Below are 54,392 nucleotides of genomic sequence, written 5' to 3' on the forward strand. Positions count from 1 at the left end.
CCGCGCCGCCTGTCGCGCAAACCAAGCGCAGCTTCCGATGACGACGCGCCTTCTGCGCGAACTTCTGACGCGTCTGCTGCGCGACGGCGCTGCGCCGATCGTCAAGCGGCGTCCTGCAGGCGCCCCGCGAAATCCTGCGTATTGCGTTTGCTAGAGCAAGAAGCCGTGTCCCTTTCGAATGCCTCGATGAGCGGTGCGTCCTTTCGACGCAAATGACGCGGTCGTTTTTCCTCGCGTCAATTTCTGGCATTTGTCAAAAGTAGAATGAGCGTCCAGCGGCGCTGGCGATGCAATGGCGTGACAAAGTCGAGGCGCGAACCAAAAATCCGCTGTAAAAGATCCAGGGCTCAGAAAGGTTCGCCAACAAGAGCGGCAGCCCCGGACTCAATATGGATCGAGGGATGGAAATGAAGAATTGGCGTAGCGTTGCAGCTGCTGTTTTCGGCGCGCTTTTCTCGCTGGCGTTGACGGCCCCGCTGCGCGCATCGGAAGGCGGCGCAGGCCCGGAAGCCATGTCGATGGGCAATATGTGCATGGTCATGTTCGGCTACGACATGATTCACATTACGGCCTATCAACCCGGCAAATCGCGCAGCGAATATTGCGCCGAGATCCCGACCTCCGGACCAACCATTCTGGTGTTCGACATCGAAAATCCGACGTTTCGGGACATGCCGCTGGAACTGCGAATCATTCGCGATCCGCTGACGCCGATCACGAAGGGCACCGATCTCGAGGCGCTGACCGAAGTTTATCGTCCCGCGACCAAATACACCAAGGGCACCTTCAATCTTGAGCACGACTTCAAGGACAACGGCCATTATATCGGACTCGTCACGCTGACCCGCCCCGACGGCACGCAGGAGACGTCTGATTTCAAATTCACGGTTGGCGAAACCTTGTGGGCCTGGGTGCCGCAGATCGCCGGGACCGTGCTCATCGCCGGCATCGTTTTCGTGTATTGGAAGCACACGCATCCCTCCGGCAAGAAGAAGGATGCCGACGCCACCGCTGTGTCTTGATCGCGGCGACATGCGTAAACATCTCAAAACAAAAAGGGGCTCAGGCCTCTGGGGAGGGACGCCATGATTAATGCTGACAGAACTTCGCCGGCGCGCGTGCGCCGTCACGCCGGGTTCGGCTTCTCCGCCGCCGCCGGGGCTTGCGCCATCGTCATAGTAGCCGCGTTTGGGACAAGCTCGGCGCTCGCGCATTCTTTCCTTGTCGACGCTACGCCTTCTTCGAAGGAACATGTCGCGGCGCCGCCAAAGACCATCAAGCTGCGGTTCGGCGGCGGAGTTGAACCGCCTTACTCGAAGATCACCATAGAAGCGCCGGACGGTAAGGTGCTCGCCGAAGGCAATAGCGCCGTTCCCGACAAGCCGCGCGAATTGTCGGCCAATGCGCCGGAACTCGCGCCCGGAAAATATATCGTACGCTACCGCGTGCTCTCCACCGACGGCCACATCGTCGAGGGTAACTATGAGTTCACCGTGGACGCGAAGTAAGCGCCATCGGGCGAGTGACAGGCTCACGGCTACGCTTGCGCGACACGCGGCTCGTTTCTCACTTCTCATGCGAGCTGAAGAGATGAGCGCCAGAGAATATCGGGCGAAACAAAAATGTATCTCTCTCTTGCGGCGATCCGCTTCCTTCTGAGCTTGCCTTCGGCCCTCGCGGTTGGGCTCCTGCTCCTGCCGCGTCTCATCGGCGAGGACGGCGGGCGCTTCAAACCTGCCGTCGCGGCGCTGGCGCTGGTTCGCGCCGTTTTCGGCTTCGCGCTGCTGTATGTCACCGCGCGTGCGATCTTTCCCGCCGATCGCCCGATTGATTTCGACACGCTGTGGGAGTTTACCGTCAACACGAGCGTCGGAAACGCCTGGATCGGGACGCAACTGCTCGCTTTCCTCTTCGCGGCTCTCGCGGCGGCGCGCCTCTTCGTCGCTTCAGATTTGCTCGATCAGGTGACGCTGTGGGTCGGCGTGGTCCTTATCGCCGTTGTTTCGGTGACCGGCCACGCCATCGACGACGGCCTGCCGCGATGGACACAGGTGAGTTTCCTTCTCCACACGGCCGCTGGCCTCACTTGGCTTGGCGGATTGCTCGGGCTCGTCTGGTGGATGTTCACGGCGCGCGGCAAACCGCCGGAACTGGCGGCGCAGCTTGCCGAACGCTGGTCGTTCATCGCAAAGGTCGCTATGGCGATCGTCGCCGTCTCGGGATTTGCGATCGCCTGGGAGAACGTCGGAAGCATCCCGAATATGCTGGCGACTCCCTATGGTCGGCTGCTGACGCTGAAGCTGGTTTTTCTATGCGCCGTCTTGCTCGCGGCGTTGGCGCTCGCGCGCTACATCACGCGCCGGCCTGAAGGCGAATTCGATACCGGCTGGTATACCAAGGTCGGCGCGGGCGAGTCGGTCTTTGCGCTCGCGCTGCTGTCGATCGCCGGTTACATTGCGGTCATCACGCCAGCCGCGCATGAAACCAGTCTCTATTGGCCGTTGCCATTTCGCCTGTCTTACGTCGCGACGTGGGGACAGAATCCAGCGATGTTCAGCCCGATCTGGTGGTGGGGCATCGCCGCCGTCGTTCTTGCGGTCGTCGCCGCGCTGATCTGGTGGACGCCAAGGACGCGCCAGTATCGCCTCTATGCAACGCCAGCCATTTCCGCCGCAGCGTTGATCTCGCTTTCCGTGTCCTTTGCGACAGAGGCCTATACCGACACGTATGACGATCCGACGCAGGACTACACTGCGGAATCGGTTTCGCGCGGGCTCGCGCATTTTCAGGAGAACTGCATCGGCTGCCACGGCGCGCAGGGCGAGGGAAATGGACCGCTCGCCAAGGATCTCAAGAACGAGCAAGGACTCCTCGTGCAGCCGGCCGATCTGACTGCCCCGCATGTCGGCACCCATACGATCGGCGACATCTTCCACTGGCTGACTCACGGCGGACAAAGCGGCGTTATGCCGAGTTTCCGCGAGCAGCTCGACGTCGACGATCGCTGGGACGTGATCAACTTCCTGCTGATGATATCCTATTCGAACCGGTCGCGTTTCATGAGCCCTCAGCCCATGATTCAATGGCTGATTGCGCCGGACTTTGCACTGATCGATCCCGAGGAGGACGTAACGTCACTCTACAGGCTGCGCGGCGTGTCGACGCTGATCTCGTTCGCGCGCTGCGGGTCGCCAGACGGCGATTCAAAGGCGCGCGCCGACAGCGTGAAGATTGCGCATGACGCCGCGAAAGCCGCTGGCGCAAACCAGGTGACGATCTACGACGCGGCCTGCCCGCAGGAGGCGAAAGGTCGAGAGGCGGTTCATCCAAAGGCGGTCGAGACCGCCTATTCGGTGATCAACCGCTATCCCAATGAAACGCCGTCGGAGGAGATCGGGGAGGCGCACTTCCTTGTGGATCGTTCGGGCTACATTCGGGCGCGCTTCCGCACATTTGCCCCCGACGACGGCAACGCTCAGAAACTTTCTGGCCTCGTCGCCGAATTCGCGCGTGAACCCTTGATCGAGATCAGCCTGCACTCGCATTAGCGCGCCATATTGTCGCAAGCGCGAACGAGGCGCGAGGGTATCGGAGCGGCGCGTCCTTCGTCATGATGCCAATCAGACCGGCGAGAGAGAAGTCCGGCGCAAAAGGGAGAAGCGAGATGCTGAAGCGGCGTGAATTTTTGCTGACCGGAGGGACTCTACTCACCGGGACGGCGCTCGGGCTTTTCGCCGGGCGCGGTTCCGCGGCGGCGCATGAGTACGACGTTGGCAATCTGAAAGTGGAGCATCCTTGGCTTCGCGCCCCCGTCGACGGCGACAACAAGGCGCAGTTCTACGCAATGCTGCACAATAATGGCGCGACGCCCGACAGGCTGATCGCCGTCAAGTCAGAAAAATTCGGGAAGGCCGAGATCCACGGCGACCCCAAGAAGCTCGACCTCATCACGCCTGTCGTCCTGCCGCCCAAGTCGAAAGTCACGCTCGCGCCTGGCGGCGCCTATGTGACGCTTCTGGACATCAAGAAGCATCTTGAGGTGGGCTGGGGCCTGGAGATGACGCTCGTCTTCGAAAAGGCCGGCGAAGTGGTTATTGACGCGGCGATCGATGCGCCGGACGCGGCCCATGCACATGACGCCGAAGCGATGGAACGCTGGCAAAAGGCGCATGGCCAGGACTCCGCCGGGCCCAAGGAAGGCGGCGACTCGCATCACGAGCACCATCACATGGAAAAGAAGTGATCGCGGACGAGAGGGTCTTGTCAGCGTAACGCAATCAAAAACCGGCCGCTTGAAAAGCAGCCGGTTTGGAACCCGCCAAAAAGATTGCGCGCGTCGACAGACGCGCGCCTTGCTTGTCGCTTGCGAAATTTGCGGAGATTAGCGGTCGATCGTCACCAGTCGCCCGGCGAAAACGCCGCCGTCGGTCGCAACAGGCGTGGCCTTTTGCGCGGGCGAGCCGATCGGCAGGGCGAAGCCGAGAACGAATGCGGCCATCGCCATGGCGGCGACCAGCAGGAGCGAAACGCGAAACTGGCGACGCGCCGAATCCCTATCGAAGCTGCGCGTGAAGGCGGGCTCCATCTGATCTTCAAATTTGTCAACGAGCGACATTTTCCCTAATCCTCTCGCATTCGCCCTTGTGTAACGCTTGACCTCTCCCCAAGGCCCGCGCGCGATTGACTCGCGTCGCCGCGTTCTCAAGACAGAAACGAGGATGGGCTGAAAAAGTTGCATCATTCTTCGGAAATTTTATAAATTTTTAAGAAGTGCGTGAAACGGAGTTAACACTTGGCAATATTGATTTGATCAAGTTGAGCCAAAGCTCAGTCGCCGATTCGGGCCTTTTGATAAAAGACGGTTGTTTTTACTCAGAAAACACCGATACGCAGCATGGCGAGCAATCACGCCGGCGCGTGGCGCGGCAGAGCGACGATCGCACGCGCGCCCCGCGCGAGGCGGTTGAAAGTCTTCATCAACAATAGAGCCGTGTGGCCCTGCGAGCCTCGTGAATCTCATTGCGACGCTACGCCGCGCAAATTATGGTGCGGCGCACTATTCCCCTCCGCAGGAACTCGACTCCAATGACCTTCCTCGCCAACGCCCTGTCGCGCGTGAAGCCCTCGGCAACGATCGCGGTGACGCAGAAAGCCCGCGACTTGCGCGCACAGGGTCGGGAGGTGATCAGCCTCTCCGTCGGCGAACCCGATTTCGACACGCCCGAGCACATCTGCGCCGCCGCCAAAGCGGCGATCGATCGCGGCGAAACGCGTTATCCGCCGGTGCTCGGAATTCCGCCGCTGCGCGAGGCCGTCGCAAAAAAATTCAAGCGCGAAAACGGCTTGGACTACAAGGCGTCGGACACGATCGTCGCCACCGGCGGCAAGCACATCCTGTTCAACGCTTTTCTTGCGACGCTCAATCCCGGCGACGAAGTGATCGTTCCGGCGCCGTACTGGGTGAGCTACCCGGAGATGGTGGCGATCTGCGGCGGAACGACCGTCTTCGTCGAAACGCGGATGGAGGATGGCTTCAAGCTCCAGCCTGAGGCGCTCGAGCGCGCCATCACGCCCAAGACCAAATGGCTCGTGCTCAACTCTCCGTCGAACCCTTCGGGCGCGGCCTACGCATTCGATGAAATGAAGAAGGTGACGGACGTTCTGCTGCGCCATCCGCAGGTGCATGTGCTCACTGACGACATCTACGAGCACCTCGTCTACGGCGACTTCAAATTCGTCACGCCGGCCCAGGTCGAGCCGGCGCTCATGGAGCGCACGCTCACCATGAACGGCGTCTCCAAGGCCTACGCCATGACCGGCTGGCGCATCGGCTACGCGGCGGGGCCCAGCGCCCTGATCAAGGCCATGGACCTGCTCCAGGGCCAGCAGACGTCGGGCGCCTGTTCGATCGCGCAATGGGCGGCGGTCGAAGCCCTTGAAGGGCCGCAGGACCATCTCGCGGTCTTCCGCAAGGCCTTTGAGGAGCGGCGCGACCTCGTGGTCTCCATGCTCAACCAGGCCAAATATTTGAGATGCCCGACGCCGGAGGGCGCTTTCTACGTGTTTCCCTCCTGCGCCGACGCCATCGGGCGTAAGACCCCCGAGGGGAAGGTCATCGAAACCGACGAGGACTTCGTGACCGAACTCCTGGGAACGCAGGGCGTCGCCGTGGTGCAAGGCTCGGCGTTCGGCGTCGGTCCTAATTTCCGCGTGTCCTACGCCGCCTCGAACGCGTTGCTCGAAGACGCCTGCCGAAAGATCCAGGCTTTCTGCGGAAGCCTCATCTAACCCCACAATGCATTGCGCATTGCGCCCGCCGCTCTAAACTGACGCCCAGCGCGTCAGGCGGCGGGCCGTGGGCGAGTGGCTTCGCCAGGAGAGCGGAGTCTCTCTCGGCCCGGAGAGCGCGGAACTAAATTGCAAGTCCGTGGGCCGTTCGCTCGACGGACTCACGCTCTTGCGGAGACCTGCACCATGACGATTTTCGCTCTCCTTCTCCTCGCTCTCGTCAGCGCGCTGATCGCCTACATCTCCTTCCTGCCCGATAAATTCCGCATCGCCCGCTCGATCGTGATCGACGCGCCGCCGGAAGTGGTTTTTCGCCACATCAACGACTTTCACAATTGGGCCGACTGGTCGCCCTGGGCCAAGCTCGACCCCGATATGAAGGAAGAATATGGAGGGACGCCGCAGGGCTATGGCGCGACCTATTCCTGGTCCGGCAATAAGCAGGTCGGCGTCGGTCAGATGGAGATCGTCGAGAGCCGCCAGGGCGAGCGCGTCGGCATTAAGCTCGAATTCAAGAAGCCGTTCAAAGCCAAGAACGACGTGCAATTCAATCTCAAGCCTTTGGGCGAGGACGGCACGGAAGTCACCTGGGCGATGTCCGGCCACCATGAATTCATGGGAAAGGCGATGTATAAGTTTTTGAACATCGACAAGACGCTTGGGGCGCAATTCGACCGCGGCCTCGCGGACCTAAAGCGAGTCGTCGAGTCGCAGCCGAAAATCGCCGCTGATTGACCGCGCCGAGCGGAGTAGAGCCGCCGCGAAGGAAGTAGCCGATGCTTTTTGGCCTGCAGATCGCTGCGATCACGAGCGTCGCGCTATGCGTGATTCCGACCGGCGCGCATTTTTTCGAACGCGCCAATAAAATGGCGCTTTCGCCGGCCGAATACATGATTGTTCAACACATCTACGCCGGCTGGGCCTATTTCGGAATCGCCGTCGTTCTCGCACTGCTGACGACGCTGGCGCATGCGATCGCCGTTCGCCGTAACCGGATCGCTGCGGTGCTGTCGTTCGCGTCCTTCGTGATGCTCATGGGAACGCAGGCGATCTTCTGGACGTGGACCTATCCTATGAATGTCGCGACGCAGAACTGGACCAAGATGCCGGCGGCGTTCGAGGCGGCGCGACGTCAATGGGAAGATTCGCATGCTGTGGCGGCCGGGCTCGCCTTTGCGGCGCTTCTGCTGCTTGCCGCCTCGGCGCTTGTTCACAGCTCAAAAAAATGCGCGGCGCGCAAATGAGGCGCGCCGCGGGGATCGGATTGACGCTACGCCGCGTCGAACATTTCCTCGACATGTTCCCAATTGACGAGATGGTCGAGAAACGCCTTCAGATAGTCGGCGCGGCGATTGCGATAATCGATGTAATAGGAGTGCTCCCAGACGTCGGCGACGAGGATCGGCGCGGCGCCATGGACGAGTGGATTTTCCGCGTTCGGCGTTTTGCGAACGGCGAGCTTTCCATCCTTCGCTTCGAGCCACACCCAGCCGGAGCCGAATTGGCCGAGGCCTTCCTTTTGGAATTCTTCGCGGAACTTATCGACCGAGCCGAAGGACTCGATGATCGCCTTCTCGACCTTGCCGGGAATGGCGCCGCCGCCATTCGGCTTCATCCACTTCCAATAGTGGTGATGGTTGAAATGCTGGGCGACGTTATTGAAGATCGGCGTGTTGCGATTGTAGGCGGTGACGATCACTTCCTCGATCGGCTTGCCTTCGTATTCGGTGCCTTTCACCAGATTATTTGCATTGGCGACATAGGTCGCGTGATGCTTGTCGTGGTGATATTCGAAGGACTCGCGGGAAAGATAAGGCTGCAGAGCGTCGTAGGGATAAGGCAGATCTTCCAGGGTGAAGGACATAATTCTCTCCTGAATACGTTAGACGAGCGTAGCCTGTCAGCCTCAGCTGCACGCGCTTAACTAAACCCGCGCGCCGCTTGCGGCAATATCGCGAGATCCCGAACGGCGCAGCTATGTTCGCTTTGTTGCGAGAAAAAAGCATGGCTCGTCGGCGACCGAGCCATGCTGCAATCTTCGGGCCGTTTGCTTAGGCGATTGCGTCGCCCGCTTGCGCCTTCTTCTTTGCGCCTGCGCGCAGCGTCCACCACATCAGGCCGACAAGCGAGAAGAAGCCGACGGCGTAGAGGATATATTCGATCAGTCCCCAGAAGGTATAGAGCCCCACTGAGAAGGGAAAGCGCGAGACCCATTCATTGCCAAGATCGTCGCGCACCGTGACGATTCCGACATAACGACCAGCATCCTTGAAGTCGTGTTCGAACGTCATGGTGCCGTTGCGATAGACCTTCGGCTCGATATAGGCGACGGTGATCGCATTGAGGTTGGCCTTTTCTTTCTCTTCGCCGACATCCTTAACAATGCGGATGCCGATCGCCATGTCGCGCAGATCAGGCGAAACCGCGGTGAGCGCAATGACGGTCGGCCCGGTTTTGGCGATGTCCTCGCAAAACTCCGCTTCTTCTCCTGAGCGCTGATAGCCGATGAAGTGCATGGTGTTCGGACCGATCCGCAGCACGCACTCGTCTTGCTCGAGCATCACGCCGCCATGCGCGAAAGCGGCTGATGGCGCGACGAAAAAAGCCGCGGCCGCAATCACTGCGCCGGCCAGCAGCCCGCGCACGCCAGTTAAACTTGTCATCTACGGTTCTCCCCACGATTGCCGACGTCGGCCGGTTTCCGGCGCGCTCTTCCGCCGCACGCGCGCGTCGACGCTGTGAGGATGACGTTTGTATTGATTGATCAAATTACGATGTGACACCATGCCGCATCTTACAAATACTATTATCTAATTGAAAATACACGGTAAAATATACCCCAATGCCGGCATGGCAGATAAATTCAACCACTACATATTGATGTTATATGCAGTAACATGCATATATCTTGTATTCGAATTTTCGCTGCGGCGCGGCGCGGCGCGCGCGTGCAAGTATTCGCGCGTCTTCCCCGGGGACTTGCGTTCCTATGGCGGTCGGCGCGGCTTGTGATAGGTTCCGGCCCGGACAATCACTGAAGGATGGCGATGAGACGATACGGCCTGGGCGTCATTTTTCTCGGGCTCGCGCTTGCGCTCTCCGGCGCCTATGGCATGTGGGCCGGCTGGGATTACATTCAGCTTGAGCGCGGTTGGAGCCTGTTCATCGGCGGCGCCACGGCGGTCTCTGGCGGCGTGGTGACGATAGCGCTTGGGCGCGCAATCGGCGTTTTGGGCCGCATCGCCGATAAAGTTCCGGCGACGCCGGCGCGCGCGGCGGCTGATCTGGTTGAAGACGCGCAGGCGCCGCAACAGCAGCAGCGGCCTGTCGCCGCCACGCCGCCGCCGAAGCCGCCGGTTGAAGTCGACCGTTATATCGCCAGCGGATCCGTCTATGTGATGTTTTCCGACGGATCGGTCGAAGTGCAGACCGATGGCGCGGCGCGGCGCTATCCTTCGCTTGCGGCTTTACGCGCCGACACGGGCGTCGGCGGCGGGTGACGTCCGCTCAATTACGCGCCGCGCTCCACATCAGGAAGAGCGCGGCGTCGCCTGGCAGACCCTCTGGGAAATCGACGATTTGCGCGGCGAGACGAAAGCCGCGGGGGTGCAGTTCATTACGCCAGCGATGAAAAACGTCGGCGGGCTCGCCGCGCAGAGTCGTCGGCCAATTGGGGTCTGGCGCATTGATCGCGCGCCCGCCGTCGATGCAAAGCTGCGACGGAAATCGGATGAGCACATGTTCGGTAAGGCCGGTCGCCGCGCTGCGTCGCGCCTGCTCCAGCATCTCGCGCCACTGCGGGTCGGTCAGCCGCTGACTCGCGAGATCACGAATGCGTTGTTCGCGCAGTTCGATCGCCGCCCGTCGACGCTCTACGCGCTCGAGGTCGAGCTGGCGCTCATGCGCCGCGACGAGTTCACGGAATTCCTGCGCCGTCGCGATGGCGCAGCGATCGCCGGTTTGCTGCGGAAGGGAAATCAGCGGACGACGCCGATGCGCCTCCAAAGCCATGGCGGCAAAACCTCCCGCCATCGCCTCCATGACTTCTTTGCGCAGCACGAGGCCGATGATCTTGTGGCCGTCAACGACGGGAATGCGTTTGAGGCTATGGCTCTCCATAATTCGCGCGATGTCGGGAACTTTGGCGATGTCGGAAATCGATATCGCCGGAGAGGTCATCACTTCGCGCAACGCGCGACCATTCGCATGGAATACGTGCTTGGGCCTGTTGCGCAGCAGAAATGCCGGAATGGCGCCGAGGTCAGGCAGGGGGTGCAGTCGCGCCTGTTCGAGATTGCTGCGCGTCACGATTCCGATCGGCGCCAGCTCGTCATCGACGACCGGCACGGCGCCCAGCCCGCATTCAGCGAGAAGTTTCGCGACGTAATCGAGATCCGCGTCCGCCGTTACATAAGGAAAGTCGCTGTTCATAAGATCGCGCGCGATCATGCCGCCGTCTCGCCTCCCGATCCTCGTGTGCGTTCAGTCCGACAGTTCGATCGTCACCGGCACGTGGTCAGACGGGCGGGTCCAGCTGCGCGCGTCGCGCAGCACGTCTAGACGTTTTAGCCCGCCGCCAAGCGCCTCGCTCACCAAAATATGATCGAGCCGGCGCCCCCGGTTCGACGCCGCCCAATCGGCGGCGCGATAGCTCCACCACGTATAAAGCTTTTCTTCCGCGGGGACGAAATGGCGCATGGCGTCGATCCATGCGCCCGCCTGTAGCACCGCGGTCAGCTTCTCCACCTCGACTGGGGTATGGCTCACGACTTTCAATAACGCCTTGTGGCTCCAGACGTCATGTTCGAGCGGCGCGACATTTAGATCTCCGACCAGCACCACGCGGCCGCGCGCGACCCCTTCGGTGACAATCCACTCGCGCATTTCATCGAGAAAATCGAGCTTGTGCTGAAACTTCGGATTGATGTCGACGTCGGGCTCGTCGCCGCCGGCCGGCACATAGAAATTATGCAGCGATATCGGGCCGCTCCGAGCGTCAATTTCCACGCAGATATGACGCGCGTCGCCCTTTTCGCAGAAATCGCGCTTCTCGACGAAACGTAAAGGCCGCTTCGAAATGACGGCGACGCCGTGGTAGCCCTTCTGGCCGTTGATCGCGATATGCTCATAGCCCAGCGAATGGAGATCCTTCATCGGGAATTCGGCGTCCCGACATTTTGTCTCCTGCAGGCAGAGCACGTCCGGCGCCCGGCTCTTGAGAAAGTCGGCGATCAACGGCAGGCGCAGCCGCACGGAATTGATGTTCCAGGTGGTGATTTTCAGGCTTGCTGCTTTCAATGCGGATCAGCTCTTGGTCTTGTCGCCGAAGAGGAATGGCGCGACGTCCCTGACGCCCGGCTGCTTCTCGGCGATGAAGGGCGTCGGTCGGCAGACGGCCATGGCGGAAAGGCCGACTCGCGCGGTGAGAAGCCCATTCAATACGCCTTCGCCGAGCTTTGCCGAAATGCGTGCGGCGATGCCGTGGCCGAGCGCTTGCTGAAGGATAGAGTCGCCGACCGCCACGCCGCCGGTGATGGCGAGATGCGCGCCGACCGAGCGGGCCAGCTTGAAGAAACCGAGCAGCCCCGGCTTGCCGCCGTAAATCTCCGCGATTTTTCGCATCAGCACGATCGCCTGGCCGACGACGAAAAGCACGTCGAGGAGCGCGCGCGGGCTGATCGCGGTGACGACGGAGACGCGTTTGGCGGCGCCGGCGATCTCGCGCCGCGCTTCTTCGTCCAGGGGCGCGACGAGATTACGCTCGGCGAGCGTGATCAGATCGCGTCCGTCGATAATCCGCTTCAAATAGTCGTTGAGCAGCGCGCGCGCCCGGCCGGTGTCCGGACGATCGTCATAGAGCTTGCAAAGTTCGCCGACGCGCTCGCGCGCAGCCTTGCCGTCATCGCTCGCATGCGCCTCGGCCAGCGCGGCATGCAGCTTGGCGATACGATTCTGCCGGCCGATGGCGCGAAACTCGCGCGTGACGGAGATGAGGGCGGCGACGGCGGCGAGACCCGCAAGGCTCAGTCCCACCATGCCGAGAAGGGCGGAGCGCTGGAACAGGTCTTCGACAAACCCCCATATCCAGAGCGTGAAGGCCAGGGACATAAGCCCGCTGACCGCCGACAAAAAGACGCCGCCCCATGAGAAAACATAGCGGCGCAGCATGCCGTCGGCCTGCGCCGCTTCGACGGCGGCTTCATCCCCGGTCAGGCCGTCCGCGAGCTGGGCGGCCTCAAGCGCGAAAGCGTCAAATTCCGCTTCGACGAGCTCGATAGACGGCCTCCCGGCATCGTCGATCTGCGGCGTCGCCTTGGCGGTGACCGTCTGGTCGCCTTCGAGGCGAAAAGCCCGTGGGCGCGGCCTGCGTTGCTCAGTCATTCGATTCCTGATTTTGGCCTTCTTACCGCCTCGCGTTCGAAAACGCGACGCGCGGATGTGTCGCGCGAGCTTCCAGAGAGCGATTTCAATTAAAAAAGGCGCCCACAAGGCCTCGACGGCCGTCCTGAAATATAGGCGGGCGTCGCGACTGAAAACGCTTATTGCGGCGCGATAGCGCCTCCTTTAGCATCCTGCGGCCTTTCGCTGTCGAGAAGTATCGCGTTTTCACGGATGAACTCCATCATTTACGACATCGTCGCCCTTGCGATCGGCTATTTGCTGGGCTCCATTCCCTTCGGTCTGCTGCTCACGCGCCTCGCGGGCACGACGGACCTGCGCGCGATCGGCTCCGGCAATATCGGCGCAACCAATGTGTTGCGCACCGGTCGAAAGGATCTCGCGGCGGCGACGCTGCTGCTGGACGGGCTGAAAGGCGCGGCGGCGGCGCTCATCGGCGCCTCGCTTTCGCCCGAAGGGGGCATGATCGCCGGCCTTGCGGCGTTCATCGGTCATATTGCGCCGGTCTGGCTGCAGTTTAAGGGCGGAAAGGGCGTTGCGACGTTCCTTGGCGTGCTGTTTGGGCTCAACTGGCCGACGGCGTTGGTTTTCTGCGCCGTCTGGCTGTCGGCGGCGGCGCTGTGGCGTTACTCGTCGCTTGGCGCGCTGACCGCGAGCGCGACGGCGCCCGTGGTCCTGCTCATGCTCGGCCAGGGCGGCGAAGCCTTTACCGTCGGGGTGATGGCCGCAATCGTCTTTTACAGGCATCGAGAGAATATCGCGCGTCTGCGCGCCGGCACCGAAACGCGCATAGGACAGAAGGCGTGACCGAGGCGTCGCCAGGTCGGTTGAGCGAAGCGCAGCTCGTCGACTGGCTGAGGCTCATCCGCAGCGAAAATGTCGGGCCGCGCACGTTCAGACAGCTCATCAATCGCTTCGGCGGCGCCGGCGCGGCGTTGGACGCGCTGCCGTCCCTCGCGGCGCGGTCCCTGCACGGGCGGACCATCCGCATCGCCACCCGTGAGGAAGCGCTGCGCGAGATCGAGGCGGCGCGCGGGCTCGGCGTTCGCTTCGCCACCACGGGCGATCCGGACTATCCGCCGCTGCTTCGGGAAATCGCCGATGCGCCGCCGCTGATCGCAATGCGCGGCGTTTCCTGGACCGCGCAGCGCGACGGCGTGGCGATTGTCGGCTCGCGCAACGCTTCAGCCGCAGGTCTCGCCTTCGCCGAACGGCTCGCGCGCAGCCTCGCGCTCGAGAATTACGTCATTGTCTCTGGCCTCGCGCGCGGCATCGACGCCGTCGCGCATCGCGCCACGCTCGAAACAGGCACGGTCGCCGTGCTCGCCGGCGGCCATGCGCGACCGTATCCGGCCGAACATGCGCGGCTTGTCGAAGAGATCGCCGAGAGGGGACTGATCGTCTCTGAAATGCCCATCGAATGGGAGCCGCGCGGCCGCGATTTTCCGCGCCGAAATCGCATCATTTCCGGGTTGAGCCGCGCGACCATCGTCGTCGAGGCGGCGCGGCGATCCGGCTCGCTGATCACGGCGCGTTTCGCCAATGAGCAGGGGCGAGAGGTCTTCGCCGTTCCGGGTTCGCCGCTGGATCCGCGCGCCGAAGGCGTCAACGATCTCATCCGTCAAGGCGCGACGTTGTGTGCGCGCCCCGAGGACGTGATTTCGGTGCTCGCCGAGAACGCGGGGACCCCGCCGCGCAAGAATCTCTTTGACGACGACTCTCTTGAAGGACAAGACGCTCTGATCGACGAACTGGATCTTTTCGCCGGCCTCGACGGTTCGGCGTTTGAGGAAAGAGCCGCGCCCAAACAATTCTCGCCGCCAAGCCCGCCAGCAGATTGCGTCGCCGATCGTGACGCGCGCCCGCGAGGCGACGAGTCGCCGCAGCGCGACGCGCATGAGGTCATCCTGTCGCTGCTCGGGCCTGCGCCTATCGCGATCGACGATCTCATCCGCGTCGCCGGATTGACGGCGCGCGAGGTGCAGGGAGTCCTCGTCGAACTCGACATCGAGGGGCGCTTGCAGCGTCATGGCGCCAACAGCGTTTCCCTCACACTCAACTATAAGTTGTAAGTCAGGCCGAGCGGTCGATTGGATAGCCGCCAAGCTCGCGCGCCCGCATGTCCGCCTCGGCGCGGGCGAGGTTCAAGAAATAGCAGAGCATGGGCATGTCGCAGCGACTGGCGAGTTTCGCCATTTCATCTGATATATCAGCGATATATGACGCGATGGACGCCGCTTCCTCATTGGCTTTGGCGCTCTCCGCGGTCGTTCCAGGGGTCTTGCTGCAATCTTTTTGAGAAGCATCCGGCCGGGGCATCGCTGTCAGTCTCCACGGACCACGAGGCAGGTTATGAATAGGATAAGCATCAGACTTTCTTATATTTTTCTTCCATCACGCCTATCCCGTGTCAAGAACAAAATTCTATCAAAGGTTGTAATGTTGCGATTGAAGCCGCTACAGACGTTTCAAACGGTCGAGCGCGCCCTGCAGGATATAGGCGGCCGCCATTCGGTCGACGACTTCGGCGCGTTTGGCGCGCGAGGCGTTCTGCGCAATCAATTCGCGCGTTACAGCCGCGGTTGACAGGCGCTCGTCCCAGAAGGCGAAGGGCGGGGAGGCGAGCTTTGAAAGATTGCGCATGAAGGCGCGCGTCGCCTGCGCGCGCGGCCCTTCCGTGCCGTCCATATTGAGCGGCAGCCCGACGACCAGCGCGCAAATATCGAAATCGGCCGCGCGTTTGAGCAAGGCGGCGGCGTCCTGAGAAAACTTCACGCGCCCGATCGTATCGAGCGGCGACGCGAGCCGCCGCTCGACGTCCGAAAGCGCCAATCCGATGGTTTTGGTCCCGAGATCCAATCCCATCAGCCGGCCCTTCGGCGGCAGAAGCGCCGCCAGTTCTTCAAGGGTCGTCGCGTGCATGGTCACCGCGATTCCGCTAACACGCCGCCGTCGTTCCGCAAACTCACTGGCTCCGCGCGTCCGCTTTTTCCCTCTGCGATCGGCTTCGCAACATTGCGCCGCGAAAGGCCAGGCGCTATAGCGCCCGTTGAGACCTTTCTTGCGGAGCCCTAGATGTCCGTTGATTCCGCGACCGTCCGCCGGATCGCCCATCTCTCGCGCATCGCCATCGAAGACAGCGAGGTCGAGCGCTTGCGCGGCGAACTCAACGCCATCCTGGCTTTCGTGGAGACGCTGAGCGAGGTCGATGTCGACGGCGTCGAGCCGTTGACCTCCGCTTTGCCGATGCAAATGAAGAAGCGGGCCGACGTCGTGACCGACGGCGGCATCGCCGATGAGATTCTCGCCAACGCGCCTTTGCGCGAGGATCATTATTTCGTCGTGCCCAAAGTGATCGAATAGCGCTTGTCGCGCCGGCGCCGCGCATGCGGCGGCCTCAGATATAAAGGGACAAATGTCCGACCCCACGCATCTTTCATTGGCCGAGGCGCGCGACGCTCTCAAATCCAAACAGCTCTCCGCTGTTGAACTGGCGCAGGCGCACATCGACGCAATCAGCAAATCGCGCGCGCTCAACTGCTTCATCACGGAGACGCCGGAACTCGCGCTGGCGCAGGCGCAGGAGAGCGACGCCCGCATCGCCCGCGGCGACGCGCGCCCGCTTGAGGGTTTGCCGCTCGGCATAAAGGATCTCTATTGCTCCAAAGGCGTGCGCACGACGGCGGGGAGTCGAATTCTCGACGAGTTCACGCCGACATATGAATCGACGGTCTCAGCAAATCTGCTGCGCGATGGCGCGGCCACGCTCGGCAAGCTCAATCTCGACGAATTCGCGATGGGGTCGTCGAACGAAACGAGCGCCTTCGGACCCGTTGTTTCGCCGTGGCGCCGCGCCGCGGATCCCGACGCCAAGATCGTGCCGGGCGGTTCTTCGGGGGGCTCGTCGTCGGCGGTGGCCGCGCGTCTTTGCCTTGGCGCCACGGCGACAGATACAGGCGGCTCGATCCGTCAGCCCGCCGCCTTCACGGGCACTGTCGGCGTCAAGCCGACCTATGGCCGCTGCTCGCGCTGGGGCATCGTCGCCTTCGCGTCGTCGCTGGATCAGGCGGGTCCGATAACGCGCACCGTGCGCGACGCAGCGATCATGCTCAGGTCGATGGCGGGCCACGATCCGAAAGACACGACCAGCGTCGACGCGCCTGTGCCGGACTACGAAGCCGCTGTCGGCGCCTCCGTGAAGGGACGCCGCATCGGCGTGCCGAAGGAATATCGCCTCGACGGAATGTCGGCGGAGATCGCCGCTTTGTGGGATAAAGGCGCCGCTTGGCTGAAGGACGCGGGCGCCGAGATCGTCGAAATCTCCCTGCCGCATACGCGCTACGCCTTGCCGACATATTACATTATCGCGCCGGCCGAAGCCTCGTCCAATCTCGCGCGCTACGATGGCGTGCGGTACGGGTGTCGTGAGCAGGGCCGCGACGTCAGCGAAATGTACGAGAAGACGCGCGCGGCGGGCTTTGGTCCGGAAGTGCGGCGGCGCATTATGATCGGCACTTATGTGCTCTCCGCCGGCTATTACGACGCTTATTACGTCCGTGCGCAGAAAGTCCGCAGCCTGATCAAGCGCGACTTTGACGAAGCCTTCGCGTCCGGCGTCGACGCCGTCCTGACGCCGGCGACGCCGTCGACCGCCTTCGCGCAGGGAGAGAAGGGTTCGGCCGATCCTGTCGAAATGTATCTCAACGACGTGTTCACCGTTACGGTGAACATGGCCGGTCTTCCCGGCGTCGCCGTTCCGGGCGGTCTCGCGGCGAACGGCTTGCCGCTCGGGTTGCAGCTCATCGGCAAAGCATTCGACGAAGAGACGCTGTTCTCTCTCGCTGCGGCGATCGAACAGGCGGCGCCTAAGATCGAACTTCCGCAGCCATGGTGGCGCGAGGGCTGATGATGACGACGCCGAGCGCTGAAAAGGACATTGCGGCGCGCCCGCAGCAAGCGCTGCAGGACGAAATGTCCGACGTGCGTCGCTTGATCGACGAGCTGGACGAAGAGCTTGTGGCGCTGCTCGCAAAGCGGCAGCGACAGATCGAGCGGGCCGCAAGGATCAAACCGGCGCTGGGTATCCCCGCCAATGTCCCCGAGCGCGTCGATGAAGTGTTGGCGCATGTGCTTGGCGCCGCGCGCCGCGAGGGACTGTCGGTCGAGGTCGCGATGACCCTGTGGCGCGCGCTGATCGACTGGTCGATCCAGTACGAAGAGCGGCTGATGGACGCTCGCGCGCTAAAGGGCGTCTCTCAAGGATCGGCGGACGGCGACTGCTCTTCCTGATCGCCGTTGGGGGCCTTTCTCTTGACGCGGACGAAACCGTTGCGGATCGACCAGCGCAGGAACTTTAGCGACCACCAATGGAAACGCCGCGACAGCCTGTGAGCGCCCGGGGAGTGCGGGGCGAGGATCGCAAGGCCCAAAGGGAACATCCACACCCCGAAGACGGGAAGCGGCGCAAGAATGGTTCCGCCGAGGATCAGGCCGACGCCCACGGGAATGCTCACATAGCGGGGCGCGCCGCGCATGCGGGCGATGAGGCCTTTTCGGCGGCGGTTCTCTGAATTCCGTTCCGTGGCCATCTCGCCCGTTTCCTTCTGTTGCGCGCCGGCCGTTCCGCTCTTGCGAAGCGTGGTTTATATGGAAGGGGTAAGTTTAGCGAGGCGGATATGACGACACAGGCGGCTCCCAACAAGCTCATCAGCGGCGCAACCGGCGACTGGGAAGTCGTGATCGGCATGGAGATACATGCGCAGGTGACGAGCAACGCCAAGCTCTTCTCCGGCGCTTCCGCGGAGTATGGCGGCGCGCCGAACAATCACGTCTCCCTGGTCGATGCGGCCATGCCGGGCATGCTGCCGGTCATCAACGAGGAATGCGTCAAACAGGCAATCCGCACAGGTCTCGGCTTAGAGGCCAAGATCAACCTGCGTTCGGTTTTCGACCGCAAGAACTATTTCTATCCCGACCTGCCGCAGGGCTACCAGATCTCTCAGTACAAGCACCCGATCGTCGGCGAAGGCGCCGTGATCGTCGACGTATCGCCGAGCGAGCGCATCACCGTGGGCATCGAGCGTCTGCATCTCGAGCAGGACGCCGGCAAGTCGCTGCATGATCTTTCGGCGACCGAAAGCCACGTCGATCTCAATCGCAGCGGCGTCGCGCTCATGGAGATCGTCTCCAAGCCCGACCTGCGCTCGGCTGAGGAGGCGCGCGCCTATGTTTCGAAGTTGCGGACGATCTTGCGCTACATCGGCTCCTGCGACGGCAACATGGAGCAGGGTTCGTTGCGCGCCGACGTCAACGTCTCCGTGCGCCGCCCCGGCGCGCCGCTCGGCACGCGCTGCGAAATCAAGAACGTCAACTCCATCCGCTTCATCGGCCAGGCGATCGACGTCGAGGCGCGTCGACAGATCGGCATTCTCGAAGACGGCGGCGCGATCGCCCAGGAGACGCGGCTCTTCGATCCAGGGAGGGGAGAGACGCGCTCGATGCGCTCCAAGGAGGAAGCGCATGATTATCGGTACTTTCCCGATCCGGATCTGCTGCCGCTCGAGTTCGACCAGCCATATGTCGACGCGCTAAGGGCGCAGTTGCCGGAGCTGCCCGACGCCAAGCGTGCGCGCTTTATCCAGCAATACGGCCTGCCGCCTTACGACGCCGGCGTGCTTGTGATGGAGCGCGCGGCCGCCGACTATTTCGAGCAGACGGCGACGGGGCGCGACGCCAAGCTTGCGGCCAACTGGGTGATCAACGAGTTGTTCGGCCGTCTGAACAAGGAGGGGCTCGACGTCGCGCGCTCGCCAGTGTCGTCGCAGGCTTTGGGCGCGATCATCGACCTCATCTCGCAGAATGTTATTTCGGGCAAGATCGCCAAAGATCTTTTCGAGATCGTCTGGACGGAAGGCGGCGACCCCAAGGAGATCGTCGAAGCGCGCGGCATGAAGCAGGTGACTGACACGGGCGCCATTGAAGCCGCCGTCGACGCCGTCATCGCCGCCAATCCCGACAAAGCGGAGCAGGCGAAGGCGAAGCCGACAATGCTCGGCTGGTTCGTCGGCCAAGTGATGAAGCAGACGGGCGGGAAGGCGAATCCGCAGGCGGTGAACGAGCTGCTCAAACGCAAGTTGGGCGTCTGACGCGCGCCCGTTCGTCGAAAAAACGAATCAGTTCACGAGACGCGCTGCGCGATTCTTCTCCCAGCGCAGCTGTCGCGCGCCATTTTTTTTGATCCGATCGCGCTGACCACAAATTTTTTTTCTCTCCGAATGCGCGACCTCGCGCGCGCCGCCGAGGCGCGCGAGGTCGGCGCCACTCCACGTCCTCCGTCTCTCCGCCGGCGTCGAGTCGCCCGACCGCGATAGGCGCATTCCGCAATTTTTTATCGTGTCACGATATATTGCGCCACGGTCAATCTCGGGTAGCGTGCGCGAGTCGCAACTTTTCGCGGATACAAAAGCAAATCAAGTAATTGAACAACAGGCGCGACTTGCGCCACAGCGTGTGGCCGCATGTCTGGAGGCCTTCTCGGAACGGATGTCGCCAACCGATTCCACGCACGGATCGTCGTCAATAAAACGCGCGGCGCAAACCTGTCGCGATAGTCTCGCCGAAGCGTTTGCAAAGCAGCTTCACGATCATTTTGCTTGTCGCGCGACAGCGCTCAACATGCCTCGTCATGCGTTGAATTGATCACTTCTGCGCGCGCAGCACTTGAACGACTGCTTAACCGCGTTACGCTATTTGCGCGTATTGTCGGTGGACCATAGTTCCGGCAATTCGGATCAAGGGGACTTATTATGGCGAGAGCTACAATGAAGCGTAAGCCGGCCAAGAAGGCTGCGGCGAAGAAAGGTGCGCGTAAAACCGCAAGGAAGGCAGCGACGAAGAAGTCAGCGGCCAAGAAGGGCGCCCGCAAGGCTACGCGAAAGACCGCTGCGAAAAAGACGGCCCGCAAGGGCGTCCGCAAGGTGGCGACGAAAAAACGCGGCGCTGTAAAAAAGGCCGGCGCCAAGAAGAGCGCGCGCAAGGCGACCGCGAAGAAGCGCACGCCGCGCAAGGCGAAAACGCCAACCCCGCCAGCTGCGCCAGTGACCGCGTAAGCCGAAGCGCCTCGCATGCGCGATCGGTCTTTCGCGTCACTGCGGCAGCGCTTCACGCACTCATCGCCCGGGGGCGCGCGTCCAGTGAGACGCATCCCGGGCGATAGCATTGCTCACTGCATTTTCGGCCGCGTCCGACGCGCGTCAGCCGTTAGCGGCGCCTAGCGCGTCAGGCATTCCGTCGCGAAATCGCGCCACATCGGCAAACCATCTTTCGACTCGCGTTTCATCCTGTCCCATTCCTCGGCGCAGGCCCGCATCTTCTCGCGCGGCGCGCGGGGGAGGGTCGGCGGCGGCTGGCTTACATCGACCGGCGGCGGCGTTCGCGGCGGCGACAGCGCGTCGACGCTAGGCGCCCGCGGAGTTTGCGGAACGGGCTTCGCGCTCGGCGTCGGCGATACGACCGTCGGAGGTCGCGTTGCGCGGGGCTGCCGCGCCGGCGGTCGCCCAACCTCCTGTGGAGGCGAGGGGGTTCTTTGCTTTTGCTGCGCCGGGCCGGAGCGGGCTCGCACCGGCGGCGTTGGCGTCGCCGGCTTGATCTGCGCGAGTGATGCGCTCGCAGCGAGAAGGGCGCCGGCGGCGATCGCCGAAGCGCGCGCCAAGCGGCTCAGAGAAGAGTTGCGCGAGCCGATTTTCAATGCTTTTCCTCGCGCAAGCGCAATGGCCATCGATCCTCTATAGCCTGAAGTCCGTTCCCCTCGAAACCGGATGACGGCGATGACCGGGGAAGGGCGCATGTCAGCGAACCCAGAGAGCGGAGGCGCCATGAACGATACACGAAAGCCCGTCGAAGCAGCAGCGCGGCTGAGCCTGCTGCAGCGGCCGCGTCGGAATCGGAAGAGCGAATGGGCGCGCCGTCTCGTCAGGGAACACGCGCTTGAGGTCTCGGACCTCATCTGGCCCCTCTTTTTGATCGACGGGGCGGATCGACGCGAGCCCGTATCCTCGATGCCGGGCGTGTTCCGTTACTCGGTCGACGCGGCGGTTGAAGCCGTCGCAGAGGCGGCTGCGCTCGGCGTGCCCGCTGTTGCGCTCTTCCCCTATACCGATCCGGACTTGCGCGACGAAATCGCGAGCGCGGCGCTCGATCCCGAGAATCTCGTCTGCCGCGCCTGCCAGGCGATCAAGAGCGCCGTTCCCGACATCGGCCTCATTACCGATGTCGCGCTCGATCCTTACACGAGCCACGGGCATGACGGACTTCTCGTCGGCGACGAGATCGTCAACGACGCGACCGTCGCCGTGCTGGCGCGGCAGGCGGTCACCCAAGCGCGCGCAGGCGCGGACATCATTGCGCCCTCGGATATGATGGATGGACGCGTCGAAGCGATCCGCAACGCTCTCGACGCCGAGGGTTTCGAGAACGTTCAGATCATGAGCTACGCCGCGAAATATGCGTCGGCGTTTTACGGGCCGTTCCGCGACGCAATCGGCACGAGCAAGACGCTGAGAGGGGACAAGCGGACCTACCAGATGGATCCGGCCAATTCCGACGAAGCGCTGCGCGAGGTGGGCCTCGACCTTGAGCAGGGCGCCGATATGGTGATGGTGAAGCCCGGAATGCCGTATCTCGACATCGTGCGACGCGTCGTCGACGTCTACCGGGCGCCGACATTCGCCTATCAGGTGTCGGGCGAATACGCGATGATTACCGCCGCCGCGCAAAACGGCTGGATCGACGGCGAACGCGCCATGCTCGAAAGCCTGCTCGCCTTCAAGCGCGCCGGCGCCTCAGGCGTCCTGACCTATTTCGCGCTCGGCGCGGCGCGGGCGCTGCAAGGAAGAAAGTGACGCGTGCGTCACTTTCTTCAAAAGGATCGTCATGCCGCGTCGCGCAGGCTGCGTACGCGGTCGTGGTTTTCCTTCACGCCCTGATACTGGCGCTGGACCATCGATCGGATCTCCGGAGGGAGAGGTTGCGCTATGGCCTGCTGATAGGCGTCCTTGGCGGCGTCTTCGCCGCGCTCGACCTCCTCCAGCACCGCTTGTTCCGAACGGCTTGTCAGAGCGGCCTTCAGATTTGTCCAAGCACGGTGCATGGCGCCGGTCATGGAGCCGCTCTTCGAAGTTTCGCCGCCTAAGCTGGCGATCTTCGATTCGAGTTCCCGCGCGCCTTCAGCGCAGCGCGCGGCGGCCGTTCGAAACACAGTCTTTAGCGTCGGATTTTCGACGTCTTCAGCCGCGGCCAGAAACCCTTGCTCGCCGTCGCGACTGATTTCGGCAAGCTCATTCAACGTGGTGATGACTTCGGACTTTTCCATTTTCCTGCCTCCCGAACACGCAAGCGCGTACGGGTCCTAAACATTAGGCCGATTGCTTTGTTCCGGCGGATTGCAAGGCGGGCGCGTCGGTAGGGCGGGCGGCGCGGCGAGACTCCGAGGCCGCGGGGTGGACAAAGACTCGCAAGCATGGTTTGCAGGACCGCCAGCTGCGCCGCTTGCGCGCGCGTCAGCGAGCTATCTTCAGCCCCCTCCAGGCCTCGCTAAAGATATGATTCAACGCGCCGTTCTTGTTGCCGCTCTAACGTTTTGCGCCGCCGGGTCGGTCCGAGCGGATTTTCGTCTGTGCAACAACACGAGCGCGCGCGTCAGCGTCGCCATCGCTTATACCGACGGGCGCAACTGGTTGTCGGAGGGTTGGTGGAACCTTCGGCCGACCGTCTGCGAAACGCTTCTGCGCGGTCCGCTCGCCGCCCAATACTATTATGTCTACGCGATGGACGAGCGCGGCGGCGAGTGGAAGGGCAAAGCGTTCATGTGCACGCGTGATCGGGAATTCCGCATCGACGGCCGAGAGGACTGTTTCGCGCGCGGTTTTGATCGAACCGGATTTTTCGAAATCGACACGGGACGGGACGCGAAGAGCTGGACGGTTCAGCTCACTGACCCCAACGCCGCGCCCGCGCAATAACTCAATTCAGGAACTGCTTCATCATGAGAAGGTCGCGGCGCGTCAAAATTATCGCAACGCTTGGTCCGGCGACGGTCGACAAAGCGGTCATCGCGGGGCTCGTGCGCGCCGGCGCCGACGTCTTCCGCATCAACATGAGCCACACGGATCATGCCGGCCTCGCCAGCTATGTTCGGATCATCCGCGAAATTGAGAACGACATCTCGCGCGCGATCGCCGTGCTCGTCGATCTTCAGGGCCCGAAGCTGCGCATCGGCGCCTTCGAGGAAGGCTCTGTGCATCTGCGCAAGGGCGACGTCTTCGTCTTCGACAGCGATCCTAAACCCGGCGACGTCACGCGGGTGCGCCTGCCGCATCCCGAGATTTTAGCGGCGCTCAAGGTCAATGATTCAATCCTCATCGACGATGGCCGCGTGCGGCTGCATGTCGTCGAGACGTCTCCGGAGCGGGCGCACGCCGTGGTCGACGTCGCTGGCCGCCTCTCGAACCGCAAGGGCGTGAGCCTGCCCGACACGGAAATTCCCATCACCTCGATGACCAACAAGGATCGCGCCGATCTCGACGCCGCGCTCAAAGAGCGCGTCGACTGGGTTGCGATCTCCTTCGTCCAGCGTCCCGAAGACGTCCTTGAAGTGAAGCAGATCACGCAAGGCCGAGTGATGGTCATGGCGAAGATCGAGAAGCCTCAGGCGATTTCGAGGCTCGAGGAGGTGATCGAGGTTTCTGACGCGCTGATGGTGGCGCGCGGCGACCTTGGCGTCGAAGTGCCGCTCGAGCGCGTCCCCGGACTTCAAAAACGCATCAACCGTTCAGCGCGACGGCTGGGCAAGCCGGTCGTCATCGCGACGCAGATGCTCGAGTCGATGATCCTGTCGCCCTTGCCGACGCGCGCCGAGGTGTCCGATGTCGCCACCGCCGTCTTTGAAGGCGCGGACGCTGTCATGCTCTCCGCCGAAAGCGCGGCGGGGCAATATCCGCACGAAGCCGTCGCCACCATGAGCCGGATCGCGGAAGAGGTCGAGACGGACGCGATCTACCGATCGATCATCAACGCCCAGCGCGGCGAATTGCCCAATCCGACCTCAGCCGACGCCATCGCCGTCGCCGCCCGCGACGTGGCGCAAACGCTTCATTCGAAGGCGATCATCGCCTGGACGTCATCCGGCACGACGGCGCTGCGCATCGCCCGCGAACGGCCGCAGTCGCCGATTCTCGCGCTGACGCCGAAGCGCGACACGGCCCGCCGTTTGGCGCTTGTCTGGGGCGTGCACGCGCTGGAGACGCGCGACGCCGTCGACATTGAAGATATGGTGGGGCGCGCCTGCGAATATTCGGAGAGCGAGGGGTTCGGCGGCCCTGGCGACCGGGTCATCATCGTCGCCGGCATGCCTTTCGGCACGCCGGGCGCGACAAACATGATCCGCATCGCACATCTGGGCGAGCAGCGCCAAGGCGGCGAAGTCTAGTCCTGCAGTTGCAGCTTATCGGCGGAGGATCTGCCGCTGCGCTTGTCCACGACGAGTTCGTAGGAAACCTTCTGGCCTTCAGCGAGGCTGTCCAGGCCTGCGCGCTCGACGGCGCTGATGTGAACGAAGACGTCCTGGCCGCCGGCATCCGGCTGAATGAATCCGAAGCCCTTTTGTGCGTTGAACCACTTTACGGCGCCTGTCGGCATGGCTTTTCCTTTCAAAATCGCGGGAACGCTGCGGATCGCTGCGTTCTTCTCAGTCAATCGAAGCTTGGGAAAGGTCAGGCGCCGCGCGTCTTGAGACGAGAGAGCAAGATCGTTCGGCCGAAACTCGAATGCGCGATGAATATTATAGGAGCGGAGGGCCAATGAAAACCCGGCAGGCGAGAATTGTTAGTCTCCCAGCGGTCGCCATTCCATCATGATGGTTTCGCGCCCGGACAATGTGTTCGCGCCGCGCCCGACGCGCGAAAATCCGTCACGTTCGTAAAAACGGATGGCGCGAGCGTTGTCGGCATTGACGTCTAGCCGAATAAGCCTTGGCGAGACGTTTCGCGCCGCGGACAGAAGCAAGGCTCCGAAGCCTGCGCCGAATCGATCGGGAGCGACGCAAATCTGATCGAGCCAGCCGTCCGCCGGATTGATCACGACGAAGCCTGCAAGCGTCGACTGGGCGTCAAACAGGCAGAGCGTCACCGCTCCAATCGCTTCCAACTCTCGAAGGCGGCTTTGGAGCCAGTCGCGGCGCGCCTCAAAGTCGATCTCGGGGTAGGTCGCCCGCCAGGAGGCGACCCAGACGTCGAGAATGAAGGGCCAGTCGTCGTCGACGCGCGAACGCAGATTCAGCGACGCATGTGCGGGCGGGGCGTTCATGCCTTCCTCATCAGATCGAGCAGTTGGCGGTGTATCGCCTCATTGCCTGCGCAGATCTCGCCCTTCCCAAGCATGTCTGCGCCGCCGGATAGGTCGCTGACGAAGCCGCCGGCTTCACGCACGAGCACGATGCCCGCCGCCACATCCCAGGAGTTTATGCCGCGCTCCCAATAGCCGTCGAAACGCCCGCAGGCGACCATCGCGAGATCGAGCGCTGCGGCGCCCAAGCGGCGAATATTGGCGATCTTTCCCATGCCGGCTGCAAGCTCGCGCTTGAAGGATTCATGATCGCGGACCCGCGCCAGCGGCGGAATTCCGCAGGCCACCATGGACTCGCCGAGCGAACGCCGCGCCGCGACGCGCATGCGGCGATTGTTGAAATAGGCGCCCTGGCCGAGCTCAGCGACGAACATGTCGTCGGTGGCGGGATTATAGACGAGGCCGGCGACGAGACGATCCTCGCGCTCCAGGCCGATAGAGATGGCGAAGACCGGAACGCCATGGAGGAAGTTCGACGTGCCGTCGAGCGGGTCGATGATCCAGCGGTGGCTCTTGTCGGAACCTTCGACGACGCCGCCTTCCTCCAGAATGAAGCCATAGCCGGGGCGCGCCTTCGACAGTTCGTCGAACAGAGTCTTCTCGGCGCGCTTGTCAGCCGCGCTAACGAAATCGCCCGGACCCTTCACCGAAACTTGAAGGTTCTCCACCTCCCCGAAATCGCGTTTAAGGCCACGTCCCGCTTTCAGGGCGGCGGCGGTCATCACATTCATCAAGGCGGAGCGAATCATTTTAGGAGAGCCTAGGGGGAGGGTTGTGGGAGGTTCAACGCTTTTCGAGCGCGGCGGGGGCGCCCGGGACGAACGCGGAGGCTTGTTCAAATGCGCCAGTTTTCGCCCTGGAGCCAGTCCCTTTTTCGGCTTTGCCGCCGCTACCTCTCCGTCGGCCAAAAACGCTCGACACAATGGCAGTTCGGCGCGTTAACCTTAAATTAAGGATTGTCGTGCAGCCTGAATGCGTCCCTTAAGTGGGACGTCCGAGTGGCTTCTTCTCCACTCGTCCTTGATGCCTCCCTGTCAAGAAGCCTTGAGAGCCGCCGTCGCGGCTCTCTTTTTGCGTTCGGCGCGGCGCGGCCCGTTAAGGTTAAGGAAAGGCTAAGCGCGCGCCCCCCAGTCGTCTGCGATACAGTTCAAGCCATCAAAGACGCAACCGCGTCGCATTTGCGTGAACGTTCGTATGGCTCGAGTCAAAGGCAGCGTGGGGGAGAAGCAGCCGGTCTCTTTCATCGAGAGACTGGCGGGATCTGAGGGCTTTTGCGCGCTGTTCCGCGAAGGAATGAGCCTCGTCGAGGAGGCGGCCTCCTATCTCGACGGCGACGGACGTCTCGACGCGAAGGGGCTGCCACGGACCGAAGCTCTCGCCTATGCGGCTGAGAGCATGCGGCTGACCACAAGGTTGATGCAGATTGCGTCCTGGCTGTTGCTGCAGCGCGCGGTGAATCAGGGCGAGCTGACGCGCCATCAGGCGGCGAGCAACCGGCATCGCGTCAAGCTTCGCGAACAGGAGCTGGCCTCCGCCCCCGACCTCTTCCAGCGCCTGCCGCTCCGCCTGCGCGAGCTGTCGCTGCAGTCGCTGCGCCTGCAAGCGCGGATTATCCACCTTGACCGGCTGATCCATGCGCTCGAGCCGGCTCTCGCCGCGCCGGCGCCGACGTTCAGTCCGGTCGAAGCGCAGATTGCGAGACTGCGCGCCGCTTTCGCCCAGTAAGATCCTTCAGGCGAGCCAACTGGAGGCGGCGGTTTGACCGCCGCCTTCCTTTTATTTCTTGCCGAACGACAGATTTCCGAAGCGGGAGTTGAAGCGCGACAAACGTCCGCCGCGGTCGAGCAGTTGCGTCGACCCGCCCGTCCAGGCCGGGTGCGTCTTCGGGTCGATGTCGAGGTGCATCGTGTCCCCCGCCTTACCCCAGGTGGAACGGGTCGTAAATTCCGTGCCGTCAGTCATCACGACCTTGATCATATGATATCCGGGGTGGATGTCCTTTTTCATAGCGATGCATCCTTTTTGCGATGGAAACGACCGAAAACCCACGCCGCAGCGGCGCGGGGTCGGCCGTTCGAAACAAGCGAATTTGCTGGCGCTGATAACGCACTGCGGGCAAATGGGCAAGTTGGCCCCTCACGGCCGGGCGCCACCGGCGAGGAATATAGAAAATGACCGGACGCCGAGCCGATCTGCCGCAGCTGAAGCCAGGGCTCTTCGTTAGCGACGGCGGCATGGAGACGACGCTGATCTTCCATGAGGGCGTCGACTTGCCGCATTTCGCGTCGTTTGTCCTGCTCGACAGTGAGGAGGGCCGGGCGCGGCTCCGCGCCTATTACGAGCGCTACCTCGCGATCGCCCGGCGCCACGGACGCGGCTTGATGCTGGACACTCCGACCTGGCGCGCCAATCGCGACTGGGGCGCGAAGCTCGGCTATGACGCGGCAGGGCTGAAGCGCATCAATGAAGCATCGATCGCGCTGCTCGACGAACTTCGGCACGCCTGGGAAACGGCTGAAACGCTGATCGTCGTCGCCGGCGTGATCGGCCCGCGCGGAGACGGCTACGCCGAAGGGCGTATGAGCGCCGCGGAAGCGGAAGACTATCACGCGCCGCAGATCGCCTCCTTCGCCCAAACGGCCGCCGACATGGTCGCGGCCTATACGCTGAATTATGTCGAGGAGGCGATCGGAATCGCCCGCGCCGCCCGCGCGCGCGCCATGCCCTGCTCAATTTCCTTCACGGTGGAGACCGACGGCAAACTTATCGGCGGGCGGAGCTTGCGCGACGCGGTCGAGACGGTGGATCGCGAAACCGACGCGGCGCCTGCCTATTACATGATCAACTGCGCCCATCCGACGCATTTCGAGCAGGCGCTCTCCGCGGACGCGCCGTGGATGCAACGGCTGCTCGGCGTCAAGGCCAACGCTTCGACAAAAAGCCACGCCGAGCTGGACGAATCGGAAACGCTCGACTCCGGCGATCCGATCGATCTCGGCCGCAGATATCGGAGATTGCGCGAGACATATCCCGGCTTGCGCATCCTGGGCGGGTGCTGCGGGACGGACGACCGCCATGTCGCCGCGATCTGCGAGGCCTGCGCCTAGAGCGGCGCTGTTTGATCGGCAATTGGGCGACCAGGTCCAAAAGCAGCATGATCTAAAGCGCTTATGCCGCAAGCATTCTGTGCACCTCGGTAACCAAATCCCGCAGATGGAAGGGCTTGGAGAGGATTTTCGCCTGTCGCGGCGCTTGACTGTCGGGGTTGAGCGCCACGGCGGCGAAGCCGGTGATGAACATGACCTTGATGTCGGGATCGAGCTCGGTCGCGCGGCGGGCGAGTTCGATTCCGTCCATCTCGGGCATGACGATGTCGGTCAGCAGGAGTTCGAAGGGCTCGACCCGCAGCTGATCATAAGCGGAAAGCCCGTTGTCGAATGAGGTGACGGAAAAACCGGCCTGCTGCAAAGCCTTGACCAGGAAGCGCCGCATGTCGTTGTCGTCTTCCGCAAGCAGAATTCTTGCGGTCGGTCTGTCGTTCATCGCCATCCTCGCGGGTTTTTAGCCATATCGCCCGAGCTTCGTAAATTTCAGGTGAAACCGGGGTGGCGCCGCGTTAACTTAGCGCCCAATATAGCGCGACGCATCGTCCTTTTTGAGCTGATCCGCCGCGCCGGCGCTCGTCTGAAGAGGCGGTCGCGGCGCGGAAACGAGAAAACCGAATGAACGACGGCATGCGCGAGTGGCGCAAAACCAATTCGACGGCGACGCCCTGCTGCGAACCGGAATTTGAACGCGCCTTCGACATCATCGAGCCGGACGCGCTGGTTTCGCCGCTGGTCTTTTCCTCACCGCATTCGGGGCGGATCTATCCTGCGCGCTTTCTCGCCGCGACGCCGCTCGACGCGGCGACGCTGCGCCGTTCGGAAGACGCCTATGTCGACGATCTCTTCGCCTCGGGCTCATCCCTTGGAGCGCCTCTGCTGCGGGCGCGGTTTCCCCGCGCCTATCTCGATCTCAATCGCGAACCCTACGAACTCGACCCCAAGCTCTTCGACGGTGCTTTGCCGTCCTTCGCCAATACGCGCTCTCTGCGCGTCGCGGCCGGACTAGGGACGATCCCGCGCGTGGTCGCCGACGCGCGCGAGATCTATGCAAGCCGCCTCACGCTCGAGGAGGGCTTGCGGCGCATCGACAGCCTCTACAAGCCCTACCATGCGGCCTTGCGCGTCCTGATGGAGCGCGCCGCGGCGCGTTTTGGCGTCGCCGTGCTGATCGACTGCCATTCGATGCCTTCGACCGGCGCCCGCGATCCCTTGCTTTCGACGCGGGGCGACAAGCGGCGCATCGACTTCGTCATCGGCGACCGCTACGGCGCCAGCGCCTCCACCGGACTCGTCGACGTTGTCGAGGATCGATTGCGCGGCCGCGGCTATCACGTCATGCGCAATCGGCCCTACGCGGGCGGTTTCATTACCGAGCATTACGGCAAGCCGGTCGCGGGCTGGCACGCGCTGCAGATCGAAGTGTCGCGTGGTCTTTACATGGACGAGTCTACGCTCCAGAAGAACGAGCGTTTCGACGCCGTCGCCCGCGATCTTGCGGATGTCATGGCGGTGGTGGCGCGGCACGAAGACTTGAGCGAGATTTTGGGCGGTGAGCGGCGGGCGGCGGCCGAATAGCCGGGCGCTCGACGCGCCCCGCTGGGAGCTGGCATGACCGCCGTTGATTTCGAGAAGTTCGTTGAGCGCCTCGCCGACGTTTCGGCGGAAGCCATCATGCCTTTTTTCAGGACCGCGCTCGCCGCCGACGACAAGGCGCATGGCGGGGCGTTCGATCCCGTCACGGAAGCCGACCGCGGCGCCGAACTCGCCATGCGGCGGCTGATTGAGGCGACCTTCCCCGACCACGGCGTCTATGGCGAGGAATTCGGACACTTACGCGAAAACGCCGAATATGTCTGGGTGCTTGATCCGATCGACGGCACCAAGAGCTTCATCTGCGGCCTGCCGCTGTGGGGCACGCTGATCGGCCTCACGCATCGCGGGCGTCCCTGCTACGGCCTGATGAGCCAGCCGTTTACCCGAGAGCGCTTCTTCGGCGACGGCGAGGCCGCGTATTGGCGCGGGCCGGCGCGCGGGCCGGGGGGCGCGCGCGGCGTTCTTGAGACGCGCAAGATCGCCACGCGCCACTGTCCAAAGCTCGCGCAGGCGACGCTGATGACGACCTCGCCGCTGCTGATCGATCCGGCGCTGCGCGAGCATTTTCACCGCGTTGAGCGCGGGGTGCGGCTTTCCCGCTACGGCGGCGACTGCTACGCCTATTGCGCGCTTGCAGCCGGCCATGTCGACCTCGTCATCGAGACGAATTTGCACCCCTACGATATCGTCGCGCTGATTCCGATCATCGAGGGCGCGGGGGGCGTCGTCACCAACTGGAGCGGCGGCGCGGCGGCGCTGGGCGGCGCCATCGTCGCGGCGGGCGACCCAGCGCTGCACGAAGAGGCGTTGAAGCTGCTCGGCGATTAGCGCGTCTGGAGCGCTTCCCCATCACATGGAATCATGTGATGGCTAGGGAATCACTCAAATCATAATGTTGGAGTAGGTCCTCGTCGAAAAAGTCTGTCAACTTTTTCGGAACCTGCTCTAGGAGACGCGCGCTTCGCCCGGAATGAAAGCGTCAAAGCCGCGCCAGAACTGACTGCGAAACTCGTCGCGCTCCATCATGAGTTCATGCTTGGCGCCGGGGACCATCGCGAGAACGCCGCTGTCGAGATTTTGAGCGAAACGCTCGATGGCGGCGTTAGAGACGATCATCTCGCGCCCGCAGCCGAACATCAGGATGGTCGCGCGGATGCTTCGGGCATAGTCGGGCGATTCGAAGCCCCTCATGAGACGGAAGGCGGCGTTGACCCAGCCGATCGTCGGATCGCCGATGGCCAGCTGCGGCGCCACCCTGAGAATGGCGGCGTTTCGTTCGAAGCGGACCCGATCGGTGGTCAGCAGATTGCCTTCGAAGGGCTTCTCGATAAAGGAGGCGCCGGTTCCGCCCGGAATGTACATGCCGCCCAGTCCGCACATGTCGAGCGTGTCAGCGAGCCAGCGTGAGGCGCGCGGAAACCGCAGATTGGCGAGATCAATCATCGGGGCGGTCAGCACGAAGCGCTGGAACGGCGTTCGTCCTGCATGCGCCGCGTCCAACAGGATGGCCGCGCCCATTGAATGGGCGAGGGCGAACCAGGGCTGCGGCCGGTCGCTCAACACCTGGGAGATGAAAACCTCCAGATCGCGCTGATATTGCGAGAAGTCGTCGATATGGCCCTTGCGCGGGTCGGCGAGTTCGCGTTCCGAGCCGGCCTGGCCGCGCCAATCGAGCGCGACCACGTCGAGGCGGCGACTGCGCAACTCCTCGATGGTCTCGAAATATTTTTCGATAAATTCATTGTGGCCCTGAAACAGCGCCACCGTGCCGCGCGCTCTCTCGCTGCAGGGAAAAGCGGCGGCGCGCAATCGCCGGCCGTCTCGCGTCTTCAGGGTGTAAACGGCGGCGCCTTCGGGGATCGGGTTGCCGGGCGACGCGACAAGTTCTCGCATGGGATCTCCTCGGCGCTCTGAGGCCGAATCTTCGCGCCAAGATAATGCATTTTGGCGACAAGGCCGAACGGCGCCGTTTCAATCGGCGCAGAAGGCGGCGAGACGCTGGGGTTCCGCGAAGTTCAGTCTGCCGCTGACGATGGCGTCGACCCGTCCGGAAGCGCCGATGAAATAGTGGAGAGGGGTAACGACGCCGCCGTCGGCCGTCGCGCCATAGAAGGCCCGGGCGCTCTTTGCCTTCGCCACCTCGGTTTTCGTAGAATCGCCGACGCGAAAGATTTTCCAGGGCAGGCCGTAGGTTTTGAACTTCGCCGCATCCTTGGGGTAATCGCTCGCGCGCGCCGAGACGAAGACGATGTTCCAGCGATCCGGGCAGGCGGCGGCGATCGCCTTGAAGCCTTTCATTTCAGCGAGACAATTGGGACACCAATATGCCCACAGGCTTACAAGCGTCGGCCGGCCGTTCGCCATCAGCGCGCGCAGATCGAGCGGCGCGCCGTTTGCGCCGACGAGATCGACCTCCCCCACAGAAGCCTTCATCTCATCCTCGGAAACCGCGCGCGGCGCTTGCACGCCGACGATTTCGGCGTGCGCGCTGTTGGCGAAAAGCGCAGCCAGCGCCAGGGGGACCAAGAGATGCTTCATCAGAGGCCTCCAGAAGAGAGAGAGACGCATGCGCGTCTCTCTCGTGTAGCAGCTTCGGTCGGTCAAAACCGAACCGTGAGGCCGGCGACAAAGTTGCGGCCGATTCCCGGCACTGGTCCGTAGTTGAGCGGATTGCCGGTGACTTTCGTTAGGGTGAAATAACTTCCGCCGAGCGGCGGATAGTAGAGCTGATCGAACAGGTTCTCGACTGCGAAATCGAAGCGCATGGTTCCCCAGTCGTAGGCCGTCCGCAGATTGACCAGCGCATATCCGCCTGTCTTCAATTCGTTGCGGGCGACGGAAACATGCGTCTTGCTATCGACCAGTTGCAACTCGACTGCGCTCGTCCATCCGCCCAAACGGTGCTCAAGCGCGCCCCGGGCGGTCAACGGCATGATGTGATAGAGGCCGTCGCCCTTGGAGAAGTTTCGCGCCAGTAGATAACAGGTAGCGCCGGACAGGCCGCAAGCCGTGTAGTTTGGCATGTCGAGGTCCTTGCCGTAGACGTAGCTGATGCTGCCCGTGGTCGAGAACAGTCCGTATTCTGGGGTTTCCCATAGCTTTAGACGGCCGGAAACGTCGAAGCCGTAGATTTCCGCCTTGTGGTTGCGGAACTGAAGGATGGGAAATACGAGTCCTGACGGTCCGGTGAGATTGCTGACGCGATCGGCGTCGATGAAGTTTTCGATATAGCTATAGTACGGATTGACTCGCGCCTCCCAATTGCCTTCGGGATCGATCCAAGAGCCGACAATCCCAAACGTATGCGCGACCTCCGGCTTGAGGTCGAGATTGCCTGTGTAGCCGTTGAGGTCGCCGAACCAGTTGACCATGGCGGTCGCCATCGACCCTACGCCCCACGCGTACCGCTCATAAAGATTTGGTGAGCGGGTCTTGCGCGAATAGCCGATTTCATAGGTGCTGACCGCGTCGGGCTGGTAACGCGCCCTGGCGACCATGTCGAAGTTCACGTCGGTGCGGGCGTGATTGCGCGCATTGAAGATTCGGGAGGCGGTCGCATCGGGGTTCTGCATGTACATCATCATGCCGCCCATGCCGCCCATGCCGCCCATCATGCCCATCGGAATGGGATTGCGCTGATCATAGGGAGAGGAGTTGCCCGTCGTCATCCACACGACGTCGTTGCGAAAGCCGAGGAGCGTCGACCATTGCGGCGTCCAGGCCGCCTCCCACTCGGCGTAATGGCCGACGCGATTGCGCTGGCCATTGTTGATGTTCCAGTAGGTGTACGGGCCCATCATCATCATGGTCGAGCTGTAGACTGGCTCCCACCAGTCGTTGAGCCGAAAGCCGTGATACTCGCTGCCCAGCCGCAACAGGTCATGGCCGGAGAGCTGCGTGAAGGGAATTTCAGTCTTTACCGAATAGCCGAAATCATGCGCGATGGTGTTCATCGGCATGTTGGCGGGTTGCTTGTCGTTGAGGAAGCCCATCGTATGGGTCACGTGATGCCAGAAGGCGCGCGCGTCCACGAGGCCCCAGTCATAAGCGCCCAGATATTTGCCTTCGGCGGTGTAGCCGCGGTTGCCGGTCATATCCATCCGCTGATTGGGATAGCCTTGATAGGGGATGTGCTCGACGGCGCCCCTGATCGAGAAGAGATGCCCGTTATATTGGTAGGCGCCGGTGAGCGAGTGCTGTTCCGAGATAAAATTGGTCGACAGCACTTTCGCGCCGTTTCCGCCCTGATGATAATCCGTCGCGCGCGACCAGGCGCCGTTGTAGAGCACGCTCCAATGGTCAGTCGCAACATTGGTCGTGCCGGCGACGCTGATGCCGTTGTAATTGGAGCGAAAGAAGGCTGACACGACGCCGGTCGCCAGCAACTCGTTCTGATTGCCGAAGCGCAGGCCTTGACCGGTGAACGGCAGGAACGGCGGATAGGGCGAGCCGAGCAGGAAAGGTTCGACCGGCGCCACGATGGGCGGCGGGAGCGGCGCGCCTGGCGGCGGCGCAAAAACGGGTTGTTTCGGCGTCACGATGATCGAGCCGCCGATCGAATCGCCGCCTTTGCTGACCGGCATCACGCCAGAATAGACTTCGATTTTCTGCACATTGTTCGGATCGATATAGGAGAGCGGCGGATTCATATGATTGGCGCAAGCCGAAGTCGGCTGAACGCCGCCCACGATGATCTTCAATCGGTCGTCGGCCATGCCGTGAATTGCTGGAAGGCGCGAAACGCCGCCAGCTTCGTACATGCTGACGCCGGGAGTGTTTTCCAGGAGCTTCGTCGTGTCGGCGATCGCAGGTTTTTCATTGTCGATTTCCTTTTGATCGACAATCTTGACGTCGCTTGGCTTTTCCGGCGTGGCTGGCGCCGCGCGTTGCTGCGCGCCTACGACGATTTGCGGAAGAGCGACTTGGGCTTCGGCGGTTGCGAGCGACGCGAGAACCAGCGCGCACGCGCTGGCGCCGCGCAGTAGAGCGGTACGTTGCATTGAATGAGATCTCCTGGTCCGCCGGGCGGCCGGCGGTTGAAACAGTGCGAGTTTTGTTTCGTCAGGAGAGCGTAGGAGGCGCGCGCGATCGCGGTTCGCCGGGACGGCGACGTTCGCGCGGTTCAAAAGGCCAGGCGTCGAAAAAGACAAGCGGGATCGGCGGCTGTTCGAGCCGCGCGATCGGCGGCCTTTCGGAAATGATCGGCGGAGTTCCGATCGGGCAGGCGCCGCAGTGTGCGTGCCAGCCGTGCGTCGGCGCGCGGCTCGGCGCCGTCTCGTCCGCGGCGGGGTGACTTGTGACGCAGAACTCTTGCGTCGCCGACAGGGCCGCATGCGGCGCGATCGTCGCCTGCATCAATGCCGAAACGACGAAAAGCGTCGCAGCAAGAAAGGCGCGCAGGCCTTTCCGCCTTGCGCCCGTCTTTGCTGTCGTCGTTGAAGCCGAAGGTGACATGCCGCCGCGCCGATTCATTTTGTGCAACTTAGCCGCTACGTTTTTCTCCGGTTCCCCCCGATCGGGAGGGTGACGCTCGGCATTTACGTAAATTCTTGTCATTGTTGCAGTTGCGCAACACAGACGCTAAGGTGCGATTGATTGGCGCCCTGGTGTTTCTGCAGATTCTTCTAGGGCTCCAGGGCAGTGTGACGTTTCGCTGCGCGGCAAGCGCCAACGCGACGACCGGCTTTGCGAAGGTGTGGCGAGAGGTCGCGCCGGGTGAAGACATGACCTCGACAAAAGATGCGGAGGCGAGCGTCATCGTGGCGATCAAAGCTGCGGGCGCCGAAGCACAGCACTGGCCAGATGCGCTCGACGAGATTGCGCGTTTCCTAGATGCGCGTTTTGCGGCGCTGCTGTTCGAAGACCGTTGTTCGGCGCTGTTGGAGCTCAAGCATTCGACACGCGCCGAGAAAGCGTGGATCGTCGAATATCTGCGCAATCATCGCAAACTCGATCCGGTCAAGGCGCGAGTCCTGGCCGAAATTGGCGTCGGTCGGGCGTTCTCGTCGGAAGACTTCGTCTCGCGGGACGAGCTTCATCAAAGCGGCGCCTACCAACGCTGGATGGCGCCCTTCGGCCTCGCCGATGTGATCGGCGGCGTCATTCGTCGCTCCGAGACGGGCGGTTGCCTATTCGTCGCCTTTCGCGATGATTCCGCAGGTCTCGCCGACATCGAGGCGAAGAGGCGCCTAGACGCGCTTCTGCCGCATCTCGCGAAGGCCATCGCGCGGCACAAGCCGGCGCCTGACACATCGGCTCTCGTCGAATTGTTCGAGGAGCTGACGTCGCCCGTGCTTGTCGTCGACAGCAGGATGCGCGTTGTCCATCGGAATCGCAGCGCCGACGAGATGCTCGGCGAAGGCGATGCGCTGGCGATCTGCGGCGAAACGCTGACTCTGCGCGATCCGCGCGCAAAGGAGGCTTTGGAGCATGCGCTCGCCCAGATCAGCGGCGCTGATGCGGAAGCCTTCGCGATCATGGTAAAACGCGGGGAGTCGCGCTGCTGCGTGATGCATGTGCTGCCGCTGTCGAACGGACTGACGGCGCTGTTTCTGCGCAGGCTCGCGCTCAACTCCAGCGAGGGTGGAGCCGTCGCCGCGGGCGTGTTCGGCCTCACCGCCCGCGAGAGTTCGGTGCTGCTCGCCATCGCCGAAGTGGGCGGCGTCCCGGCGACCGCGCGCGCGCTTGGTCTGAGCGAAGGAACCGTCAAGGGCTATCTGAAAAGCATCTTCCAGAAGACCGGCGCGAGCCGTCAGGCGGATCTGGTCAGGCTCGTGCTGGCTCTCGAGCCGCCCTTTCGCGCGCCCGAGCGCCATTCGCTGACGGCCTGAAATTCTGTGTCGCCGGATCCCGCCGGGCGCCTCTTGAACGACGCCGCAGCGCTTCCTAAATCGTTGCCAGCGCGGGCCGTAACGGACGCGCTAAGAGGCGCGGCGCGATAACGCTAGCGCGCCGCATGTCGCTCAACTGGAGGATATGTCATGCGTCAGTTCGATCTCTCTCCGCTGTACCGCCAGACGGTCGGCTTCGACCGTCTATTTAACCTGCTCGATCAGGCCAGCGGCTTCGAGACGTCCCAAAGCTACCCGCCTTACAATATCGAGCGCACGGGCGAGAACGCCTATCGCGTGACCCTCGCGGTCGCGGGCTTCGGGCGTGAGGAGCTGTCCGTCGAGACCAAGGAAAACACGCTGTCGGTCAAAGGCTCGAAAGAGCCGGCGCAGCCTTCCGACGGCCGCGAGGTCCTGCATCAGGGCATCGCCGCACGGGCGTTCGAACGTCGGTTCCAGCTTGCCGACCACGTCGTTGTAACCGGCGCCAGCCTCGTCAATGGCTTGCTGCACGTCGACCTTGTGCGCGAGATTCCGGAGGCGCAGAAGCCACGCCGCATCGACATCGGCGTGACGACCCCGGCCGCGACGATCGTCGAGTCCAAGGCTGCGTAACGGCGGAAAATTTGAGGAAAATGCCAGAGGCGCCCTTTCGGGCGCCTCTCTTATTATCCGCCGGTCTTCGGCTTCGCGGCGTCCTCGGGCGTCTTCGCCGTCGCTGAACCCATCGGGGCGGAAGCTGGCGGCGTCAACGCCGTCGGGGTCAAGACAGTCGTGCCGCTCGCGCCTGACGGCGGGACGATCGCCCGGCGCGAGGAGCCTCCGGCGGCGCGGGCGGCCGCTGCGCGCTTCGCAGGCGTGGAGACGCTGTGCGACGGAGCGGCGGGCTTTTCGGCGATCTGCTCCGCTGGAGGCGCGGCGCTTGGCGCATGATCAGCCGAGACCGGCGCCAGCGATGTGGGGGCGCTTTCAGGGCTTTGCGGCGACTGCTGCGTCGCTTGCGCCGGCGACGGCGCGCTGGCGGGCTCGGCTTTCGGCTCCCCAGACGCCGAATCCGCCGGCTTATCGGCGGGCGTTTCCTTGGCGGCCTGCGCCGACGGCGGAGCCGCGCCAGAGTCCGGCGCCTTTTCTGCAGAGGCCCGCGCCGGCTTAGCTGAGCTTTCCGTGGTTGGTTGCGGCCCCTGTGCGGCTTCCGCTGGCGCCGCGGCGCTGGCTTCGTCGGACTTCGGCTCTGACGGAGCCGAAGACGTGGCCGAAGACGTGGCCGAAGAGGTCGCCGGCTTGTCGCCAGCGGTCTTATCGGCTGTCGCCGCCGGAGGCGTCGCCGTTAAATCGGCGCCCTTCTGTTCCGGGCTCGACGCTGGCGGCGTCTCGGCGCCCGACGCGGGCGCCGTCCTGGCGCTCTGAGCGTTCGGCTTGGGCTCCTGCGACTGACTGGCGGCAGGCGCAGTCTTGGGCACGGTCGAACTAGCCGCGGTCGGCGCCGGAGCAGGGGAGGCGGCGGGCGCGATCGCAATCGGCGCCTCGGGGGTCGCTACGGGCTTCGTCGTCGGGGCGATTGCGCGCGAACTCTTCGGCGCCGCCCTTTTTTGCGCCGCCCGAGCGCGCTGTTGGCTGGCGCTGTTTGGCGCCTTATCCGCCAAAGCTGCGCCGCCGGGCTGCTGGCGTCCGCGTTCCCCATTCGGGTAGGGGCCATTGTCAAAGCCGCGAGCGGCCGGGCCGGGGCCAACCGCCCCGGGACCGGCGGATCCGGAACCCCCGGCGCCGCCCGGCGGCGCCACATAAGCATCGCCGCCAGAAGGACCGTAAGCGCCGCCATAGCGTGGTCCCCGATCATACATCGGCGGAGGTCCAAGTCTCACCGCGCGCAAAATACGGCCCTCGTAGGGGTCGATGATAAAGCGCATCTCGCCCTCGCGGCGACTGACGCCGGTGGCGACGATCTGATCGCCTCGGCGACCGAGCGGTCCGACCAATTGAAAGCCGGTGCGCCCGAGGATCGAAGCGACGGCGGGACGGGAGGCGAAGGCCGGCGGGCCCTCGTCGGGAATTCGAGCGCGGAAGATGTTGGCGAACGGCCGAAAGAAAAACTGCGCGAAGGCGTGCTGCGGAACGGCGGCGCTTGCCGCCAGCGCCAACACGAACGGCAAAACCGCTTTCCTATTGAATGAGCGCATTGTTTCTTCCCTATAAGCCCTCTCGGCCGCGCGGATGCTCTGACAACATTGCGGCGAGCATTGGACCGCCAAGCGCCCAAAGCCCAAGCGGTTGCTTGTCACTTCAGCGCAAATCTGGCAGTAATTTAGCCCGCAGATATGTCAGCGTTGCTGACCTTAAAGCGGCGCTCGCTTTTGGAAGCTCTGTTTCATTTTCATGGTCGCTGCTCGACACGCGCCCCGGCCAACGTAAATGAGAGGGCTCGCAAAGTGGCGCGTCCCTTGCCTTGCGCCCGAACGCGAGACGAGGACGCGAGGGATTCGCAATCGTTGCGAAACCTGCGTTACGGGAATGCGAGAGTCGGGCTGCGACGATTTCGGTCACGCCCATGACAGTTTTATGGTTCGATGAGCGGGCGGGAGGGGCGCAGGAAAAGGCGCGCGGTCCTGTCGAGGAGACGCCGAAATGACGAAACCCGCCGAGCACTTCGCTGAAGCCGGACCGCAGCCGCTCGGCCGCGACCCCGCTCTTCCGCAGGCGCAAGGGCTTTATGATCCCGCCAAGGAGCATGATTCCTGCGGGGTGGGCTTCGTCGCCAACATGCGCAACGAGAAGTCGCACGCCATCGTCGAGATGGGCTTGCAGATATTGCTCAATCTCGATCACCGGGGCGCCGTCGGCGCTGATCCCAAGCTCGGCGACGGTTGCGGCATCCTGCTTCAGATCCCCCATGAGTTCTTCAAAGCGGAGTGCTCGAAGCTCGGCATCGAGCTTCCCGGCCCCGGCGATTACGCCATCGGGCAGTTTTTCTTGCCGCGCGATCCCGAAACGTGCGCGCGTGCGCGCGGCATCATCGAAAAATCGATCGAAGAAGAGGGGCTCGTCGTTCTTGGTTGGCGCGATCTTCCCGTCGATTCGAGCGATCTTGGCGAGGCGGTGAAGGCCGTCGAGCCGCATCACGTTCAGATCTTCATCGGGCGGGGGCCGAACGTCGCTGACGCAGACATCTTTGAGCGGCGCATCTATCTTGCGCGCAAGGCGGCCTCGAACGAAATTTACCGGCTCGGCAACGGCGGACGGGAGTTTTACGCCGTCTCGGTCTCCTCGCGCACCATCGTCTACAAGGGCATGGTGCTCGTCTCGCAGCTCGGCGAATATTTCCTCGATCTCAAGGACGAGCGTTTTATCTCGGCGCTGGCGCTCGTGCATCAGCGTTTCGCGACGAACACCTTCCCCTCCTGGCGGCTTGCGCATCCCTATCGCTTCGTCGCGCATAACGGCGAAATCAACACGCTGCGCGGCAATCTGAACTGGATGGCGGCGCGCCAGGCGTCCGTCTCCTCGCCGCTGTTTGGCGACGAGATCAGCAAGCTATGGCCGATCTCCTATGAGGGCCAGTCCGACACCGCCTGCTTCGACAACGCGCTCGAATTCCTTGTGCGCGGCGGCTATTCGCTCGCGCATGCGGTGATGATGCTGATTCCGGAAGCCTGGGCCGGCAATCCGCTGATGGACGCCGACCGCAAGGCTTTCTACGAGCATCACGCGGCGCTCATGGAGCCGTGGGACGGTCCCGCCGCCATGGCCTTCACCGACGGGCTCCAGATCGGCGCGACGCTCGACCGAAACGGGCTGCGGCCGGCGCGCTATCTCGTCACCGACGACGGTCTCGTCGTCATGGCTTCAGAAATGGGCGTGTTGCCGATTTCCGAAGAGAAGATCATTACCAAGTGGCGTCTCCAGCCGGGCAAGATGCTGCTTGTCGATCTGGAGCAGGGGCGCATCATTTCCGACGACGAGATCAAGAAGGAGCTGTCGAACTCTCACCCCTACAAGGAGTGGCTGGCGCGCACGCAAATTCAGCTCGAGGATCTGAAGCCCGTCGATACGCGTCCCGCGCGGTGGGACGTGTCGATGCTCGACCGTCAGCAGGCCTTCGGCTACACGCAGGAAGACCTCGATCTTTTGCTTTTCCCAATGGCCGTCACAGGCCAGGAGGCGATTGGCTCGATGGGCACGGACACGCCCGTGTCGGCGCTCTCCGACAAGGAGAAGCTGCTCTATACCTATTTCAAGCAGAACTTCGCGCAGGTGACCAATCCGCCGATCGATCCGATCCGCGAAGAGCTGGTCATGAGCCTTGTGTCCTTCATCGGTCCGCGGCCCAACATTCTCGACCACGAAGGCTCGGCGAACAAGAAGCGCCTCGAAGTGCGCCAGCCGATCTTGACGAGCGAGGATCTCGAAAAGATCCGCTGGATCGGCACGGTCGAGGATAGTTTCGACACCAAGACGATCGACGTCACTTACGACGCCGCAAAGGGCGCCGAGGGCATGCACGCCGCCATCAAGCGGCTCTGTCAACGCGCCGAGGAGGCGGTCAGCGGCCGCTACAACATCATCATCCTCTCGGACCGCATGGTCGGGCCGGATCGCATTCCAATTCCCGCTTTGCTCGCGACCGCGGCGGTGCATCATCATCTGATCCGCAGAGGACTGCGCACGTCCGTCGGCCTCGTCGTCGAGAGCGGCGAGGCGCGGGAGGTGCATCATTTCTGTTGCCTCGCGGGCTACGGCGCCGAGGCGATCAACCCCTATCTTGCGTTTGAGACGCTCATCGCTTCGGCGGCGGAGTTTCCCTCCGACGTCGACGGTCCAACGGCCGTCAAGCGCTTCATCAAGGCGGTCGACAAGGGGCTGCTCAAGGTGATGTCCAAGATGGGCATCTCCACGTACCAGTCCTATTGCGGCGCGCAGATCTTCGACGCCGTCGGTCTTGCGCAGAGCTTTATCGACGAATTCTTCACCGGCACGACGACGCGCATCGAAGGCGTCGGGCTCGAAGAGATCGCGCGCGAGACGGTGCGTCGCCATCGCCTCGCCTTCAGCGACGCGCCCGTCTATAAGGAGGCGCTCGACGTCGGCGGCGATTACGCCTACCGCATCAGAGGCGAAGCGCACAGCTGGACGCCGCAAACCGTGTCGCTGCTGCAGCATGCGGTGCGCGGCAATGCGCAAGACAAATATCGCGCTTTCGCCAAGCTGCTGAATGAGCAGGACGAGAAGCTTCTCAATCTGCGCGGGCTGTTCCGCGTCAAAGGCGCCGAGGAGGACGGTCGCAAGCCGATTCCGCTCGACGAGGTCGAGCCGGCAAACGAGATCGTCAAGCGCTTCTCGACGGGCGCCATGTCGTTTGGCTCCATCTCGCGCGAGGCGCATACGACGCTCGCCATCGCCATGAATCGCATCGGCGGCAGATCGAACACCGGCGAGGGCGGCGAAGAGGCGGATCGATTCAAGCCGCTGCCGAACGGCGATTCGATGCGCAGCGCCATCAAGCAGGTGGCGTCTGGCCGCTTCGGCGTGACGACGGAATATCTCGTCAACGCCGACATGATTCAGATCAAGATGGCGCAGGGCGCAAAGCCCGGCGAAGGCGGCCAGCTGCCCGGCGACAAGGTCGACGCGGTCATCGCCAAGGTGCGCCACTCGACGCCCGGCGTCGGCCTGATCTCGCCGCCGCCGCATCATGACATCTATTCGATCGAGGATTTGGCGCAGCTGATCTTCGACTTAAAGAACGCCAATCCGCGCGCCGCCGTGTCGGTGAAGCTCGTTTCGGAAGTTGGCGTCGGCACGGTCGCCGCCGGCGTCTCCAAGGGCCGCGCCGATCATGTGACGATCTCCGGCTTCGAGGGCGGCACCGGCGCTTCGCCGCTGACGTCGATCAAGCACGCGGGCTCGCCGTGGGAGATCGGGCTCGCCGAAACGCATCAGACGCTCGTGCTGAACAATCTGCGTTCGCGCATCGCCGTGCAGGTCGACGGCGGGTTGCGGACCGGCCGCGACGTGGTGATCGGGGCGCTGCTCGGGGCCGACGAGTTCGGCTTCGCGACGGCGCCGCTCATCGCGGCGGGCTGCATCATGATGCGCAAATGCCATCTCAACACGTGCCCGGTCGGCGTCGCGACTCAGGATCCCGTTCTGCGCAAGCGCTTCGTCGGCTTGCCGGAACATGTCATCAACTTCTTCTTCTTCGTCGCCGAAGAAGCGCGCGAACTCATGGCCTCTATGGGTTATCGCAGCTTCGACGAAATGATCGGGCAGATGCAAATGCTCGACAAGGAGAAGGCGATTGCGCATTGGAAGGCGCGCGGCCTCGATTTCTCCAAGCTGTTCTTCAAGCCGCAGGGAGAAGGCGGAGCGATCCGTCACAGCAAGACGCAGGATCACGGCCTGGATAAGGTCCTCGACAACAAGCTCATCGCCGGAGCGCGCGCGGCGCTCGATCGCGGCGCGAAGGTTTCCCTCGAAACGCCGATCCGCAACGTCGATCGCGCCACGGGCGCCATGCTCTCCGGCGAAGTCGCGCGCATCTACGGCCATGCGGGACTGCCCGAGGACACGATCGACATTCGCGCGACGGGCACCGCGGGCCAGAGCTTTGGGGCGTTTGTCGCGCGCGGCGTGACGCTGCGTCTGGAAGGCGAAGCCAACGACTATGTGGGCAAGGGCCTCTCGGGCGGCAAGCTGATCATCTATCCGTCGCGCGACGCCGGGCAGATCGACCCCTCAAATTCGATCATTGTCGGCAACACCGTTCTCTATGGCGCCATTGCCGGCGAATGCTATTTCCGCGGCGTCGCCGGCGAACGCTTCGGCGTGAGAAATTCGGGCGCGCTCGCCGTCGTCGAGGGCGTTGGCGATCACGGCTGCGAATATATGACGGGCGGCGTCGTGGTGGTTCTTGGGCAGACCGGCCGCAACTTCGCGGCCGGCATGTCGGGCGGCATCGCCTATGTCCTCGACGAGGACGACGCGTTCTCGACGCGTTGCAATCTCGCGATGGTCGACCTCGAGCCGGTGCGCGATGAGGAGGCCGTCATGACCGAGACCTATCACCAGTCCGGCGATCTGGAAGGCCATGGCCGCGTCGACGTGATGAGCGACATGACGCGCTTCGACGCCGAGCGGCTGCGTCAGCTAATCGCCAATCACCTGCGCTACACCGGCTCGACGCGGGCGCGCGACATTCTCGCGGATTGGCCAAATTACGTGGGCAAGTTTCGTAAGGTGATGCCGGTCGAGTATCGGCGCGCGCTCAATGAAATCAACGCGCGCAAAAATCAGCCGCAACAGCTGAAAGCTGCGGGCGAGTGACCTGGGCGACGGATGAGCGGAATGCTTGCGCGTAGCCTTTGCCTTTGTCAGCAGTGATTGTTAAAGAGAGGGAGTCGGACTAACCTGCTTTAAACTCTGCGGTTTTTCCTTGACGGCGGCCGGGAAGCCTGATGCGAGACGACTCGAGAGTTTACAGCTTGCCGCGCTGGCCTGCGATGCGCTGGCTCGTGAACCCTGGGCATGGCGCGACTCGCGACATCCAGGTGGCGTTGATTGGCGGGTTGTTCGGAACCCTGCCAGTCTTCTTTGGCGGCGTCATCAATACGATTGTCGTGTCGGGAGCGATTGCCGCGCGCGAACAGACGCTGCCGTTCATCGCTTGGTTCGCCTTTGAATTCGTGCTCGGAGTCGTGCGTCTGATTGTTTTGGCCGTCTCGCGTCGCGCCGCGCTCGCGCATCGCCCCACGCCCACGGATCTTTACGTGCTGCTTCAGCTGCTCTGGAGCAGCGGCGTCGGCTACGGCGCTTTCATTAGCCTCGCGAGCGGCGACTGGGTTGCCGCGACGCTCGCCTGCCTTTCTGGGTCCGCCATGGTCGGCGGCATCGGATTTCGAAATTTCGGCGCGCCTCGCCTCGCCGGCGCAATGATCCTGACGACTCTCGGCCCGTTTTTGGCGGGCGCGGCCCTCTCGGGCGAACCGTTGCTTTATCTCGTGTTTCTGCAGGTGCCTCTCTATCTCGCCGCCATGATCGCCGCCGCCTACAATCTAAACAAATTGCTTGTCGCGACGATGCAGGCCGAACGCGTGAACGACCATCGCGCCAAGCATGATGCGCTCACCGGCCTGTCGAACCGTGTCGGGCTCGCCGCCGCGGTTGACGCGAACTCGAAAAGCGCGCCGATCCAGGGCGGCGATTTGGCTGTTCTTTTTCTTGATCTCGACAACTTCAAGGCGGTCAACGATACGTACGGACATGCCGCCGGAGACATGCTGCTCAAATCGGTCGCGGAGCGCCTCCGCCAGTCCTTGCGCGCGACCGACGTGGCGGCGCGGATTGGCGGCGACGAATTCGTGGTGCTCGCCAAGAGTTTGACGAGCGAGCAGGCGGCGGAGCTCAGTCACCGGCTGACGAATTCCATATCGGCGCCTTATGACCTCGGCGACGGTGTTTACGCGACGATCGGCGTAAGCGTCGGCGTCGCTCTGGTGACGGAACATGGCGCAGACGCGGAGGCGCTACTCGCAGTGGCCGATGAAGCGCTTTATGAGGCCAAGGCTCAGCGGCAGGTGAAATTGCTGCACACCCTCGTTAAGGAGGATCGGTCTCGCCGCATCGCGCCGGCGGCGCGCGGCATGCGCCCCAGCACTCAATAGTGGATGCTGGCGACCGTCAGCTCATGACGCGGAAGCTTCGCGGCTTGACGGCGACCCCTCGAAAGCGTTTAGAAAACATCCAAGATTGCGACAGCTCGGGGCGCTCGGGAAAGCGAATAGGCTTTTCCACGCGAGACTGCCGCGCCGATGAGAATTGCCGTTGCCGCCGCGACGCGCGGCGCGAGAGGTGCGCGACAAGATGGGTAAGGTGACCGGGTTTCTCGAGATCGACCGGCATGACCGCAAATATAAGCCGGCGGCCGACCGCATTCGCCATTATCGCGAATTCGTCATTCCGTTGTCGGACGAGACCACGCGCAGCCAAGCCTCGCGCTGCATGGATTGCGGCATTCCGTTTTGCCACAATGGCTGCCCGGTCAACAATCAGATTCCCGACTGGAATAACCTCGTCTACCACGGCGAGTGGCGGCGCGCGCTCGTCAATCTCCATTCCACCAACAACTTCCCGGAGTTCACCGGCCGCGTCTGTCCGGCGCCCTGCGAGTCGTCCTGCACGCTGAATCTCCAGGACCAGCCGGTCACCATCAAGACCATCGAATGCGCGATCATCGACCGCGGATTCGAGCAGGGCTGGGTCGTTCCCGAGCCGCCCAAGCGCAAAACAGGCAAGAAGATCGCCGTGGTCGGCTCCGGGCCGGCGGGACTTGCGGCGGCGCAGCAGCTCGCGCGCGCCGGCCATGACGTGCATGTCTACGAAAAGCAAGCCAAGGCCGGCGGCCTCCTGCGCTACGGCATTCCCGACTTCAAGATGGAGAAGCGCCTCATCGACCGTCGGGTTCAGCAGATGGAGGCGGAAGGAGCGGTGTTTCACTGCGGCGTTCATGTCGGCGTCGATCTGTCCTCCGACGCGCTGGTCGCCGGCCATGACGCCATTGTCCTCGCCGGCGGCGCCGAACAGCCGCGCGATTTGTCGATCCCCGGCCGCGAATTGCGCGGGGTTCACTTCGCCATGGATTTTCTGCCGCAGCAAAATCGCCGGGTCTCGGGCGAGCCGCTCTCAACCAACGAGCCGATCCTGGCCACCGGCAAACATGTCGTGGTCATCGGCGGCGGCGACACCGGCTCGGACTGCATCGGCACCTCGGTGCGCCAGGGGGCGCTTTCGGTCACCCAGCTCGAAATCATGCCGCTTCCCCCCGAGAAGGAGAACAAGCTGCTGACGTGGCCCGACTGGCCGCTGAAGCTGCGCACCTCCTCCTCCCACGACGAGGGTTCGTCGCGCGAATTTTCGGTGCTGACGCGGGAATTCGAGGGCGCGGACGGCGCCGTGAAGGCGCTGCGCTGCGTGCGCGTCGACGGAAAGATGCAGGAGGAGCCCGGAAGCGACTTCAAGCTTAAGGCCGATCTGGTGCTGCTTGCGATGGGCTTTGTGTCGCCGGTGCGGGAAGGCTTGCTCGAAACGCTCGGGGTCGATCTCGATTCGCGCGGCAATGTCGCGGCGGACACGCGCGCCTATCGGGCGTCTCGCGAGAGGATCTTCGCCTGCGGAGACATGCGGCGCGGACAATCGCTCGTCGTCTGGGCCATTCGCGAGGGACGCCAATGCGCCCACTCGGTGGACGAATTCCTGATGGGCGAAACCAATCTGCCAAGGTGAGAGTAAATGGTCAGTGAAAAGCTAAATCTCTGGTATTGTGACACCTTCGTCAGCACGCCCTGGCAATTTTACTTTCTCATCGTGCCGCTCGTAGGGGCCTTCTTTTATGGGCGCGAGAAATACAAGCTCGCCTGGTCGCTGATCGGCTTTTGGGTCGCCGCTCAAGTGATCTTTTCGGCGCTCACCAATCTCGTGTTCAGTTGCTCGCTCGAATAGGCGCAAAATAAAAAAGGCCCCGGCGATCGGGGCCTTTCGTTTGACAGAGAGCCGGCTTACAGCACGACGACCGTGGCGCCCACCTTCACGCGGCTGAACAGATCGGTCACGTCGTTGTTCAGCATGCGGATGCAGCCCGATGAGACCGCCTGTCCGATCGTCCAGGGCTCGTTCGAGCCGTGGATGCGGAACATCGTGTCGCGATTGCCCGAGAAAAGATACATCGCGCGCGCGCCCAGCGGGTTGTCCTCGCCGCCAACCATATGGCGCGGCAGATCGGGACGGCGCTTCAGCATCGCCGCCGGTGGCGTCCAATCCGGCCAGGCTTCCTTGCGGCCGATATGCGTCCGGCCTTTCCAGGTGAAGCCCTGGCGGCCGACGCCGACGCCGTAGCGCACGGCCTGTCCGTTCGGCAGCGACAGATAGAGATAGCGATTGTTCGTGTCGACGGTGATGGTGCCAGGACGCTCATTGGTCGGATCCTGCACAATCTCGCGCGTCGTGGTCGGATATTCGCGCGCGAGCCGCGCGTCTTCTTGATCCCCGTAGTAGGCCTGCGGGTCCTGCGCGGCGTAATTAGCCTGCTGATCCTGGTCGCCATAATAGGCTTGCTGCTCACGGGCGTCATCGTAGGACGCGGTCATTTCCTGCGCGCCCGCCGACGGATCGAACAGCGCCATGAAGGAGCTTTCCTGAGCGTTGACGGCGGACGACGAAAGTCCCGCGAACGCGGCGACTGCGGCGACTTTCAGAAAGCGGCTGGCGTTGAATTGACGGCGGGACATGACGGCGGCTCCACAATTTCTCTGTCGTGCAGAGAGAATGCAGAACCATCGAAAAGCGTTCCGTGCGCCAACGCACAAATCGTTAGCGCGGCTGAGAAGGTGCGTTTGCCGCGGGGCGCCAGCTGTAGTCGTCGGCGCGGTTGCTGCGTGGATTCTGGTCCCCGCCGTCGATGAAAACATGTCGCGCGAGCGCCTGCGCGGGCGTGCCTGCGTCCGCCGCCGCTTTGCTGGCCGGGGTTCGCCTGGCGAGCTCTGTCGCCGCTCCGGCGCCCGTCAGTTGCTGCGTCGGGCCAACGGCAGGTCGTTCGGGCAAGCTCGGCGCCGCCGACGGCCCGCCCACGGGCGAGCGGAATACGATCGGCCGACCGTCCGCTGGCGCCGCCGCCACTGGCTGCTGTGGCGGAGTCACGCCCGCCGCCTCAGGTTGCGGCGTCCCTGGCGCGTCAGCGACCGGGGCCTGCTGGCGAGAGGCGTCGTAATATTTCTTGATCTCGCCTTCGACGAAATGGGCGACGCTGCGCGCGCCGGCCTCGGTGAAGTGCACGCCGTCCGCAGAGCGCAGCTTGACGATCTGGCCGTTGATGTCCGGCCCGAAAGCGCTGTACTGCCCATGTTCGTCGGTCATCGCCTCCCAGAGATCGACATAGGGAATATTGGCGTGAGCCGCGCGCGCCTTAAAGATTTCATTGAGCTGCGCCATGTCGGCGGACAGGCGCTCGTTCTTCATGACCGGCAGACCGACCCAAATGACCGGAATATTCTTTTCCTTGAAAGCCGCGATCACCGCGTCGACCCGCGCTGCGTAGATTTCGCGCCAGCGCGGCGACAGCGGCTCGATGGACTCTTGGCCCTGCTGAATCGCTTGACGGTCATTGCTGCCGAGCATGACGACGGCGACATTGATCTTTTGCGGGTCGGCGGCGATCTCTTTCGCCGCCTTGGGCCAATCGTAGAAGTCTTCGCGTACGAGACCGCTGCTTTCCCGGCCTTTTCGAAGGATGGCGACTTCTGGGCGATCCGAAAACCCGTTTTTCAGGCCGTTTGCGAGAAGCAGTCCCAGAGTGTCGCCGATCGTCGCGACAACGAACGACGGCTGGGTAACGGTCGTGTTCTGAGACTGGTCCGAGGCGGCGCCGTCCGTACGCTTCGCCGCGCGGCGCGGATTATCCGTCTGGCCGTGCCAGTATGTCGGCGCGCGATTCTCGCGGTGCGGCATGATCCGTCGCACCCTCGGCTCGCCGCGAGGCCCCCAACCACGCTGCGGATGGCCGCCAAAGATGCCGCCAAAGAATTCCGTAAAGGGGTCCTGCGCGAAGGACGCGCCGGGCGTCGCGCTCGTCAACAATGCGCCAAGGAAGAGCGCCATAACGCGGCGCAGGGTCCGTACGTTCCTAGACATGGAGGCCATTATAGCGCGTCCTGGACGCCTTGGCATCCTGGTTGCGATTCTTCGCTTAATTGTGTGGCGCATAGCCTTGACGCATGGAGCTGTTTTGGCGTCAATCGTCGGCAACTGGGCGGGATTTAGGAGAAGCGAGATGCGGCGCCGTAACCGGGAGTCTGGCGGAGTTTGGACGCGAGCCGCCGCGACCGCGCTTTTCGCGCTTGCCGCGGCCGCGGCGGCCGCCCAGCCCGCACGCGAGGAAAATCCGCCGGCGGAATTTCGAATTCTGCCTTACTCAGGACTGACGCCCTACTGCATCGACCCGACGATTCTCAACGAAGTCGTCAAGGGTTTTGCCGCAAGAGAAGCCTGGTTCTGGAATTCGCCTCTGGTCATTGTGGCCTTTGACGGCGTCGAGGACATCGGCGCCCGCAACAATGGCCTGAGCTATATTCCCCGTCGCTATTGTCGCGCATTGGCGCTTTTTAACGACGGCGTGAGACGCGAGGTCGTCTATAATATCGGAGAATCCTTGGGCTTCATCGGCGCAGGACCTGGCGTGACATGGTGCGTCGTCGGGCTGGACCGTAATCATGCCTTCAGTCCTAATTGTCGAGCCGCAGGACCTTAGCGCGTCCTATTTGCAGAGTCGTTTGAAATGAGAAGAGTTTTCATTCGTTGCGCCGCATGGGCGTTACTGGTCGGCGCGGTGGCGTCGGGCGGATTTTTCGGCGCTATCGCGAAGGAAGGCGACTGCACGGCGGAGGATTGCGCGACTCGCGCGGCTTCGCCGGCCGGCGCGGCGCGCGACTTCGACTTTTACGTGTTGGCGCTCAGCTGGTCGCCCGGCTTCTGCGAAAGCGTCGAGGGCGCGCGCGACCAATGCGAGCCGGGAAAGGGACTCGGCTTCGTCGTTCACGGGCTCTGGCCGCAATATGAAAGCGGCGTCCCGAGCGAATGTCCGGGCGCGCGCTCTCCATCGCGCGTCGCGCTCGAAAAAGCGGCAGGCTTGTTTCCCGACGAGCGGCTGGCGCGCTACGAGTGGCGCAAGCATGGAGTCTGCAGCGGCAAAAGCCCGAGCGATTATTTCGCCGATGTGGCGCGCGCCCATGCGGCCGTGGCCATCCCGCCGCTTTTCGTCAAACCCGCGCGCGACCAGACCTTTACGCCGATCGACGTCGAGCGCGCCTTCTACGAAGCCAATCCACGGCTGCGGCCCGGCATGATGGCGGTGTCGTGCCGGCGGGGCGTTATGGACGGCGTGCGCATCTGCCTGTCCAAGGACCTGCGCGAGTTTCGCGCCTGTCCCGCCGTTGCGCAGCGCGGTTGCCACGTTCGAGAAATCAGCGCGCCCGCGCCGCTGTAGCGCATATGAACTATCGCCACGGGTTTCACGCCGGCAATTTCGCCGACGTCTTTAAACATGCGCTGCTTGCGCGCCTCTTGGTCTATCTGAGGCGCAAGGAGACGCCGTTTCGCGTCATTGATACGCACGCGGGAGAGGGCGCCTATGATCTTTCAGCGGAGGCGGCGGAGCGCACGCGCGAGTGGCGCGGCGGCGTTGGACGTCTCGCTGATCTCTCCGGCGCGAGCGCGGAAGTTCGCGCGCTGCTTGCGCCCTACATCGATTGTCTCGGGCCGCGCGATCACGAGGGACGGCCCGCGCTCTATCCAGGTTCGCCGGCGATCGCGCAGAAATTGATGCGCCCGCAGGACCGCGCGATTTTCTGCGAGTTGCGGCCCGACGCCTTTGCGGCGCTGCGTCGCCGGTTCTCGCGCGACGAGCGCATCAAGGCGATCCATATCGACGGCTATTTGGGGCTTGGCGCTTATGTTCCGCCAAAGGAGCGGCGCGGGCTCGCGCTGATCGATCCGCCTTTCGAGCGCGAGGACGAGTTCGAAGCCGCATTCGATGCTTTGCATAAGTCCTATGCGAAATGGAGTTCCGGCATTTACGCCTTGTGGCATCCCTCGAAGAGCGATGGCGACATTCGGAAATTGCACAATTGGCTGAGAGAAAGCGGCATACGGCGCATTCTGCAGCTTTCGTTGAGCATTGGCGGGGACGGTGAGGGGTTGCGCCGCTGCGGGATGGCGGTCGTCAACCCGCCCTTCGTGTTCGAAGAAGAAGCGCGAACACTGCTTGCCTTTCTCGCTGCACGGATGGCGCAGGGCGAAGGCGCGGGCTACGAGATTGCCTGGCTCGCAGGCGAATGAGCTGATGCGCACTTAGCAAGTCCATCCGGCGGAGGCCGCAAAAGTTGACGGTCCCCCATAACGCCGTTGTGGGTTTCCTACACGGATGATAGGAGCGGCCATGCTCGTTCTGCGCTCTCATCCCGCTTCGCCCTACGCCAGGAAGATCCGAATCGCCGCCGACCTGCTCGGCTTGTCGGAAAGGATCGAAATCGCGACCGCCGATGCGGCCGATCCGGCCGACAGTCTGCGTCGTCAGAACCCGCTCGGCAAAATCCCGACTTTGGTTTTGGAGGACGGCTCGTCGCTGTATGACAGTCGGGTCATCGCCGAATATCTGGATCATCTGGCCGGCGGCGGGCGGATCATTCCGACCGAGGCGACGGCTCGCTTCGCGGCCTTGCGGCTGCAGGCGCTCGGCGACGGCGTCAACGACGCCGCTCTGTTGATCCGCTATGAGACCTTCAATCGCCCGGAAGCCATGCGATATGCTGAAGCGATCGCGCTTCAGCAAGGCAAAATCGATCGGGCGCTCGGCGCGCTCGAGGCCGCCCCGCCGGCCGGTTCGGTCGACATCGGCCATATCGCGGTCGCCTGCGCGCTGGGCTATCTTGATTTGCGTTTCGCCGGCGCATGGCGACAGGAACATCCCGGTCTCGTCTCGTGGCTTAAGGAATTTGCGCGCGCCGTCCCCGCCTTCGACGCGACGAAGGTCTAAATTCGGCCCTAGCGCTTATGGCGCTGTCCGGGATCTGCTCCGCCCAGAAGCAAAGCTGTCGGCTAGCCCTATTTGCTGGCGATTTCGCTTGGAGGCTTCCAGTCGCCCCCGGCCGAGGGACCAGTCGGCGCGTCTGGGATGCGCAGGCGTTGACCCGGTTGGATCTTGTCGGGATCGGTCAGCATCGGCCGATTGGCTTCGAAGATCTCCATATATTTGGCGCCCTTGCCGGCCCCGTAATGCGCTTCGGCGATCTTCCACAGCGTGTCGCCTGGCTTCACGACGTAGAAGGTCTCTGTCGCGGACGACCCTGCGGCCGCGGGCTTCTCTTCGGCCTCAGGGGTAGCCTCGGCCGTTTTCTTGAGCGCGTCTGGGGCAGGCCCCGGTTTGCCTTTTCCGGTCAGAAAATCCAAAAGTCCCATGCTGGAGTCTCCTTCATAGGTCCGGCCATTCACGCCGGATGCGCCCGATCTATTGTAGCGCTCCGCTCGCAACGCGCGAGTGTTGGCGCGTCCGAAAAGCAGCGTCGGGGCGCGACTTTCGGGCAATCGTCGGCGGCGCGCAGCGGGTTGTGGCGGCGAAGGCGCTCAAGTCTCGCGAAACCGCGCAAAATCTCCTATACCGCTGCGATGATCGCGACCTCTGCCGCCACCGCGCGGACGGCCCTCTACCCCGGCACGTTCGACCCGCTGACCTTTGGCCATCTCGACGTGATGGGGCAGGGCGGGGCGCTGTTCGACAAGATCGTCGTTGCGATCGGCGTGCACCACGGCAAGGAGCCGTGGCTCTCTTTCGACGAGCGCGCGGCGGTCATTCGCGAGGCCTGCGCCGGGCTGGGCGCGTCTTGCGGGTTCGAGGTCGCGGGCTTTGACGGACTTGTCGTCGAGGCGGCGCGCCAGCACGGCGCCTGCGCCATTCTCCGCGGTTTGCGCGATAGCGCCGATTTCGACTATGAGATGCAGATGGCGGGGATGAACGGGACGCTCGCGCCCGACATTCACACGGTTTTCCTGCCTGCTTCGCCAAGGCTACGCCACGTCAGCGGAACCTTCGTGCGCCAGATCGCGGCGCTTGGCGGCGACGTGTCGGCCTTTGCGCCGGCCGCCGCCGTCGCCGCACTCAAACGCGCTATAAAAAGGCGCGGCAATACATAGGGAGGCTTCATGAAACTCACCCGCCGTCTGCTTCTTGCCGCCGCGGCCGTCG

56 protein-coding genes and 1 pseudogene (1 of these 57 running past the window's edge) are annotated in these 54,392 nt (G+C 63.1%); 34 read left to right on the forward strand and 23 right to left on the reverse strand.

Annotated elements, in window-relative coordinates; translation table 11 throughout:
• Nucleotides 1-407: 407 nt before the first annotated feature.
• From ACR65T_RS03455 to ACR65T_RS03470, 4 genes are all read left to right on the forward strand, one after another.
• Entirely contained in the window at nt 408-1,022 is a 615-nt protein-coding gene (locus ACR65T_RS03455; protein ID WP_434495182.1) for a hypothetical protein, read from the forward strand.
• Nucleotides 1,023-1,085: 63 nt separating this feature from the next.
• Nucleotides 1,086-1,508, forward strand: coding sequence for a copper resistance CopC family protein (locus ACR65T_RS03460; RefSeq protein ID WP_434495183.1), 423 nt, complete (start codon nt 1,086-1,088; stop codon nt 1,506-1,508).
• Nucleotides 1,509-1,622: 114 nt separating this feature from the next.
• Nucleotides 1,623-3,548, forward strand: coding sequence for a CopD family protein (locus ACR65T_RS03465; RefSeq protein WP_434495184.1), 1,926 nt, complete (start codon nt 1,623-1,625; stop codon nt 3,546-3,548).
• Between the two features lie 116 nt (nt 3,549-3,664).
• Entirely contained in the window at nt 3,665-4,243 is a 579-nt protein-coding gene (locus ACR65T_RS03470; protein ID WP_434495185.1) for a copper chaperone PCu(A)C, read from the forward strand.
• Between the two features lie 138 nt (nt 4,244-4,381).
• Here ACR65T_RS03470 and ACR65T_RS03475 read toward each other — a convergent pair whose 3' ends face one another.
• Nucleotides 4,382-4,615 carry a hypothetical protein gene (locus ACR65T_RS03475; RefSeq protein WP_014893014.1) on the reverse strand — a complete coding sequence of 78 codons (234 nt, stop codon included), beginning with the start codon at nt 4,613-4,615 and terminating at the stop codon, nt 4,382-4,384.
• A 470-nt stretch (nt 4,616-5,085) separates the two neighbouring features.
• On the opposite strand from ACR65T_RS03475, the gene ACR65T_RS03480 reads away from it, so the two are divergent.
• The 3 genes from ACR65T_RS03480 to ACR65T_RS03490 all read left to right on the forward strand — a co-directional run bounded on the left by ACR65T_RS03480 (nt 5,086) and on the right by ACR65T_RS03490 (nt 7,532).
• The gene (locus ACR65T_RS03480) at nt 5,086-6,288 is read left to right on the forward strand and encodes a pyridoxal phosphate-dependent aminotransferase (protein ID WP_434495186.1); all 1,203 of its coding nucleotides are present in this window, start codon (nt 5,086-5,088) and stop codon (nt 6,286-6,288) included.
• A 186-nt stretch (nt 6,289-6,474) separates the two neighbouring features.
• Entirely contained in the window at nt 6,475-7,023 is a 549-nt protein-coding gene (locus tag ACR65T_RS03485; protein ID WP_434495187.1) for an SRPBCC family protein, read from the forward strand.
• A gap of 41 nt (nt 7,024-7,064) precedes the next feature.
• Nucleotides 7,065-7,532, forward strand: coding sequence for a hypothetical protein (locus tag ACR65T_RS03490; RefSeq protein ID WP_434495188.1), 468 nt, complete (start codon nt 7,065-7,067; stop codon nt 7,530-7,532).
• 26 nt (nt 7,533-7,558) lie between these two features.
• Here ACR65T_RS03490 and ACR65T_RS03495 read toward each other — a convergent pair whose 3' ends face one another.
• Both ACR65T_RS03495 and ACR65T_RS03500 read right to left on the reverse strand, forming a co-directional pair.
• On the reverse strand, nt 7,559-8,152 hold the full coding sequence (locus ACR65T_RS03495) for a superoxide dismutase (protein ID WP_434495189.1): 594 nt from the start codon (nt 8,150-8,152) through the stop codon (nt 7,559-7,561).
• 187 nt (nt 8,153-8,339) lie between these two features.
• Nucleotides 8,340-8,951 (reverse strand): hypothetical protein, encoded by a 612-nt coding sequence (locus ACR65T_RS03500; RefSeq protein WP_434495190.1) that lies wholly within the window; start codon nt 8,949-8,951, stop codon nt 8,340-8,342.
• Nucleotides 8,952-9,335: 384 nt separating this feature from the next.
• Here ACR65T_RS03500 and ACR65T_RS03505 point away from each other — a divergent pair, with 384 nt between their 5' ends.
• The gene (locus ACR65T_RS03505) at nt 9,336-9,788 is read left to right on the forward strand and encodes a hypothetical protein (RefSeq protein ID WP_434495191.1); all 453 of its coding nucleotides are present in this window, start codon (nt 9,336-9,338) and stop codon (nt 9,786-9,788) included.
• Between the two features lie 7 nt (nt 9,789-9,795).
• Here the strand turns inward: ACR65T_RS03505 and ACR65T_RS03510 are convergent, their stop codons facing one another.
• The 3 genes from ACR65T_RS03510 to ACR65T_RS03520 are packed head-to-tail and all read right to left on the reverse strand — an operon-like array spanning nt 9,796 to nt 12,669.
• Nucleotides 9,796-10,737 carry a CBS domain-containing protein gene (locus ACR65T_RS03510; RefSeq protein WP_434495192.1) on the reverse strand — a complete coding sequence of 314 codons (942 nt, stop codon included), beginning with the start codon at nt 10,735-10,737 and terminating at the stop codon, nt 9,796-9,798.
• Between the two features lie 33 nt (nt 10,738-10,770).
• On the reverse strand, nt 10,771-11,586 hold the full coding sequence (locus ACR65T_RS03515; RefSeq protein ID WP_434495193.1) for an exodeoxyribonuclease III: 816 nt from the start codon (nt 11,584-11,586) through the stop codon (nt 10,771-10,773).
• Nucleotides 11,587-11,592: 6 nt separating this feature from the next.
• Nucleotides 11,593-12,669 (reverse strand): YcjF family protein, encoded by a 1,077-nt coding sequence (locus ACR65T_RS03520; RefSeq protein ID WP_434495194.1) that lies wholly within the window; start codon nt 12,667-12,669, stop codon nt 11,593-11,595.
• A 231-nt stretch (nt 12,670-12,900) separates the two neighbouring features.
• Between ACR65T_RS03520 and plsY the strand changes: the two genes are divergently transcribed.
• Both plsY and dprA read left to right on the forward strand, forming a co-directional pair.
• Nucleotides 12,901-13,494, forward strand: a complete 594-nt coding sequence (gene plsY, locus ACR65T_RS03525; protein WP_434495195.1) for a glycerol-3-phosphate 1-O-acyltransferase PlsY — start codon at nt 12,901-12,903, stop codon at nt 13,492-13,494.
• The gene (gene dprA, locus ACR65T_RS03530) at nt 13,491-14,759 is read left to right on the forward strand and encodes a DNA-processing protein DprA (protein ID WP_434495196.1); all 1,269 of its coding nucleotides are present in this window, start codon (nt 13,491-13,493) and stop codon (nt 14,757-14,759) included. The genes plsY and dprA overlap by 4 nt, the downstream gene beginning before the upstream one ends.
• Nucleotide 14,760: 1 nt before the next feature.
• Here the strand turns inward: dprA and ACR65T_RS03535 are convergent, their stop codons facing one another.
• Nucleotides 14,761-15,006, reverse strand: coding sequence for a hypothetical protein (locus ACR65T_RS03535; RefSeq protein ID WP_434495197.1), 246 nt, complete (start codon nt 15,004-15,006; stop codon nt 14,761-14,763).
• A 138-nt stretch (nt 15,007-15,144) separates the two neighbouring features.
• Nucleotides 15,145-15,609: a Holliday junction resolvase RuvX gene (gene ruvX / locus ACR65T_RS03540; protein WP_434495198.1), complete on the reverse strand. Its 465-nt coding sequence runs from the start codon at nt 15,607-15,609 to the stop codon at nt 15,145-15,147.
• A 153-nt stretch (nt 15,610-15,762) separates the two neighbouring features.
• Between ruvX and gatC the strand changes: the two genes are divergently transcribed.
• Genes gatC through ACR65T_RS03555 form a run of 3 tightly spaced genes read left to right on the forward strand, consistent with a single transcriptional unit; the run spans nt 15,763 to nt 17,976 of the window.
• Nucleotides 15,763-16,050, forward strand: a complete 288-nt coding sequence (gatC, locus tag ACR65T_RS03545; RefSeq protein ID WP_014893028.1) for an Asp-tRNA(Asn)/Glu-tRNA(Gln) amidotransferase subunit GatC — start codon at nt 15,763-15,765, stop codon at nt 16,048-16,050.
• Nucleotides 16,051-16,102: 52 nt separating this feature from the next.
• Nucleotides 16,103-17,593, forward strand: coding sequence for an Asp-tRNA(Asn)/Glu-tRNA(Gln) amidotransferase subunit GatA (gatA, locus tag ACR65T_RS03550; protein WP_434495199.1), 1,491 nt, complete (start codon nt 16,103-16,105; stop codon nt 17,591-17,593).
• A complete protein-coding gene (locus tag ACR65T_RS03555) occupies nt 17,593-17,976 on the forward strand; it encodes a chorismate mutase (RefSeq protein ID WP_434495200.1) in 384 nt (127 codons plus the stop codon). The genes gatA and ACR65T_RS03555 overlap by 1 nt, the downstream gene beginning before the upstream one ends.
• Here ACR65T_RS03555 and ACR65T_RS03560 read toward each other — a convergent pair.
• Nucleotides 17,943-18,275, reverse strand: a complete 333-nt coding sequence (locus ACR65T_RS03560; protein ID WP_434495201.1) for a hypothetical protein — start codon at nt 18,273-18,275, stop codon at nt 17,943-17,945. The two genes, ACR65T_RS03555 and ACR65T_RS03560, sit on opposite strands and share 34 nt — an antisense overlap.
• A gap of 87 nt (nt 18,276-18,362) precedes the next feature.
• Between ACR65T_RS03560 and gatB the strand changes: the two genes are divergently transcribed.
• From gatB to hemB, 3 genes are all read left to right on the forward strand, one after another.
• Nucleotides 18,363-19,832, forward strand: a complete 1,470-nt coding sequence (gene gatB, locus ACR65T_RS03565; RefSeq protein ID WP_434495202.1) for an Asp-tRNA(Asn)/Glu-tRNA(Gln) amidotransferase subunit GatB — start codon at nt 18,363-18,365, stop codon at nt 19,830-19,832.
• A 675-nt stretch (nt 19,833-20,507) separates the two neighbouring features.
• Nucleotides 20,508-20,795, forward strand: coding sequence for a histone (locus ACR65T_RS03570; protein WP_434495203.1), 288 nt, complete (start codon nt 20,508-20,510; stop codon nt 20,793-20,795).
• A gap of 765 nt (nt 20,796-21,560) precedes the next feature.
• A complete protein-coding gene (hemB, locus tag ACR65T_RS03575; protein ID WP_434495204.1) occupies nt 21,561-22,586 on the forward strand; it encodes a porphobilinogen synthase in 1,026 nt (341 codons plus the stop codon).
• A 29-nt stretch (nt 22,587-22,615) separates the two neighbouring features.
• Here hemB and ACR65T_RS03580 read toward each other — a convergent pair whose 3' ends face one another.
• The gene (locus tag ACR65T_RS03580; protein WP_434495205.1) at nt 22,616-23,056 is read right to left on the reverse strand and encodes a PA2169 family four-helix-bundle protein; all 441 of its coding nucleotides are present in this window, start codon (nt 23,054-23,056) and stop codon (nt 22,616-22,618) included.
• Between the two features lie 229 nt (nt 23,057-23,285).
• On the opposite strand from ACR65T_RS03580, the gene ACR65T_RS03585 reads away from it, so the two are divergent.
• A complete protein-coding gene (locus tag ACR65T_RS03585) occupies nt 23,286-23,705 on the forward strand; it encodes a DUF1036 domain-containing protein (protein ID WP_434495206.1) in 420 nt (139 codons plus the stop codon).
• A gap of 23 nt (nt 23,706-23,728) precedes the next feature.
• Nucleotides 23,729-25,171 (forward strand): pyruvate kinase, encoded by a 1,443-nt coding sequence (pyk, locus tag ACR65T_RS03590; RefSeq protein WP_434495207.1) that lies wholly within the window; start codon nt 23,729-23,731, stop codon nt 25,169-25,171.
• Here the strand turns inward: pyk and ACR65T_RS03595 are convergent.
• The 3 genes from ACR65T_RS03595 to ACR65T_RS03605 all read right to left on the reverse strand — a co-directional run bounded on the left by ACR65T_RS03595 (nt 25,168) and on the right by ACR65T_RS03605 (nt 26,834).
• Complete coding sequence (locus ACR65T_RS03595) at nt 25,168-25,380, reverse strand: cold-shock protein (protein WP_014893040.1); 213 nt, start codon at nt 25,378-25,380, stop codon at nt 25,168-25,170. The genes pyk and ACR65T_RS03595 overlap by 4 nt on opposite strands.
• A gap of 186 nt (nt 25,381-25,566) precedes the next feature.
• Nucleotides 25,567-26,046 carry a GNAT family N-acetyltransferase gene (locus ACR65T_RS03600; protein ID WP_434495208.1) on the reverse strand — a complete coding sequence of 160 codons (480 nt, stop codon included), beginning with the start codon at nt 26,044-26,046 and terminating at the stop codon, nt 25,567-25,569.
• The gene (locus ACR65T_RS03605) at nt 26,043-26,834 is read right to left on the reverse strand and encodes an inositol monophosphatase family protein (protein WP_434495209.1); all 792 of its coding nucleotides are present in this window, start codon (nt 26,832-26,834) and stop codon (nt 26,043-26,045) included. The genes ACR65T_RS03600 and ACR65T_RS03605 overlap by 4 nt, the downstream gene beginning before the upstream one ends.
• 445 nt (nt 26,835-27,279) lie before the next feature.
• Between ACR65T_RS03605 and ACR65T_RS03610 the strand changes: the two genes are divergently transcribed.
• Entirely contained in the window at nt 27,280-27,810 is a 531-nt protein-coding gene (locus ACR65T_RS03610) for a DUF1465 family protein (RefSeq protein ID WP_434495210.1), read from the forward strand.
• Nucleotides 27,811-27,861: 51 nt separating this feature from the next.
• Here ACR65T_RS03610 and rpmE read toward each other — a convergent pair whose 3' ends face one another.
• Nucleotides 27,862-28,092 (reverse strand): 50S ribosomal protein L31, encoded by a 231-nt coding sequence (rpmE, locus tag ACR65T_RS03615; RefSeq protein ID WP_014893044.1) that lies wholly within the window; start codon nt 28,090-28,092, stop codon nt 27,862-27,864.
• A gap of 164 nt (nt 28,093-28,256) precedes the next feature.
• Here rpmE and ACR65T_RS03620 point away from each other — a divergent pair, with 164 nt between their 5' ends.
• Nucleotides 28,257-29,192: a homocysteine S-methyltransferase family protein gene (locus ACR65T_RS03620; RefSeq protein ID WP_434495211.1), complete on the forward strand. Its 936-nt coding sequence runs from the start codon at nt 28,257-28,259 to the stop codon at nt 29,190-29,192.
• A 61-nt stretch (nt 29,193-29,253) separates the two neighbouring features.
• Here ACR65T_RS03620 and cpdR read toward each other — a convergent pair whose 3' ends face one another.
• Nucleotides 29,254-29,628, reverse strand: coding sequence for a cell cycle two-component system response regulator CpdR (cpdR, locus tag ACR65T_RS03625; RefSeq protein WP_123177642.1), 375 nt, complete (start codon nt 29,626-29,628; stop codon nt 29,254-29,256).
• Between the two features lie 179 nt (nt 29,629-29,807).
• Here cpdR and ACR65T_RS03630 point away from each other — a divergent pair, with 179 nt between their 5' ends.
• A complete protein-coding gene (locus tag ACR65T_RS03630) occupies nt 29,808-30,767 on the forward strand; it encodes an N-formylglutamate amidohydrolase (protein ID WP_434495212.1) in 960 nt (319 codons plus the stop codon).
• Nucleotides 30,768-30,800: 33 nt separating this feature from the next.
• Nucleotides 30,801-31,613 (forward strand): histidinol-phosphatase, encoded by an 813-nt coding sequence (hisN, locus tag ACR65T_RS03635; RefSeq protein ID WP_434495213.1) that lies wholly within the window; start codon nt 30,801-30,803, stop codon nt 31,611-31,613.
• Between the two features lie 117 nt (nt 31,614-31,730).
• On the opposite strand, the gene ACR65T_RS03640 is transcribed toward hisN, so the two are convergent.
• The 4 genes from ACR65T_RS03640 to ACR65T_RS03655 form a co-directional block, all read right to left on the reverse strand.
• On the reverse strand, nt 31,731-32,678 hold the full coding sequence (locus ACR65T_RS03640) for an alpha/beta fold hydrolase (protein WP_434495214.1): 948 nt from the start codon (nt 32,676-32,678) through the stop codon (nt 31,731-31,733).
• A 78-nt stretch (nt 32,679-32,756) separates the two neighbouring features.
• The gene (locus ACR65T_RS03645; protein WP_434495215.1) at nt 32,757-33,323 is read right to left on the reverse strand and encodes a TlpA family protein disulfide reductase; all 567 of its coding nucleotides are present in this window, start codon (nt 33,321-33,323) and stop codon (nt 32,757-32,759) included.
• Nucleotides 33,324-33,385: 62 nt separating this feature from the next.
• A complete protein-coding gene (locus tag ACR65T_RS03650; protein WP_434495216.1) occupies nt 33,386-35,785 on the reverse strand; it encodes a TonB-dependent receptor in 2,400 nt (799 codons plus the stop codon).
• A 61-nt stretch (nt 35,786-35,846) separates the two neighbouring features.
• A complete protein-coding gene (locus ACR65T_RS03655) occupies nt 35,847-36,239 on the reverse strand; it encodes a DUF2946 family protein (protein ID WP_434495217.1) in 393 nt (130 codons plus the stop codon).
• A gap of 131 nt (nt 36,240-36,370) precedes the next feature.
• Between ACR65T_RS03655 and ACR65T_RS03660 the strand changes: the two genes are divergently transcribed.
• Complete coding sequence (locus tag ACR65T_RS03660; protein ID WP_434495218.1) at nt 36,371-37,615, forward strand: helix-turn-helix transcriptional regulator; 1,245 nt, start codon at nt 36,371-36,373, stop codon at nt 37,613-37,615.
• 150 nt (nt 37,616-37,765) lie between these two features.
• Nucleotides 37,766-38,230, forward strand: a complete 465-nt coding sequence (locus ACR65T_RS03665) for an Hsp20 family protein (RefSeq protein WP_434495219.1) — start codon at nt 37,766-37,768, stop codon at nt 38,228-38,230.
• 53 nt (nt 38,231-38,283) lie between these two features.
• Here ACR65T_RS03665 and ACR65T_RS03670 read toward each other — a convergent pair whose 3' ends face one another.
• On the reverse strand, nt 38,284-39,792 hold the full coding sequence (locus tag ACR65T_RS03670; protein WP_434495220.1) for a hypothetical protein: 1,509 nt from the start codon (nt 39,790-39,792) through the stop codon (nt 38,284-38,286).
• A 445-nt stretch (nt 39,793-40,237) separates the two neighbouring features.
• On the opposite strand from ACR65T_RS03670, the gene gltB reads away from it, so the two are divergent.
• The 4 genes from gltB to ACR65T_RS03690 all read left to right on the forward strand — a co-directional run bounded on the left by gltB (nt 40,238) and on the right by ACR65T_RS03690 (nt 48,103).
• Entirely contained in the window at nt 40,238-44,932 is a 4,695-nt protein-coding gene (gene gltB / locus ACR65T_RS03675; RefSeq protein ID WP_434495221.1) for a glutamate synthase large subunit, read from the forward strand.
• Between the two features lie 188 nt (nt 44,933-45,120).
• A complete protein-coding gene (locus tag ACR65T_RS03680; RefSeq protein ID WP_434495222.1) occupies nt 45,121-46,269 on the forward strand; it encodes a diguanylate cyclase in 1,149 nt (382 codons plus the stop codon).
• Nucleotides 46,270-46,468: 199 nt separating this feature from the next.
• Complete coding sequence (locus tag ACR65T_RS03685) at nt 46,469-47,887, forward strand: glutamate synthase subunit beta (RefSeq protein WP_434495248.1); 1,419 nt, start codon at nt 46,469-46,471, stop codon at nt 47,885-47,887.
• A gap of 6 nt (nt 47,888-47,893) precedes the next feature.
• Nucleotides 47,894-48,103 carry a hypothetical protein gene (locus ACR65T_RS03690; RefSeq protein ID WP_434495223.1) on the forward strand — a complete coding sequence of 70 codons (210 nt, stop codon included), beginning with the start codon at nt 47,894-47,896 and terminating at the stop codon, nt 48,101-48,103.
• A 56-nt stretch (nt 48,104-48,159) separates the two neighbouring features.
• Here ACR65T_RS03690 and ACR65T_RS03695 read toward each other — a convergent pair whose 3' ends face one another.
• Nucleotides 48,160-48,888: a L,D-transpeptidase gene (locus ACR65T_RS03695; protein ID WP_434495224.1), complete on the reverse strand. Its 729-nt coding sequence runs from the start codon at nt 48,886-48,888 to the stop codon at nt 48,160-48,162.
• A gap of 82 nt (nt 48,889-48,970) precedes the next feature.
• A complete protein-coding gene (locus ACR65T_RS03700; protein ID WP_434495225.1) occupies nt 48,971-50,287 on the reverse strand; it encodes an SGNH/GDSL hydrolase family protein in 1,317 nt (438 codons plus the stop codon).
• Nucleotides 50,288-50,426: 139 nt separating this feature from the next.
• On the opposite strand from ACR65T_RS03700, the gene ACR65T_RS03705 reads away from it, so the two are divergent.
• The 4 genes from ACR65T_RS03705 (at nt 50,427) to ACR65T_RS03720 (ending at nt 53,186) form a co-directional block, all read left to right on the forward strand.
• The gene (locus ACR65T_RS03705; protein ID WP_434495226.1) at nt 50,427-50,903 is read left to right on the forward strand and encodes a hypothetical protein; all 477 of its coding nucleotides are present in this window, start codon (nt 50,427-50,429) and stop codon (nt 50,901-50,903) included.
• Between the two features lie 27 nt (nt 50,904-50,930).
• Nucleotides 50,931-51,638, forward strand: a complete 708-nt coding sequence (locus ACR65T_RS03710) for a ribonuclease T2 family protein (protein ID WP_434495227.1) — start codon at nt 50,931-50,933, stop codon at nt 51,636-51,638.
• 5 nt (nt 51,639-51,643) lie between these two features.
• A complete protein-coding gene (locus ACR65T_RS03715; RefSeq protein ID WP_434495228.1) occupies nt 51,644-52,489 on the forward strand; it encodes a 23S rRNA (adenine(2030)-N(6))-methyltransferase RlmJ in 846 nt (281 codons plus the stop codon).
• Between the two features lie 100 nt (nt 52,490-52,589).
• Complete coding sequence (locus ACR65T_RS03720) at nt 52,590-53,186, forward strand: glutathione S-transferase family protein (RefSeq protein ID WP_434495229.1); 597 nt, start codon at nt 52,590-52,592, stop codon at nt 53,184-53,186.
• A gap of 68 nt (nt 53,187-53,254) precedes the next feature.
• On the opposite strand, the pseudogene ACR65T_RS03725 reads toward ACR65T_RS03720, so the two are convergent.
• Nucleotides 53,255-53,476: pseudogene (locus ACR65T_RS03725) on the reverse strand (LysM peptidoglycan-binding domain-containing protein); the annotation flags it as partial.
• A 339-nt stretch (nt 53,477-53,815) separates the two neighbouring features.
• Here ACR65T_RS03725 and coaD point away from each other — a divergent pair.
• Nucleotides 53,816-54,340: a pantetheine-phosphate adenylyltransferase gene (coaD, locus tag ACR65T_RS03730; protein WP_434495230.1), complete on the forward strand. Its 525-nt coding sequence runs from the start codon at nt 53,816-53,818 to the stop codon at nt 54,338-54,340.
• Nucleotides 54,341-54,349: 9 nt separating this feature from the next.
• Nucleotides 54,350-54,392, forward strand: the 5' end (the start) of a protein-coding gene (locus ACR65T_RS03735; RefSeq protein WP_256035792.1) for a peptidylprolyl isomerase. 509 nt of this gene lie beyond the right edge of the window; the window shows 43 of its 552 coding nt (coding positions 1-43); the start codon lies at nt 54,350-54,352; the stop codon falls past the right edge of the window.

The sequence above is a fragment of the Methylocystis sp. genome (genome assembly GCF_051061285.1).
GTDB lineage: Bacteria > Pseudomonadota > Alphaproteobacteria > Rhizobiales > Beijerinckiaceae > Methylocystis.

What these genes read in the sequence shown, in the direction of transcription:
- ACR65T_RS03690 (WP_434495223.1), top strand. Translation starts at nt 47,894, where the DNA reads ATGGTCAGTGAAAAGCTAAATCTCTGGTATTGTGACACCTTCGTCAGC.
- ACR65T_RS03495 (WP_434495189.1), bottom strand. Translation starts at nt 8,152, where the DNA reads ATGTCCTTCACCCTGGAAGATCTGCCTTATCCCTACGACGCTCTGCAG.
- ACR65T_RS03685 (WP_434495248.1), top strand. Translation starts at nt 46,469, where the DNA reads ATGGGTAAGGTGACCGGGTTTCTCGAGATCGACCGGCATGACCGCAAA.
- ACR65T_RS03560 (WP_434495201.1), bottom strand. Translation starts at nt 18,275, where the DNA reads ATGGCCACGGAACGGAATTCAGAGAACCGCCGCCGAAAAGGCCTCATC.
- gatA (WP_434495199.1), top strand. Translation starts at nt 16,103, where the DNA reads ATGTCCGACCCCACGCATCTTTCATTGGCCGAGGCGCGCGACGCTCTC.
- ACR65T_RS03720 (WP_434495229.1), top strand. Translation starts at nt 52,590, where the DNA reads ATGCTCGTTCTGCGCTCTCATCCCGCTTCGCCCTACGCCAGGAAGATC.
- hisN (WP_434495213.1), top strand. Translation starts at nt 30,801, where the DNA reads ATGACCGCCGTTGATTTCGAGAAGTTCGTTGAGCGCCTCGCCGACGTT.
- ACR65T_RS03665 (WP_434495219.1), top strand. Translation starts at nt 37,766, where the DNA reads ATGCGTCAGTTCGATCTCTCTCCGCTGTACCGCCAGACGGTCGGCTTC.
- ACR65T_RS03455 (WP_434495182.1), top strand. Translation starts at nt 408, where the DNA reads ATGAAGAATTGGCGTAGCGTTGCAGCTGCTGTTTTCGGCGCGCTTTTC.
- ACR65T_RS03585 (WP_434495206.1), top strand. Translation starts at nt 23,286, where the DNA reads ATGATTCAACGCGCCGTTCTTGTTGCCGCTCTAACGTTTTGCGCCGCC.
- ACR65T_RS03520 (WP_434495194.1), bottom strand. Translation starts at nt 12,669, where the DNA reads ATGACTGAGCAACGCAGGCCGCGCCCACGGGCTTTTCGCCTCGAAGGC.
- ACR65T_RS03570 (WP_434495203.1), top strand. Translation starts at nt 20,508, where the DNA reads ATGAAGCGTAAGCCGGCCAAGAAGGCTGCGGCGAAGAAAGGTGCGCGT.
- ACR65T_RS03500 (WP_434495190.1), bottom strand. Translation starts at nt 8,951, where the DNA reads ATGACAAGTTTAACTGGCGTGCGCGGGCTGCTGGCCGGCGCAGTGATT.
- ACR65T_RS03605 (WP_434495209.1), bottom strand. Translation starts at nt 26,834, where the DNA reads ATGATTCGCTCCGCCTTGATGAATGTGATGACCGCCGCCGCCCTGAAA.
- ACR65T_RS03580 (WP_434495205.1), bottom strand. Translation starts at nt 23,056, where the DNA reads ATGGAAAAGTCCGAAGTCATCACCACGTTGAATGAGCTTGCCGAAATC.
- plsY (WP_434495195.1), top strand. Translation starts at nt 12,901, where the DNA reads ATGAACTCCATCATTTACGACATCGTCGCCCTTGCGATCGGCTATTTG.
- ACR65T_RS03505 (WP_434495191.1), top strand. Translation starts at nt 9,336, where the DNA reads ATGAGACGATACGGCCTGGGCGTCATTTTTCTCGGGCTCGCGCTTGCG.
- hemB (WP_434495204.1), top strand. Translation starts at nt 21,561, where the DNA reads ATGAACGATACACGAAAGCCCGTCGAAGCAGCAGCGCGGCTGAGCCTG.
- ACR65T_RS03670 (WP_434495220.1), bottom strand. Translation starts at nt 39,792, where the DNA reads ATGCGCTCATTCAATAGGAAAGCGGTTTTGCCGTTCGTGTTGGCGCTG.
- ACR65T_RS03600 (WP_434495208.1), bottom strand. Translation starts at nt 26,046, where the DNA reads ATGAACGCCCCGCCCGCACATGCGTCGCTGAATCTGCGTTCGCGCGTC.
- coaD (WP_434495230.1), top strand. Translation starts at nt 53,816, where the DNA reads ATGATCGCGACCTCTGCCGCCACCGCGCGGACGGCCCTCTACCCCGGC.
- ACR65T_RS03715 (WP_434495228.1), top strand. Translation starts at nt 51,644, where the DNA reads ATGAACTATCGCCACGGGTTTCACGCCGGCAATTTCGCCGACGTCTTT.
- ACR65T_RS03595 (WP_014893040.1), bottom strand. Translation starts at nt 25,380, where the DNA reads ATGCCGACAGGCGCCGTAAAGTGGTTCAACGCACAAAAGGGCTTCGGA.
- ACR65T_RS03645 (WP_434495215.1), bottom strand. Translation starts at nt 33,323, where the DNA reads ATGAAGCATCTCTTGGTCCCCCTGGCGCTGGCTGCGCTTTTCGCCAAC.
- cpdR (WP_123177642.1), bottom strand. Translation starts at nt 29,628, where the DNA reads ATGAACGACAGACCGACCGCAAGAATTCTGCTTGCGGAAGACGACAAC.
- ACR65T_RS03700 (WP_434495225.1), bottom strand. Translation starts at nt 50,287, where the DNA reads ATGTCTAGGAACGTACGGACCCTGCGCCGCGTTATGGCGCTCTTCCTT.
- gltB (WP_434495221.1), top strand. Translation starts at nt 40,238, where the DNA reads ATGACGAAACCCGCCGAGCACTTCGCTGAAGCCGGACCGCAGCCGCTC.
- ACR65T_RS03470 (WP_434495185.1), top strand. Translation starts at nt 3,665, where the DNA reads ATGCTGAAGCGGCGTGAATTTTTGCTGACCGGAGGGACTCTACTCACC.
- rpmE (WP_014893044.1), bottom strand. Translation starts at nt 28,092, where the DNA reads ATGAAAAAGGACATCCACCCCGGATATCATATGATCAAGGTCGTGATG.
- ACR65T_RS03510 (WP_434495192.1), bottom strand. Translation starts at nt 10,737, where the DNA reads ATGATCGCGCGCGATCTTATGAACAGCGACTTTCCTTATGTAACGGCG.
- pyk (WP_434495207.1), top strand. Translation starts at nt 23,729, where the DNA reads ATGAGAAGGTCGCGGCGCGTCAAAATTATCGCAACGCTTGGTCCGGCG.
- gatC (WP_014893028.1), top strand. Translation starts at nt 15,763, where the DNA reads ATGTCCGTTGATTCCGCGACCGTCCGCCGGATCGCCCATCTCTCGCGC.
- ACR65T_RS03710 (WP_434495227.1), top strand. Translation starts at nt 50,931, where the DNA reads ATGAGAAGAGTTTTCATTCGTTGCGCCGCATGGGCGTTACTGGTCGGC.
- ACR65T_RS03610 (WP_434495210.1), top strand. Translation starts at nt 27,280, where the DNA reads ATGGCTCGAGTCAAAGGCAGCGTGGGGGAGAAGCAGCCGGTCTCTTTC.
- ACR65T_RS03705 (WP_434495226.1), top strand. Translation starts at nt 50,427, where the DNA reads ATGCGGCGCCGTAACCGGGAGTCTGGCGGAGTTTGGACGCGAGCCGCC.
- gatB (WP_434495202.1), top strand. Translation starts at nt 18,363, where the DNA reads ATGACGACACAGGCGGCTCCCAACAAGCTCATCAGCGGCGCAACCGGC.
- ACR65T_RS03655 (WP_434495217.1), bottom strand. Translation starts at nt 36,239, where the DNA reads ATGTCACCTTCGGCTTCAACGACGACAGCAAAGACGGGCGCAAGGCGG.
- ACR65T_RS03640 (WP_434495214.1), bottom strand. Translation starts at nt 32,678, where the DNA reads ATGCGAGAACTTGTCGCGTCGCCCGGCAACCCGATCCCCGAAGGCGCC.
- ACR65T_RS03650 (WP_434495216.1), bottom strand. Translation starts at nt 35,785, where the DNA reads ATGCAACGTACCGCTCTACTGCGCGGCGCCAGCGCGTGCGCGCTGGTT.
- ACR65T_RS03535 (WP_434495197.1), bottom strand. Translation starts at nt 15,006, where the DNA reads ATGCCCCGGCCGGATGCTTCTCAAAAAGATTGCAGCAAGACCCCTGGA.
- ACR65T_RS03620 (WP_434495211.1), top strand. Translation starts at nt 28,257, where the DNA reads ATGACCGGACGCCGAGCCGATCTGCCGCAGCTGAAGCCAGGGCTCTTC.
- ACR65T_RS03480 (WP_434495186.1), top strand. Translation starts at nt 5,086, where the DNA reads ATGACCTTCCTCGCCAACGCCCTGTCGCGCGTGAAGCCCTCGGCAACG.
- ACR65T_RS03695 (WP_434495224.1), bottom strand. Translation starts at nt 48,888, where the DNA reads ATGTCCCGCCGTCAATTCAACGCCAGCCGCTTTCTGAAAGTCGCCGCA.
- ACR65T_RS03630 (WP_434495212.1), top strand. Translation starts at nt 29,808, where the DNA reads ATGAACGACGGCATGCGCGAGTGGCGCAAAACCAATTCGACGGCGACG.
- ACR65T_RS03555 (WP_434495200.1), top strand. Translation starts at nt 17,593, where the DNA reads ATGATGACGACGCCGAGCGCTGAAAAGGACATTGCGGCGCGCCCGCAG.
- ACR65T_RS03460 (WP_434495183.1), top strand. Translation starts at nt 1,086, where the DNA reads ATGATTAATGCTGACAGAACTTCGCCGGCGCGCGTGCGCCGTCACGCC.
- ACR65T_RS03485 (WP_434495187.1), top strand. Translation starts at nt 6,475, where the DNA reads ATGACGATTTTCGCTCTCCTTCTCCTCGCTCTCGTCAGCGCGCTGATC.
- ACR65T_RS03465 (WP_434495184.1), top strand. Translation starts at nt 1,623, where the DNA reads ATGTATCTCTCTCTTGCGGCGATCCGCTTCCTTCTGAGCTTGCCTTCG.
- ACR65T_RS03490 (WP_434495188.1), top strand. Translation starts at nt 7,065, where the DNA reads ATGCTTTTTGGCCTGCAGATCGCTGCGATCACGAGCGTCGCGCTATGC.
- ruvX (WP_434495198.1), bottom strand. Translation starts at nt 15,609, where the DNA reads ATGCACGCGACGACCCTTGAAGAACTGGCGGCGCTTCTGCCGCCGAAG.
- ACR65T_RS03475 (WP_014893014.1), bottom strand. Translation starts at nt 4,615, where the DNA reads ATGTCGCTCGTTGACAAATTTGAAGATCAGATGGAGCCCGCCTTCACG.